At 71.7% G+C, this 49,716-nt stretch carries 50 protein-coding genes; 30 read left to right on the top strand and 20 right to left on the bottom strand.

The window, feature by feature from the left end; genetic code table 11:
- The first annotated feature begins 159 nt into the window (after positions 1–159).
- The 3 genes from FH610_RS40630 to FH610_RS40620 all read left to right on the top strand — a co-directional run bounded on the left by FH610_RS40630 (position 160) and on the right by FH610_RS40620 (position 5,726).
- Positions 160–702: a GNAT family N-acetyltransferase gene (locus tag FH610_RS40630; protein ID WP_139580569.1), complete on the top strand. Its 543-nt coding sequence runs from the start codon at positions 160–162 to the stop codon at positions 700–702.
- Positions 702–4,325 (top strand): ATP-binding protein, encoded by a 3,624-nt coding sequence (locus FH610_RS40625; protein ID WP_139580568.1) that lies wholly within the window; start codon positions 702–704, stop codon positions 4,323–4,325. Before FH610_RS40630 ends, FH610_RS40625 begins: the two co-directional genes overlap by 1 nt.
- 120 nt (positions 4,326–4,445) lie before the next feature.
- Complete coding sequence (locus tag FH610_RS40620) at positions 4,446–5,726, top strand: cation diffusion facilitator family transporter (protein WP_139580567.1); 1,281 nt, start codon at positions 4,446–4,448, stop codon at positions 5,724–5,726.
- Here the strand turns inward: FH610_RS40620 and FH610_RS40615 are convergent.
- Positions 5,671–6,510, bottom strand: a complete 840-nt coding sequence (locus FH610_RS40615; RefSeq protein WP_205826404.1) for an SCO6745 family protein — start codon at positions 6,508–6,510, stop codon at positions 5,671–5,673. The genes FH610_RS40620 and FH610_RS40615 overlap by 56 nt on opposite strands.
- A gap of 61 nt (positions 6,511–6,571) precedes the next feature.
- Positions 6,572–7,342: a sporulation protein gene (locus FH610_RS40610; protein WP_240809489.1), complete on the bottom strand. Its 771-nt coding sequence runs from the start codon at positions 7,340–7,342 to the stop codon at positions 6,572–6,574.
- 133 nt (positions 7,343–7,475) lie between these two features.
- Here FH610_RS40610 and FH610_RS40605 point away from each other — a divergent pair, with 133 nt between their 5' ends.
- The 10 genes from FH610_RS40605 to FH610_RS40560 all read left to right on the top strand — a co-directional run bounded on the left by FH610_RS40605 (position 7,476) and on the right by FH610_RS40560 (position 17,231).
- Positions 7,476–7,799, top strand: coding sequence for a YciI family protein (locus tag FH610_RS40605; RefSeq protein WP_139580565.1), 324 nt, complete (start codon positions 7,476–7,478; stop codon positions 7,797–7,799).
- Complete coding sequence (locus FH610_RS40600; RefSeq protein WP_139580564.1) at positions 7,796–9,031, top strand: RNA polymerase sigma factor; 1,236 nt, start codon at positions 7,796–7,798, stop codon at positions 9,029–9,031. The genes FH610_RS40605 and FH610_RS40600 overlap by 4 nt, the downstream gene beginning before the upstream one ends.
- 139 nt (positions 9,032–9,170) lie before the next feature.
- Positions 9,171–9,794 carry a maleylpyruvate isomerase family mycothiol-dependent enzyme gene (locus FH610_RS40595; RefSeq protein ID WP_139580563.1) on the top strand — a complete coding sequence of 208 codons (624 nt, stop codon included), beginning with the start codon at positions 9,171–9,173 and terminating at the stop codon, positions 9,792–9,794.
- A 156-nt stretch (positions 9,795–9,950) separates the two neighbouring features.
- Complete coding sequence (locus FH610_RS40590) at positions 9,951–11,249, top strand: endo-1,4-beta-xylanase (RefSeq protein ID WP_139580562.1); 1,299 nt, start codon at positions 9,951–9,953, stop codon at positions 11,247–11,249.
- 143 nt (positions 11,250–11,392) lie between these two features.
- A complete protein-coding gene (locus tag FH610_RS40585) occupies positions 11,393–11,791 on the top strand; it encodes a YciI family protein (protein WP_139580561.1) in 399 nt (132 codons plus the stop codon).
- On the top strand, positions 11,788–13,056 hold the full coding sequence (locus FH610_RS40580; RefSeq protein WP_139580560.1) for an RNA polymerase sigma factor: 1,269 nt from the start codon (positions 11,788–11,790) through the stop codon (positions 13,054–13,056). The genes FH610_RS40585 and FH610_RS40580 overlap by 4 nt, the downstream gene beginning before the upstream one ends.
- Before the next feature lie 88 nt (positions 13,057–13,144).
- A complete protein-coding gene (locus FH610_RS40575; RefSeq protein ID WP_139580559.1) occupies positions 13,145–13,780 on the top strand; it encodes a LysE family translocator in 636 nt (211 codons plus the stop codon).
- A 108-nt stretch (positions 13,781–13,888) separates the two neighbouring features.
- Entirely contained in the window at positions 13,889–14,566 is a 678-nt protein-coding gene (locus tag FH610_RS40570) for a TetR/AcrR family transcriptional regulator (protein WP_139580558.1), read from the top strand.
- Positions 14,563–15,627 carry an ABC transporter ATP-binding protein gene (locus tag FH610_RS40565; protein WP_139580557.1) on the top strand — a complete coding sequence of 355 codons (1,065 nt, stop codon included), beginning with the start codon at positions 14,563–14,565 and terminating at the stop codon, positions 15,625–15,627. Before FH610_RS40570 ends, FH610_RS40565 begins: the two co-directional genes overlap by 4 nt.
- A complete protein-coding gene (locus tag FH610_RS40560) occupies positions 15,624–17,231 on the top strand; it encodes an ABC transporter permease (RefSeq protein WP_139580556.1) in 1,608 nt (535 codons plus the stop codon). The genes FH610_RS40565 and FH610_RS40560 overlap by 4 nt, the downstream gene beginning before the upstream one ends.
- A gap of 30 nt (positions 17,232–17,261) precedes the next feature.
- Here FH610_RS40560 and FH610_RS40555 read toward each other — a convergent pair whose 3' ends face one another.
- The gene (locus tag FH610_RS40555; RefSeq protein WP_139580555.1) at positions 17,262–17,720 is read right to left on the bottom strand and encodes a MarR family winged helix-turn-helix transcriptional regulator; all 459 of its coding nucleotides are present in this window, start codon (positions 17,718–17,720) and stop codon (positions 17,262–17,264) included.
- Between the two features lie 79 nt (positions 17,721–17,799).
- Here FH610_RS40555 and FH610_RS40550 point away from each other — a divergent pair, with 79 nt between their 5' ends.
- The 4 genes from FH610_RS40550 to FH610_RS40535 all read left to right on the top strand — a co-directional run bounded on the left by FH610_RS40550 (position 17,800) and on the right by FH610_RS40535 (position 21,703).
- Positions 17,800–18,618 carry an alpha/beta fold hydrolase gene (locus tag FH610_RS40550; protein ID WP_139580554.1) on the top strand — a complete coding sequence of 273 codons (819 nt, stop codon included), beginning with the start codon at positions 17,800–17,802 and terminating at the stop codon, positions 18,616–18,618.
- 149 nt (positions 18,619–18,767) lie between these two features.
- Positions 18,768–19,472 carry a hypothetical protein gene (locus tag FH610_RS40545; RefSeq protein WP_139580553.1) on the top strand — a complete coding sequence of 235 codons (705 nt, stop codon included), beginning with the start codon at positions 18,768–18,770 and terminating at the stop codon, positions 19,470–19,472.
- Between the two features lie 193 nt (positions 19,473–19,665).
- Positions 19,666–20,703: an NAD-dependent epimerase/dehydratase family protein gene (locus tag FH610_RS40540; RefSeq protein ID WP_139580552.1), complete on the top strand. Its 1,038-nt coding sequence runs from the start codon at positions 19,666–19,668 to the stop codon at positions 20,701–20,703.
- A gap of 13 nt (positions 20,704–20,716) precedes the next feature.
- Positions 20,717–21,703, top strand: a complete 987-nt coding sequence (locus FH610_RS40535; protein ID WP_205826402.1) for an aldo/keto reductase — start codon at positions 20,717–20,719, stop codon at positions 21,701–21,703.
- A gap of 125 nt (positions 21,704–21,828) precedes the next feature.
- Here the strand turns inward: FH610_RS40535 and FH610_RS40530 are convergent, their stop codons facing one another.
- Together FH610_RS40530 and FH610_RS45790 are read right to left on the bottom strand one after the other, a co-directional pair.
- Positions 21,829–22,476, bottom strand: coding sequence for a response regulator (locus FH610_RS40530; RefSeq protein WP_240809488.1), 648 nt, complete (start codon positions 22,474–22,476; stop codon positions 21,829–21,831).
- Positions 22,451–23,155, bottom strand: a complete 705-nt coding sequence (locus tag FH610_RS45790) for a sensor histidine kinase (RefSeq protein WP_420813789.1) — start codon at positions 23,153–23,155, stop codon at positions 22,451–22,453. Before FH610_RS45790 ends, FH610_RS40530 begins: the two co-directional genes overlap by 26 nt.
- A 636-nt stretch (positions 23,156–23,791) precedes the next feature.
- On the opposite strand from FH610_RS45790, the gene FH610_RS40520 reads away from it, so the two are divergent.
- Both FH610_RS40520 and FH610_RS40515 read left to right on the top strand, forming a co-directional pair.
- Positions 23,792–24,547 carry an ABC transporter ATP-binding protein gene (locus FH610_RS40520; protein WP_139580549.1) on the top strand — a complete coding sequence of 252 codons (756 nt, stop codon included), beginning with the start codon at positions 23,792–23,794 and terminating at the stop codon, positions 24,545–24,547.
- A 68-nt stretch (positions 24,548–24,615) separates the two neighbouring features.
- Entirely contained in the window at positions 24,616–25,356 is a 741-nt protein-coding gene (locus tag FH610_RS40515) for an ABC transporter permease (protein ID WP_139580548.1), read from the top strand.
- A gap of 17 nt (positions 25,357–25,373) precedes the next feature.
- Here FH610_RS40515 and FH610_RS40510 read toward each other — a convergent pair whose 3' ends face one another.
- The gene (locus FH610_RS40510) at positions 25,374–26,468 is read right to left on the bottom strand and encodes a winged helix DNA-binding domain-containing protein (RefSeq protein WP_139580547.1); all 1,095 of its coding nucleotides are present in this window, start codon (positions 26,466–26,468) and stop codon (positions 25,374–25,376) included.
- A 101-nt stretch (positions 26,469–26,569) separates the two neighbouring features.
- Here FH610_RS40510 and FH610_RS40505 point away from each other — a divergent pair, with 101 nt between their 5' ends.
- Entirely contained in the window at positions 26,570–26,764 is a 195-nt protein-coding gene (locus FH610_RS40505; RefSeq protein ID WP_139580546.1) for a hypothetical protein, read from the top strand.
- Here FH610_RS40505 and FH610_RS40500 read toward each other — a convergent pair.
- From FH610_RS40500 to FH610_RS40480, 6 genes are all read right to left on the bottom strand, one after another.
- Positions 26,754–26,924: a hypothetical protein gene (locus FH610_RS40500; RefSeq protein ID WP_139580545.1), complete on the bottom strand. Its 171-nt coding sequence runs from the start codon at positions 26,922–26,924 to the stop codon at positions 26,754–26,756. The two genes, FH610_RS40505 and FH610_RS40500, sit on opposite strands and share 11 nt — an antisense overlap.
- A 10-nt stretch (positions 26,925–26,934) precedes the next feature.
- The gene (locus FH610_RS45415) at positions 26,935–27,066 is read right to left on the bottom strand and encodes a hypothetical protein (RefSeq protein WP_276607740.1); all 132 of its coding nucleotides are present in this window, start codon (positions 27,064–27,066) and stop codon (positions 26,935–26,937) included.
- Positions 27,063–27,584, bottom strand: a complete 522-nt coding sequence (locus tag FH610_RS40495) for a S1 RNA-binding domain-containing protein (RefSeq protein ID WP_205826401.1) — start codon at positions 27,582–27,584, stop codon at positions 27,063–27,065. Before FH610_RS40495 ends, FH610_RS45415 begins: the two co-directional genes overlap by 4 nt.
- A 287-nt stretch (positions 27,585–27,871) precedes the next feature.
- On the bottom strand, positions 27,872–28,483 hold the full coding sequence (locus tag FH610_RS40490; protein WP_139580543.1) for an FMN-binding negative transcriptional regulator: 612 nt from the start codon (positions 28,481–28,483) through the stop codon (positions 27,872–27,874).
- Positions 28,484–28,613: 130 nt separating this feature from the next.
- Positions 28,614–29,252: a response regulator gene (locus FH610_RS40485; protein WP_139580542.1), complete on the bottom strand. Its 639-nt coding sequence runs from the start codon at positions 29,250–29,252 to the stop codon at positions 28,614–28,616.
- Positions 29,249–31,225: a GAF domain-containing sensor histidine kinase gene (locus FH610_RS40480; protein WP_139580541.1), complete on the bottom strand. Its 1,977-nt coding sequence runs from the start codon at positions 31,223–31,225 to the stop codon at positions 29,249–29,251. The genes FH610_RS40485 and FH610_RS40480 overlap by 4 nt, the downstream gene beginning before the upstream one ends.
- A 144-nt stretch (positions 31,226–31,369) precedes the next feature.
- On the opposite strand from FH610_RS40480, the gene FH610_RS40475 reads away from it, so the two are divergent.
- Positions 31,370–31,801 (top strand): hypothetical protein, encoded by a 432-nt coding sequence (locus FH610_RS40475; RefSeq protein ID WP_139580540.1) that lies wholly within the window; start codon positions 31,370–31,372, stop codon positions 31,799–31,801.
- Between the two features lie 10 nt (positions 31,802–31,811).
- On the opposite strand, the gene FH610_RS40470 is transcribed toward FH610_RS40475, so the two are convergent.
- Entirely contained in the window at positions 31,812–32,540 is a 729-nt protein-coding gene (locus FH610_RS40470) for an SAM-dependent methyltransferase (protein WP_139580539.1), read from the bottom strand.
- Positions 32,541–32,705: 165 nt separating this feature from the next.
- Here FH610_RS40470 and FH610_RS40460 point away from each other — a divergent pair, with 165 nt between their 5' ends.
- Positions 32,706–33,269 carry a hypothetical protein gene (locus FH610_RS40460; RefSeq protein ID WP_167538833.1) on the top strand — a complete coding sequence of 188 codons (564 nt, stop codon included), beginning with the start codon at positions 32,706–32,708 and terminating at the stop codon, positions 33,267–33,269.
- 41 nt (positions 33,270–33,310) lie between these two features.
- Here the strand turns inward: FH610_RS40460 and FH610_RS40455 are convergent, their stop codons facing one another.
- On the bottom strand, positions 33,311–34,534 hold the full coding sequence (locus FH610_RS40455; RefSeq protein ID WP_240809487.1) for a hypothetical protein: 1,224 nt from the start codon (positions 34,532–34,534) through the stop codon (positions 33,311–33,313).
- 553 nt (positions 34,535–35,087) lie between these two features.
- Here FH610_RS40455 and FH610_RS40450 point away from each other — a divergent pair.
- Positions 35,088–36,653, top strand: a complete 1,566-nt coding sequence (locus tag FH610_RS40450) for a Re/Si-specific NAD(P)(+) transhydrogenase subunit alpha (RefSeq protein WP_139580537.1) — start codon at positions 35,088–35,090, stop codon at positions 36,651–36,653.
- A gap of 2 nt (positions 36,654–36,655) precedes the next feature.
- Positions 36,656–38,062, top strand: a complete 1,407-nt coding sequence (pntB, locus tag FH610_RS40445; protein ID WP_139580536.1) for a Re/Si-specific NAD(P)(+) transhydrogenase subunit beta — start codon at positions 36,656–36,658, stop codon at positions 38,060–38,062.
- Positions 38,063–38,126: 64 nt separating this feature from the next.
- Here pntB and FH610_RS40440 read toward each other — a convergent pair whose 3' ends face one another.
- Positions 38,127–38,564, bottom strand: coding sequence for an ester cyclase (locus FH610_RS40440; protein ID WP_139580535.1), 438 nt, complete (start codon positions 38,562–38,564; stop codon positions 38,127–38,129).
- 279 nt (positions 38,565–38,843) lie between these two features.
- Between FH610_RS40440 and FH610_RS40435 the strand changes: the two genes are divergently transcribed.
- Entirely contained in the window at positions 38,844–39,407 is a 564-nt protein-coding gene (locus FH610_RS40435; RefSeq protein WP_205826400.1) for a winged helix-turn-helix domain-containing protein, read from the top strand.
- The gene (locus FH610_RS40430; RefSeq protein ID WP_139580534.1) at positions 39,404–40,711 is read left to right on the top strand and encodes an MFS transporter; all 1,308 of its coding nucleotides are present in this window, start codon (positions 39,404–39,406) and stop codon (positions 40,709–40,711) included. Before FH610_RS40435 ends, FH610_RS40430 begins: the two co-directional genes overlap by 4 nt.
- A 79-nt stretch (positions 40,712–40,790) precedes the next feature.
- Here the strand turns inward: FH610_RS40430 and FH610_RS40425 are convergent, their stop codons facing one another.
- From FH610_RS40425 to FH610_RS40415, 3 genes are all read right to left on the bottom strand, one after another.
- Positions 40,791–41,795 carry a MerR family transcriptional regulator gene (locus FH610_RS40425; RefSeq protein WP_139580533.1) on the bottom strand — a complete coding sequence of 335 codons (1,005 nt, stop codon included), beginning with the start codon at positions 41,793–41,795 and terminating at the stop codon, positions 40,791–40,793.
- Between the two features lie 6 nt (positions 41,796–41,801).
- Positions 41,802–42,494 (bottom strand): HEAT repeat domain-containing protein, encoded by a 693-nt coding sequence (locus FH610_RS40420; protein WP_240809486.1) that lies wholly within the window; start codon positions 42,492–42,494, stop codon positions 41,802–41,804.
- Between the two features lie 167 nt (positions 42,495–42,661).
- The gene (locus tag FH610_RS40415) at positions 42,662–44,479 is read right to left on the bottom strand and encodes a glycosyltransferase family 39 protein (RefSeq protein ID WP_139580532.1); all 1,818 of its coding nucleotides are present in this window, start codon (positions 44,477–44,479) and stop codon (positions 42,662–42,664) included.
- Between the two features lie 296 nt (positions 44,480–44,775).
- Here FH610_RS40415 and FH610_RS40405 point away from each other — a divergent pair, with 296 nt between their 5' ends.
- Both FH610_RS40405 and FH610_RS40400 read left to right on the top strand, forming a co-directional pair.
- Positions 44,776–45,678 carry a VOC family protein gene (locus FH610_RS40405; protein WP_139580531.1) on the top strand — a complete coding sequence of 301 codons (903 nt, stop codon included), beginning with the start codon at positions 44,776–44,778 and terminating at the stop codon, positions 45,676–45,678.
- 75 nt (positions 45,679–45,753) lie between these two features.
- Positions 45,754–46,071: a hypothetical protein gene (locus tag FH610_RS40400; protein WP_139580530.1), complete on the top strand. Its 318-nt coding sequence runs from the start codon at positions 45,754–45,756 to the stop codon at positions 46,069–46,071.
- A gap of 3 nt (positions 46,072–46,074) precedes the next feature.
- On the opposite strand, the gene FH610_RS40395 is transcribed toward FH610_RS40400, so the two are convergent.
- A complete protein-coding gene (locus FH610_RS40395; RefSeq protein ID WP_139580529.1) occupies positions 46,075–46,707 on the bottom strand; it encodes a hypothetical protein in 633 nt (210 codons plus the stop codon).
- 240 nt (positions 46,708–46,947) lie between these two features.
- Between FH610_RS40395 and FH610_RS40390 the strand changes: the two genes are divergently transcribed.
- Positions 46,948–48,171, top strand: coding sequence for a sensor histidine kinase (locus FH610_RS40390; RefSeq protein ID WP_240809490.1), 1,224 nt, complete (start codon positions 46,948–46,950; stop codon positions 48,169–48,171).
- Complete coding sequence (locus FH610_RS40385) at positions 48,168–48,827, top strand: response regulator (protein WP_139580527.1); 660 nt, start codon at positions 48,168–48,170, stop codon at positions 48,825–48,827. The genes FH610_RS40390 and FH610_RS40385 overlap by 4 nt, the downstream gene beginning before the upstream one ends.
- 40 nt (positions 48,828–48,867) lie before the next feature.
- On the opposite strand, the gene FH610_RS40380 is transcribed toward FH610_RS40385, so the two are convergent.
- Complete coding sequence (locus tag FH610_RS40380) at positions 48,868–49,182, bottom strand: PIN domain-containing protein (RefSeq protein ID WP_139580526.1); 315 nt, start codon at positions 49,180–49,182, stop codon at positions 48,868–48,870.
- Positions 49,183–49,716 lie beyond the last annotated feature (534 nt).

Genomic DNA, 49,716 nt, shown 5'->3' with positions numbered 1-49,716 from the left:
ACGGCTTGATGAACTCCCACTCTTCGTCCGTCAACTGGGCCCGCGTCACACACGAGGACCTACCGGATCAGACCCGGCCACAACGGCAAATCCCAAGGATTGATCACAACCCGATACGCGCCCTAGGAGTGTCCAAGACAGCCCGCGCACGCTGGGGCGATGTCGTCGCCGTCGAAGAAGCGCCGGCCGCGGTACGCCGCGTCGCCGGGAACGTCACCGGGAACACTGCTGCTGCGCGAGGTGCCGGCGCACGCGGGCGCGCCGGGAGCCCGGATCATCGGACCGGCGCTGGAACACGTCCTGCGCGAGGCGCCGGCCGCCCGGTGCCGGCTCTACGTGCTGACCGACCTCGGCCGGCCGGCCGGCGCCGCCCCGCTCGCCGCCGCGCTGCTGGAGACCGGGGCGCCCCGGCACGTCCCGGAGTGGGCCCTGCTGCACGCGCTCACCGTGGCCGTGCCGCACCGCGGCCGGGGGTTGGGCCGCCGTCTGCTCGACGACCTGCTGATGGAGTTGCGCGCGGACGGCGTACGGGCCGTGTGGTTCCTCCCCGGGGCGGGGGACGACGACCTGCGCGCTCTGCTGGAGAGCGCCGGCTTCAGGGACGACACGGACCGCGGTCTCTCCCGCGAGAACGAGCGGACATATGGGTATGATGAGCCAGAAATCCGGCCCTGGGCCGCCTGGCTCTCTCGGGAGTTGTGATGCGCACAAGCATCGACGGCGCGCGGCTACCGGCGCCGCGCCCGGGCCTGGACGGCCGCCAGGGCCCCGCTCTGGACTTCCGCCTCCTCGGCACGCTGGAGGTCGCCGACGGCACGGGGACGCTCCTCGACCTGGGGCCTCGCAAGCAGCGGGCCGTGCTGGCGCTGCTGTTGCTGAACGCGCCCCATGTCGTGCCGCTCGACCAGCTCATCGACCGGCTGTGGCGGGACGAGCCGCCCTCCAGCGCCACGGGAACGCTCCAGGCGTACATCTCCCATCTGCGCAGGACGCTCGAACCCCGGCGCAGCCCGCGCTCCCCGGCCCGGGTCCTGCGTACGCGGGAGCCCGGCTACCTGCTGGACATCGAGCCGGACCAGGTCGACGCCGAGCGGTTCGGCCGGGCGGCCGAGGCCGCGCACGCCGCGTTGGCCGCGGGCCGTCCTGAGGAGGCCGAGCGGCTCCTGGTCCCGGCGCTGGCGCTGTGGCGGGGCGAGCCGCTGGCCGACCTGGCCGACGAGCCGTTCGCCCGGTCGACCGTCGCCCGCCTGAGCGAGACCCGCCTGCACGCGCTGACCGTACGCGCCGAGGCGTTGCTCGCGCTCGGACGGGCGGCCGAGGTGACGGTCGAGGTCGAGCGCCTGCTCGAACAGGACCCCTACCGCGAGGGCCTGTGGGCGCTGCTCATGCGGGCCCTCTACCGGGAGCGCAGGCAGGCCGAGGCGCTGTCCGCCTATCAGCGTTGCCGCACGCTGCTCGGCGACGAACTGGGCCTCGACCCGAGTCCCGAACTGCGGCGGCTGGAGCAGGCCATCCTCGTCCAGGACGAGTCCCTGGCGGGCATGTGGGCCCCCGTGGCCGCCGTGCCGCCGGAGCCGGCCCCAGGCGAGCGGGAAGGCACGGGCGCGGGCGTGCGTGGCGGCGCAGCGGAGGAGAACGCCGGGGACGAGAACGCCGGTGACGCGGCCGTGCCGGGACTGGTGGGGCGGGAGCCGCACCTGCGCCGGATCGCCGGGCGGCTCGACGACCTGCGCCGGGGCGTGGGCGGGGTGTTCCTGGTGAGCGGGGAGTCCGGCGTCGGCAAGACCCGCCTGGCGGAGGCCGCCGCGAGCATGGCGGCCGAGCGCGGGGCGGCGGTCGCCTGGAGCAGGTGCGTCGAGGGCAGCGGCGCCCCCGCGTTCTGGCCCTGGATCCAGGCGCTCAACGCCCTGGGTGCGGCCCCTGCTCCGGGAACACAGGCTTCGGGAACACAGGCTTTGGGAACGGCCCAGGCTCTCGCTGTGGACAGGGCTCCGGGAACCGGCGAGGCCGGGGAGGCGGGCGGCGACCTCGCCAGGCTCGCCCACCGCCTCTCGGACGGCGACCGTACGGACACGGCCGACCCCGACACCGCCCGGTTCCTGCTGCACGACAGCGTGGCGCGGGCGCTCGCGCGGCGGGCCTCCGCCGCCCCGGTGCTGGTCGTGGTGGAGGACCTGCACTGGGCCGACGCGGCCTCGCTGAAGCTGCTCACCTTCCTCGGCGCCGACCTGCACCGCGTCCCGCTCCTGGTCCTGGCCACCGTACGGCCCGAGCCGGCGGTGGACAGGCAGGCGCTGACCGAGGCGCTCGGCGAGCTGACCCGCCAGCGCGGCACCGAACGGATGACCGTCGCTCCGCTCACCCCCGAGCAGATCGCCGACTACCTGCGCGAGGCGGGATGGGCCGGCCCCGGGCCGGTGCTCGCCTCCGCGCTGCACGACAGGACCGGCGGCAACCCGTTCTTCCTGGGCGAACTGCTGCGCCTGCTGACCAGCACCCATCCCGACGGCCGGGTGGGTGTGGCGGACGTGCTCGCCCTGGCGGTGCCCGACGGCGTGCGCGACGTGATCAACCAGCGGGTGTCGCGGCTGCCGGAGGACTCCCAGACCCTGCTGCGGGCGGCCGCCGTGATCGGCAGGGACGTGGACGCCGACGTGCTGGAGACCGCGACCGGGGCCGGCGGCGCCCGGGTGATGATGCTGCTCGAACCGGCCGTCGCGACCGGGCTGCTGGTCGAGGTGGACGGCGGCTGGGACTACCGCTTCTCCCACGCACTGGTGCAGGAGGCGCTGTACTCCGGGCTTAGCCGCAGGCAGCGAGCCCAGCTCCACGGCCGGGTGGGCGAGGCCATCGAGACCCTGCGGTGGGGTGAGGCCGCGTCGCGGCTGCCCGCGCTGGCCCACCACTTCGGGCTGGCCGCCCGGGTCGGCTACGCGGACAAGGCCGTCTCGTACGCCATGGAGGCGGCGGGGCAGGCGACGGCCCGGCTCGCCTACGACGAGGCCGTCCTCTATTGGGAGCAGGCCCTCGACGCCTGCGCCGCCGGGCCCGCGGCCACCCGCTGCGCCCTGCTGATCGGCCTCGGCAAGGCCCGGCGGGTGACCGGCGATGTGGAGGGGGCGCGCGGGGCGCTGGACGAGGCCGTGACGCTCGCGACCGGCATCGGCGACGACGCCGCCGTCATCGAGGCGGCCACCGTCTTCGGCGGAGTCACTCTGTGGAACTGGCGCTCGTACGGCGTGGTGGACCAGCGCATGGTGACCGTGCTGGAGGACCAGCTCTCCCGGCTCGGCCCGGACGCCGTGCGCACCCGCGCGGAGCTGCTCGGCACGCTCGGCGTCGAGCTGTACTACGGCGACCGGCGCGAGGAGGGCCGCCGCCACGCTCTGGAGGCCGTGGAACTGGCCCGGCGCACCGGCGACCCCCTGCTGCTGGCCCGCACGCTGAACAACTTCGTCATCGCGGCCTGGACGCCCGAGCACGAGGAGGAGCGTTACCGGGCGGCCGAGGAGATGCTGGCACTCCCCGGCCTGCCCAGGGCCACCGAGATCGTCGCCCGCCTGCACCGCATGCCCAAGTTCCTGAAGGCGGGCATGCTCGCCGACTACGACGCCGAGCTGGCCCGCTGCCTGCGGCTCACCGCCGAAGTGCGGATGCCGGAGATCGAGACGCAGGTCGCGTACGCCGCGGCCGGGCGGGCGATGCTGGCGGGCGACTGGGCGGAGATGGACCGGCAGTCGGTCATCGGCACCGGCAGCTTCCGCCGCACGAGTCTGTGGGGGCCGGACGTCCTCAAGCTGATCTACGCCTTCTACGCCGACTGGTGCCAGGGACGGCCCAGCCCACTGCTGACGGACCTGGTCGAGGCCGCGGCCGACGATTCCAATATGATCGCGCGGCCCACGGCCGTCCTCGCCGCGCTGAAGGCGGGCGACCACGAGCTGGCCCATCGACTGATCGACCGCTGGGGCGCCGTGCGGCCACGCGACTGGACGTGGCAGTTCGTCGCCTGGCAGTGGGCCCTGGTCGCCGCCGAACTCGGCCGGCCCGACCCGCACGAGCTGCTCGGCGAGCTGCGGCCGATCGCCGGCGAGCTCATAACCATGGGCACGGGCTGCCTGTCGTGGGGAACGCTTCACGACGTGGTCGCCCGGCTCCTGCACCGGGCCGGCGATGTTCCGGCCGCCCTGGCGCACGCGGAGGCCGGGCGGGACGCCCACCGGCGGCTCGGCCTGCTCCATCTCATGAGCGGCAGCGAGGCGCTCCTGCGCGAGATCCGTGCGGTCGCGGGGGACGCCGGCCGCACCTGCGACGCGCCGGCCTGACGCCGGAGCGCCCGCAGGCGGGTCACCGGCGAACGGGGACAGGTGCGGGGCGTTCGCAACTGCGCCGTGGCTGCTCTTGTCGAGATGCTGCGGCGGATTTTCCACGGCATCGTGGGTGCCATGAGGCAGCGACAGACCGCCCCCGGCCACGGGCACGGGCACGGGCACGGGCACGGGCACGGGCACGGGCACGGGCACGGGCACGGGCACGGGCATGAACACGGTGTGACGACGCTCCGCGCACGGGTGGCGCACCTGCTGCGCCCGCACTCGCACGAGCCCGCCGACAAGGTCGACCCGGCGATGGAGTCGTCCGCGCGGGGGATGCGCGCGCTGTGGGTGTCGCTCGCCGGTCTCGGCGCGACCACGCTGGTCCAGGCGGCGGTGGTGGCCCTGTCGGGGTCGGTGGCGCTGCTGGGCGACACCCTGCACAACGCGGCCGACGCCCTGACCGCCGTGCCGCTCGGGATCGCCTTCCTGCTCGGCCGCCGTCCGCCCAACCGCCGCTACACCTACGGCTACGGACGGGCCGAGGACCTGGCCGGCGTGGTCATCGTCGTGACGATCGCCGCATCCTCGATCGCCGCGGCGTACGCCGCGATCGGGCGGCTCCTGGAGCCCCGAGAGGTCTCCCACCTGTGGGCCGTCGCGGCGGCGGCGCTGGCGGGCTTCGCCGGGAACGAGCTGGTCGCCCGCCATCGCATCCGCGTCGGGCGTGAGATCGGCTCGGCGGCCCTCGTCGCCGACGGGCTGCACGCCCGCGCCGACGGTTTCACCTCACTGGCCGTGCTGGCCGGAGCCGGAGGGGCGGCCCTGGGCTGGACCTGGGCCGACCCCGCCGTCGGCCTGCTCATCACGGTCGCGATCCTGATGGTGCTGCGGCAGGCGGCGCGGGAGGTGTACCGGCGGCTGATGGACGCCGTCGACCCCGCTCTCGTGGACCGTGCCGAGGCGACCCTGCGGGGCACCCCCGGCGTGCTCGGCCTGGGCCAGGTGCGGCTGCGCTGGATCGGCCACCGGCTCAGGGCCGAGTGCGAGGTCGTCGTCGACCCGGCGGCCACGGTCGTCGAGGCCCATCGGGTCGCGGCCGAGGCCGAGCACAACCTGATCCACGCCATCCCCCGGCTGACGGCCGCCATCGTGCACGCCGACCCGCTGCCCCACGACGGTGTGGACCACCACGCCGTCCTCCACGGCCACCGGCACGACCATCCTCCGGCCGGCCGTTCTTCGACCGGCCCTTCTCCGGCCGGCCTCGTCCGGCACCCCCCGGCTGACCCCGCGCGAGACACGCCGCGCCGCGGACCGAATGCGTTCAGGGCCGGGGCGTTCAGGGCCAGGGCGTTCAGAGGCGGGGCATGGCCATCGCGTTGGGGAAGGGCACCCCTCCCCCGTCGATGATCCGGGTGGCGAGCGGGCGCAGGAGGTGCGCGAGCCGGGCCGCCCCCGCCTCGCCCAGGGCGTCCATCGGCGCCCGGGCGAGACGCTCGGTGGCGGCCTCGACGGCGTCGCGCTCGCGCCGGCCCTTCTCGGTCACGGCTCCCTCGCGGTCGAGGACGCCGCGCTCGCGCAGCCGGTCGGCCGCGGCCCGCCACTCCTCCTCGGTCCACCCCCGGTAGGCCCGCTGCTCGGGCGGCACGAGCCCGAGCGCCGACGCGACGACGTTGGCCTCGCAGCCGTCCACCCCCGCGGTGACCAGGGCGGCCACGTGCCCGTCGCCGCGGAACTCGCGCAACGCGGTGAGCGCGTGCCACAGCGCCGCGAGCGGCTCGCCGGGCGGCGGCAGGGCGGCGTGCGCCGCGAACAGCACCCGCCCGGCGGCGGGGCAGGCCTCCACCGCGGTCCCGGCCAGGCCCGCGGCCTCCCGCACGTCCGGGTGATCGGCGAGGTCGCCGAGCAGACGGCGCAGGCACCGGCCGGCCACCTCCAGGCGCGCCGCCAGCACCTCCTCCGGTGGGCAGAACCGCCAGGCGTCGGGGATCGCCCGGGCGACCATCGAGGGGGCGAAGTTGTAGAACGCGGCGGTCACGACCTGCGGGGAGACCGGGCCGAGCGCGGCGGACCTGGAGGCGAAATACCCCATCCAGAAGCCCCTGAGGCCCGCGGCGGCGTAGACCTCCTTCGCCTCGGGCGCGAAGTAGACCGGTGCGTGGCAGCACTCGGCCAGCCGCCAGATCTCGTCCATGCCCGCCAGGCTAGATCACCCCGTACGGCTCCCGCCGGGTGGGCGGGAGCCGCACGGGACATCAGAACCAGCCGCGGCGCCGGGCCATCGCGGCGAGGCCGTCGCGCAGCGCCTGCTCCACCCTGCCGGGGTGGTCGCCGTACCCGACGCGGAAGCGGTTGTAGACGTCGTGGCTGGAGGTGAGGAAGCCGCCCCGCTTGTCGGCCTCCAGGATCACGTCCATCGAGTGCGGTCCGGCGATGAAGGTCAGCTCCAGCTCGTTGAAGTGGCGCCGCCACTCCGGACCGGCGTGATACTCGATCTCCTGGTAGAACGGCATGGTCGAGCCCCGGAGCGTGCCGCGCTCCAGGTCGGCCCGCTTGAAGTGGAAGCCCATGTGGACGAGCGCCCCCAGCAGGTGGTCCTGCGCGGGCAGCGGGTTGACGTACAGCGAGTCGAGGTCGCCCTTGTCGAGCGCGCCCGCGAGCGCCAGCTCGGTGGCCACGCCGAGCCGCATGCCGGGCAGCGGGCGCCCGCCGACCGCGCTGACCGGCGTCTCCCACGGCACCGGGATCGCGAACGGCAGCGTGCGGGCCTCCCCCGCGCGCAGGTCGAACGGCCCGGACACCGGCGCCCGCAGGAAACTGTAGGTCGCGTGGTGTTCCTGGTCGCCGCGCTCGACCTCCACGACGGCGGTGAAGTCGACGGTGATCCCGTCCACCTTGTGGTCGGACGATCCGCCCCTGAAGCGGACCTCGCCGTACAGGGTCTCCCCCGGGCGCACGTGCGGGTCGCGCAGCACCGTGTCGACCTCGACGCCGGCCCCGATCGCGGCCATCAGCTTGCGGAACACCGATCACTCCCTTGGTCGCGGGTCGTTCACCGCTGCCAACGACCCGTCCCCGCCGCCCGGTTCCCCGTGTGTCCATTCCGGCCGCCCCCGTTCGTCGTACGGACATGATGGGATACCGGCCTGAGGAGGACGCATGAAGTACGTGCTGCTGATCTGCGGCGACGAGTCGGCGGCGGAGCACGCCGACGACGGGTGCGGCGGATGGTCGGAGAAGATGGTGGAGCGCGGCGTGCTCCGGGGAGGCGCCGGGCTGCGCCCGCCGAGCGACGCCACCACGCTGCGGGTGCGCGAGGGCGAGGTGCTGCTGTCGGACGGGCCGTTCGCCGAGACCAAGGAGCAACTCGGCGGATTCTGCCTGATCGAGTGCGCCGACCTCGACGAGGCCATCGAGATCGCCGCCGCCCATCCCGCCGCGGCGTACGGCACGATCGAGATCCGGCCGCTCATAGACCTGTGACGCCGCCGGTCGAGGCCGCCGTCGACCGGGCCTTCCGGGAGGAGTGGGGGCAGGTCGTGGCCACCCTCATCCGCTGGACCGGCGACTGGGACCTGGCCGAGGAGTGCGCGCAGGACGCCTTCGCCCAGGCCCTGCGGACCTGGCGGCGCGACGGCGTGCCGCGCCGGCCCGGGGCGTGGCTGACCACCGCAGCACGCAACCGGGCCGTGGACCTGCTGCGCCGCGAGGCCACCGGCGCCGCCAAGCTACGGGAGGTGGCGGGCGTGCTCAGGATGGATGACGACGACGCCGTCGACGAGCCGGACGTGCCGGACGACCGGTTGCGACTGATCTTCACCTGTTGCCACCCGGCGCTCGCGCTGGAGGCCAGGGTGGCGCTGACCCTGCGCACCCTCGCCGGGCTCGGCACGACCGAGATCGCGCGGGCGTTCCTGGTCGGCGAGCAGGCGATGGCCAAGCGGCTGGCCCGGGCCAAGCAGAAGATCAGGCACGCGGGCATCCCCTACCGGGTGCCGCCCGCGCACCTGCTGCCCGAGCGCCTCCCGGCGGTGCTCGCCGTGCTGTATCTGCTGTTCAACGAGGGCTACTCGGCGACGGCCGGCGCCGACCTCGTACGGCACGACCTCTCGGCCGAGGCGATCCGCCTGGCCCGGGTGCTGGTCCGGCTGATGCCGGACGAGCCCGAGGCGGCGGGCCTGCTCGCGCTGATGCTGCTGCACCACGCGCGCCGCGCCGCCCGCCTCGACGAGGCCGGCGACCTGGTGGTGCTGGAGGACCAGGACCGCGACCGGTGGGACGCCGGCCAGATCGCCGAGGGCGTGGCCCTGCTGGACGGCACGCTGCGGCGGGGGCGGCCCGGCCCCTACCAGGTGCAGGCCGCCATCGCCGCCTGCCACGCCACCGCGGCCCGCCCGGAGGACACGGACTGGGCGCAGATCGCCGTGCTGTACGCGCGGCTCGCGCGGCTGGTCCCCTCGCCCGTCGTGGAGCTGAACCGCGCGGTGGCGGTCGGCATGGCGCACGGCCCGGCCGCGGGCCTGGCGCTGGTCGACGCCCTGCGGGAGACGGGCGCCCTGGCCGGCTACCACCTGCTGCCCGCGGCCCGCGCCGACCTGCTGCGCCGCCTGGGCCGTACGGCCGAGGCCGCCGACGCCTACCGGGAGGCGGCCGGCCTGGCCGCCACCGACGCCGAGCGCCGCTACCTCGCCCGTCGCCTCGCCGCCCTCGGCTGACGCTTCGGCGTCAGGTCCGGTGGCGATCGCCCCGGCTTCCCCTGTGTTCTTCCCTGTAGGCGGGGAGGGTGTCCATCCGGGCCGTGTCCGTTCGTCGGGTGGGCGTACGGACGGACACGACCGGAAGGGCGACGAACGAATGGACACCGATATCCGGCAGCAGATCGCGGCGGAACGCCGCGAACTGGCGGACCTGCTGAGCGAGCTGCCGCCGCACTCGTGGGACGCCCCCTCACTGTGCGCGGGGTGGCGGGTGCGGGAGGTGGTGGCCCACATGACGATGCCCTACCGGCACTCCGGGCTGAGCGTGCTGGCCGGTCTCGTCAGGGCCCGGGGAAACTTCGACCGGCTGGCCGACCGGCTCGCCCGCCGGGACGCGGCGGCGCTCGGCCCGCGAGAGCTGACCGCGTGCCTGCGGGACAACGCCGAGCATCCCTGGCGCCCTCCGGGCGGCGGCTACGCGGGGGCGCTGTCGCACGACGTGATCCACGGCATGGACATCACCGTGGCGCTCGGGATCGACCGGCGGGTTCCCGGCGACCGGCTGCGCGTCCTGCTCGACAACGCGCTGTCCCCACGGAGCCGCAGGTATTTCGGCGTCGACCTGGACGGCGTCGAGCTGCGCGCGGACGACGTCGACTGGTCGCTCGGAACGGGCACCCCGCTGTCCGGCGCCGCGCAGGACCTGGTGCTGGTCCTGTGCGGCCGCCGGCTGCCCGAGGGACGGCTGCGCGGGGAGCCCGCCGCCCGCTTCATCCACTGAACGCGCTACTTCGGCCGTTGATCGCATCGATGGAGAGGTCTGTGTGCTTTCGAGCGTCGAGAGCGTTAACGTGCTCGGGATCACAGACCTCTCCGGCGGGGGCGAGGAGGCTCCCGGAGGGGACTTCTCCGCTTGAGCATCCCTGGAGGCCTCTCGATGTCGTCCCACCCTGCTTCCGGCTCCGGGGCCGTCGACCCCGACCCGCTGATCAGGAAGCACCGCACCGCCGGCGCCACGCTCACCGTGACCGCGAACGGCGCGCCCCTCGCCGATCAGGAGGTGGTCGTCGCGCAGCGCGGGCACAAGTTCCTGTTCGGCTGCATCGGGTTCGATTTCATCCCGCTGGCCAACGGTGAGACCGCGACCGACACCGGCGAGCGGCGGTCGCTCGGCGAGGCTCCTGCGGCCGGGTCCCAGCAGGTCGCCGACCTGTGGTTCGACCTGTTCAACTTCGCCACGCTGCCCTTCTACTGGGGGCAGTTCGAGCCGGTCCGGGGCCGCCCGGACACCGAGCGGCTGCTCACCACGGCGCGGTGGTTCGCCGACCGGGGCGTCCCGGTCAAGGGGCACCCGCTCGCCTGGCACACCGAGACCGCCGACTGGCTGACGGACCTGTCGAACGCCGAGATCGCCAAGGCCCAGGTGGACCGCATCCGGCGCGACATGACCGACTTCGCGGGCCTGATCGACATGTGGGACGTCATCAACGAGGTCGTGATCATGCCGATCTTCGACAAGTACGACAACGGCATCACCCGGATCTGCCGGGAGATGGGCCGGATCCCGATGGTCCGGATGGTCTTCGACGCGGCCCGCGAGGCCAATCCCCACGCCACGCTGCTGCTCAACGACTTCGACATGTCCGCGGCGTACGAGTGCCTGATCGAGGGTGTGCTGGAGGCGGGCATAAAGATCGACGTGCTCGGCCTGCAGAGCCACATGCACCAGGGTTACTGGGGCGAGGAGAAGACGCTCGCCACGATCGACCGCTTCGCGCGGTACGGCCTGCCCATCCACTTCACCGAGACGACGATCGTCTCCGGCCACATCATGCCGGAGGAGATCGTCGACCTGAACGACTACCAGATCCCCGAGTGGCCGACCACGCCCGAGGGCGAGGCTCGCCAGGCCGACGAGGTCGTGCGCCACTACAAGACCCTGCTGTCCCACCCTGCCGTGGAGGCCATGACGTACTGGGGCCTGTCGGACGGCGGCTGGCTCGGCGCGCCGGGCGGCTTCGTCCGTGCCGACGGCACTCCCAAGCCGTCGTACGACGCGCTGCGCTCGCTCGTCAAGGGCGAGTGGTGGCTGCCTCCGACGACGATGGTCACCGACGCGGACGGCCGCGTCCGCTTCGACGGCTTCCTCGGCGAGTACGAGATCACGGCCGGCGGCCGGTCCGTCACGTTCACACTGGACGAGCCCGGAGACGCCGAGGTGGCCGTGTCCCTCTGAGCCGTGTCCCTCTGAGCCGTGTCCCTGCAATCGGCTGGGAGGAATCTCTGAGATTTCTACGGCAGGATGTCGAGAATCGGGGAGCCGGCTTCTACCCAGGGGTGAGCGCGCCCACGAGGGGCGGGCGGCAGGAGGAGCGCGACATGAAGTACATGCTGCTGATGCAGTTCGGCCCGCAGAGCGGCATCTCCTCGGTGGACACCTGGTCGCCGGAGGACATCAAGGCGCACATCGAGTTCATGCACGACGTGAACCGCGGGCTCGTCGAGGCCGGCGAGTTCGTGGACGCCCAGGGGCTGGCGATGCCCGACCAGGCGCGGATCGTGCGAGCCGGCGAGGGCGGAGTCCCCGTCGTCACCGACGGCCCGTTCCCCGAGACGAAGGAGTTCCTGGTCGGTTACTGGATCATCGACTGCGAGGGGGCCGAGCGTGCGTACGAGCTGGCGGGCCGCATCTCGACGGCGCCCGGCCTGAACGGCGAGCCGCTCAACATGCCCATCGAGGTGCGTCAGGTGATGGCGGCTCCGCCTCAGGAACTGTGAACGCCCCGCACCCGCACGTCGACGACCTGCTGCGCCCGCTGGCGCCGCAGGTCGTCGGCGTGCTCACCCGCAGGTTCGGCGACTTCGACGCGGCCGAGGACGCGGTCCAGGAGGCGCTGCTCGACGCCCTCGCCCAGTGGCCCGCCGAGGGCGTGCCGGACAACCCGAAGAGCTGGCTGGTCCAGGTCGCCCACCGGCGGATGATCGAGCAGGTGCGGGGCGAGCAGGCACGCCGCCGCCGCGAGGAACTGGTGGCCGCGCGGGCTCCCGCCGACCATTGGGCCTCCCCGGCAGCCGACCTGGCGCACGAGGCGGACGGGGACGACACGCTCGTCATGCTGTTCCTGAGCTGTCACCCCGCGCTGACGCCGGCGTCCGCCATCGCCCTGACGCTGCGCGCCGTCGGCGGGCTGACCACGGCCGAGATCGGCAGAGCCTTCATGGTGCCCGAGGCGACGATGGCGCAGCGGATCAGCCGGGCGAAGCAGCGCATCAGGGCGTCGGGGGTGCCGTTCCGCATGCCGGAGCCGGAGGAGCGCTCGGCGCGGCTCGCCGCCGTGCTGCACGTGCTCTACCTCATCTTCAACGAGGGGTACGCCGCCAGCGGCGGCCTCGGCCTGCACCGCGTCGAGCTGTCCCGCGAGGCGATCCGGCTGGCCAGGACGCTGCACCGCCTGCTGCGGGGTTTCCCGCACGGTGACTGCGAGGCGGCCGGGCTGCTCGCGCTGATGCTGCTGACCGACGCCCGGCGACCCGCCAGGACCGGTCCGGGCGGCGTCCCCGTCCCGCTGGCGGAGCAGGACCGCGGCCTGTGGGACCGCGAGGCGATCGCCGAGGGCACGGCGCTGCTCACGGCCGCCCTGCACCAGGGTGCCGCCGGGCCCTACCAGATCCAGGCGGCGATCGCCGCGGTGCACGACGAGGCGGCGACCGCCGAGGAGACCGACTGGCCGCAGATCCTCGCGTTGTACGGCCTGCTGGAGCGCATGTCGCCCAACCCGATGGTCTCCCTCAACCGCGCCGTCGCCGCCGCCATGGTGCACGGCCCCGCCGCCGGGCTGGCCCTGCTCGAACCGCTGGCCGGCGGCCCGCTGACGGGGCACCACCGCCTGCACGCGGCGCGCGCGCACCTGCTGGAGATGGCCGGCGACCTCACGGCGGCCGTCGAGGACTACCGCGCGGCGGCGAGCCTCACGGCCAGCCTGCCCGAGCGCGGCTACCTGACCGCCCGCGCCGCCCGTCTCGGCGTCTCTCCGGGCCCGTGACGGGACGTCCGTCTCCACGGACATGACGGCCGTCTCAGCACGTGGACCGCGGCGGCGCACCGGCGCCCGCACCCATGAGGATGGCGTCATGGTCGACCTCTCCCTTTACCTGGCGTTCGTCGTCGCGGCGGCGGCCCTGTGCGTCGCTCCGGGACCCGACATGATGTTCATCGTCGCCATGGGCGGACGCGGCGGCCCGGCCACGGGCGTGCTGGCCGCCGTGGGAGTGGCCTGCGGCGCCCTGGTGCACGCCCTGGCCGCGATGTCCGGACTGTCGGCGCTGTTCGCGCACCTGCCGGTGCTCTACCACGTGCTGCGATGGGCGGGCGCCGCCTACCTCGTGTATCTCGCGGTCAAGGCGTTCCGTGACCACGGCACCGACGGCGCGGGCGAGGTGACCCTGACCGGCCCGGATCCGCGCCGTCTGCGCGCCTTCTGGCACGGCATGGTGACGAACCTGCTCAATCCCAAGGTCATCCTCTTCAACATCGCGTTCCTGCCGCAGTTCGTGAACCCGAGCCTGGGCCATGTCGCCATCCAGTTCCTGATCCTCGGACTGACCCTGGTGCTGCTCGGCCTCGGCGTCGACGCCACGGTGGGCGCCCTCGCGGGACGGCTCGCGGCGCTGCTCCGGCGCAGCCGCCGGTTCGCCCGCGGCCTGAACATCGTCAGCGGCTCCGTCTTCGCCGCCCTGGCCGTCCGGCTGGTGACCGCTCCGGAGTAGAGCACGAGAACGTGCAGGAGTCGCGGGTTCCACGCTGGACGACCGCTATACGCGCGTATAGTTTGCTGTTCGTAGGAACAGTCTTCTGCACGCGTGGAAAGGACGACGGTGGCGACACCTCCCGGACCGGATCCCGAAGACCTCACGGCGCGCGCCCGGATCAGGGACGCCGCGCTGCGGCACTTCGGCGAGGACGGCTTCGAGAAGGCGACGATCCGGGGCATCGCGAGGACCGCGGGCGTGTCCCCTGGGCTGGTCCGCCACCACTTCGGCTCGAAGCAGGCGCTGCGTGAGGCCTGCGACGAGCACCTCATGAAGATGATCCGGCGCCTGAACGACCAGGTCCGGGCCGACACGACGCTCAGCGACGTGAGCTACGTGGGCGCCGCCCGCGCGGCAATGGCGCCCTACCAGCTCTATCTGGCGCGCAGCCTGGCCGACGGATCGGCCGCGTCGATCTTCGACGAGATGACGCGGATCTGCGAGGAGTGGATCGCGGGCGCCGACCCCGGCCGCCCCGATCCCCCGGACGTCCCGGCGAAGATCAGAGCGGCCGTGTTCACGGCCATGGCGCTGGGCGTCCCGGTCCTCGCCCCGCACATCTCCCGCGCCATGGGAGTGGACATGTTCAGCCCCGAGGGGGACCTGCTGCTCTCCCGGGCGCTGGTCGACCTCTACTCGCATCCCCTCATGACTCCGGAGGACGCCGCCCGCGCCCGGGCAGGCCTCGACCGGCTCGCGGGCGCGCGGCCCCCCGGCCGCAGAACCGAGGAGAATTCCCCATGACAGACGCCATCTCCGTGGCCGGGCTGGTCAAGACGTTCGGACCGACCAAGGCCCTCGACGGCCTCGACCTCGTCGTGCGCACCGGCGAGGTCCACGGCTTCCTCGGGCCCAACGGCGCGGGCAAGAGCACCACCATCCGCATCCTGCTCGGCATGATGCGCGCGGACGCCGGCGTCGCCCGCCTGCTCGGCGGCGACCCGTGGGCCGACGCGACCGCACTCCATCGCCGCCTGGCGTACGTGCCCGGGGACGTCGTCCTGTGGCCCGGCCTGACCGGGGGCGAGGTGATCGACCTGCTCGGCAGGATGCGGGGCGGGCTGAACGAGCGGCGCCGCACCGACCTGCTCGAGCGCTTCGACCTCGATCCCCGCAAGAAGGGGCGCGCCTACTCCAAGGGCAACCGGCAGAAGGTGGCGCTGGTCGCGGCCCTCGCCTCCGACGTGGAACTGCTGCTACTCGACGAGCCGACCTCGGGCCTCGACCCACTGATGGAGGAGGCGTTCCGCGAGGCCGTGCGGGAGGAGCAGCGCCGCGGCGACCGGACGGTACTGCTGTCCAGCCACATCCTGTCCGAGGTCGAGGCGCTGTGCGACCGGGTCACGATCACCCGCGACGGCCGCACCGTGGAGACCGGCACGCTCGCCGAGCTGCGCCACCTGACCCGCACCACGATCGAGGCCGAGCTGGCCGGCCCCGCGGACGGGCTGGCCGCACTGCCCGGCGTGCACGACCTGCTCGTGCAGGACGGACGGGTGCGCTTCGACATCGACGCCGCCGCGCTCGACCCGGCGCTGCGCCACCTCACCGCGGCGGGCCTGCGCAGCCTCGTCAGCCGCCCGCCCACGCTCGAGGAGCTGTTCCTGCGGCACTATTCTTCTAGGCCTGCTCCGCACGACTCTTCCACGCCTGCTCCGCACGACTCTTCCACGCCTGCTCCGCACGACTCTTCCACGCCTGCTCCGCACGACTCTTCCACGCCTGCTCCGCACGTCTCTTCCACGCCTGCTGCGCAGGACCCCTCCCGGCCTGCCGCGCAGGACGCACCGGAGGCGACCCGATGACGGCGCTCACCGGAACCTGGGGGCTGGTCCGGCTGATCCTGCGCCGCGACCGTGTCCTGGCCCCGCTGTGGGTGCTGCCCCTCGGCCTCGTCCCGATCTCGTACGTGGCCTCCATCGACGGGTTGTTCCCCAGCGCCGCGGGGCGGCAGGGGTACGCGGACCTGAGCGCGCACAACGCCGGCTTCGTCGCGCTGTACGGCCGCCTGCAGGGCTCCAGCCTCGGCGAGCTGGTCGCCTGGCGGGGCGGCTTCATCCCCGTCGTCGCGGGGCTGTTCTGCATCCTCACCATCATCCGGCACACCAGGGCCGAGGAGGACAGCGGCCGCCGCGAGCTGCTCGGCTCGGCCGTCGTCGGCCGCCACGCGCCCCTGGCGGCGGCGCTGGCGTCGGTCTTCGCCGCCGGCCTGGTCCTCTGCACCGTCCTCGCCCTCGGGATGATCGGGCAGGGCCTCCCGGCCGCCGGTTCCTGGGCCTTCGGCGCCGAGCTCGCCGTCACCGGCTGGGTGTTCGCCGCGGTAGCGGCGGTGGCCGCGCAGCTGACCGCCGGCGCGGGCGGCGCGCGCGGGATCGCGATCGGCGTCCTCGCCGTCGCCTACGTCCTGCGGATCGTGGGCGACGTCGGCGCCCTGGACGACGGCACGCCGTCGTGGGCCGGCCGGCTGTCCCCGCTGGAGTGGGTGACGTGGATCCGCCCGTACGGTGCGGACGCCTGGTGGCCGGTCGCCCTCACCGCCGGGGTGGCCGTCGCGCTGGCCCTGGCGGCCGCCGCGCTCTCGGCGCGCCGCGACCTCGGCGCCGGCCTGCTGCCGCCCCGCCTCGGCCCCCCGGCGGCGGGCCCCGCCCTGCGCTCGCCCCTGGCGCTGGCCTGGCGGCTGCACCGGGGACTGCTGGCCGGCTGGGCCGCCGGGTTCGCCGTACTGGGCGTCGTGCTCGGCTACCTCGCGGCGAGCGTCGCCGACCTCGTGCCGGACGCGCCGCAGATGGCCGAGGTGTTCGCCCGCCTCGGCGGCGCGGCCGGGCTCGTCGACGACTACCTCGCCGCCACCGTGAACCTGTTCGGCCTGATCGCCTCCGCGTACGCCGTGCAGGCAACCCTCAAGGCGCGGGCCGAGGAGACCGGCGGGCGGGCCGAGGCGGTGCTGGGCACCGCGGTCGGGCGGCTGCGCTGGCTGGGCGGCCACCTCGCCTTCTCCCTGCTCGGCCCGGCCGCCATCCTCGCCGCCGCCGGGCTCGCGATGGGGCTGGCCCACGGGCTGAACACCGGTGAGGCCGCCCGGCAGACGTCCCGGCTGCTGGCCGCCGCGATGGTCCAGCTTCCCGCCGTCTGGGTGCTCGCCGGGGTCACGGTCGCGCTGTACGGCCTGCTCCCCCGGCTCACCGCACTCGGCTGGGGCGCCCCGGTATTTTGCCTGCTGATCGGGATGGTCGGGGCCGCGATCGGGCTGGACCAGTGGCTGCTGGACGTCTCCCCGTTCACGCATGTCCCCCGCCTGCCCGCGGACCGCTTCGGCGTCGTGCCGCTGGCGGCGCTGTCGGCGGTCGCCGCGGCGCTGACCGCCGCCGGCCTCGCCGCCTTCCGCCGCCGGGACCTGCCCATCCCCTGACGTCCCGGCTATGGGCCGCTCTCCCCGGCGTCAGGGACGGCGGGGATCCGATCCGGGCGCGAGGCGGCGGGCGAGGAACTCGAGCGCCGCGACGACCTCGGCGACCTGCGCCGGGTCGTCGGTGCCCAGAGCCGCCGCGAGGGGCCCCTCGACACCGGCCGCCCGCACGGCCTCCACGCGCGCGGACTGCCCGGCCTGCCTGATCACGACCCGGCGGCGGTCGGCCGGATCGGGGGCCGTCACGACCGCCCCGGCCTCCTTCAGCCGGGCGACGGCTCCCGACACCGCGCTCTGCGGCAACCCCGTGCGGGCCGCGATCTCCCCGACCGAGGTCTCCGGATGGGTGCGCAGGTCGGCGACTACCACCAGCACGGTCCGGACACTGGCGGCCTGCGTCGTTCTCGACGGGCTGATGTCCCCGACCGGCATGGCCTCTTCGCCGATCTTCATAAGGGTCCTGCCGAGCAGGAAGAGATCTACTCCGTTCACCGCTTCATAATACATCAGGGTTGATGTATCAGATTTGATGGGTTATCGTCCTGATCACCTGATCCGAGAGGACGACCTCATGAACGGCATGCTCCGCACGAACGGCGCCACCATCTACTACGAGGTGCACGGCACCGGGCCCGCGCTCCTCATCTCGCAGAGCGGGGAAGGCGACGCGGACCGCACCACCGACCTGGTCCGTCACCTCGCCGGCGACCACACCGTCATCACCTACGACCGGCGCGGCCTGTCCCGCAGCACCCTTGACGCCTCCGGCGGCGGCGCGACCATGGCCGACCACGTCGACGATGTCCACCGCCTGCTCGCCGCCGTGACCGACCGGCCGGCGCACATGCTCGGATGCAGCTTCGGCGCGGCCATCGGGCTGCACCTGGCCGTCGAACATCCCGAACAGCTCCACACCCTGATCGCGCACGAGCCGGTCACCCCCGGTCTCCTGCCCGCCTCCGAACGCGCCCGTCACGTGCGGGAGCTGGAGGAGCTGCAGCACCTCTACCGTGAGCGCGGCCTCGCCGACGCCTTCGTCAAGATCGCCGAAACGCTCGGCATCGACCCCGTCGCCCAGGACACCGAGCCCGGGCTGACCCCGCACCCGTTGAACGACCGGCGGCGGGCCGGCTTCGACTTCTTCATCCGCAACGACTTCACCGCGATCGCCCGCGACGCGCTGGACGTCGCCGCGCTCATGGACACCCCGGTCCGCGTCGTCCCGGCCGTGGGCCGCACCACGCCCCGGCACGTCTTCGACTACCGGTGCGCACAGGAGCTCGCCGCACTCCTCGGCGTCGAGGCGCGGGAGTTTCCCGGCGGGCACAACGGCAGCACGACCCACCCCCGCGGGTACGCCGCGCGCATCCGCGACCTCGTGGCCGGCTGAACGACGAAACGCGCTCGCGAACCGGTAATTCCCCCGGCATACATATGGCCACTTCCCCGGAGAAGTCGCCCCTTTCTGGATATCCCTTTCTCGGCGGGCCGCCGGAAACATGAGAGGCGACAGCGACCCGAGAGAATCGGAATAGAACAATGGCGAACACCTTCGGCAGAATCCGAGTCGGCGTGTCCGCGCTCGCCCTCGCGGCGGCAGCCGCCATCGCGCCGGCCGCCCCCGCCGCCGCCACCGACCCCGACTTCGAACTCGAGGTCACCTGGCGCTCGTTCTCCTTCATCGAACGCAGCAGCTGCGACCCGACCGGCCCGATTGTCGGCGGTGGCCGTATAGGCCCCCACCCCATGCCCGAGTGCGGGGCCTGGGAACGGATCAACGCGTCCATGAGCGTGGAGGGCGGCGAGGTCGTCGGCCCTTACCGCGTGCGCAACATCGGCACGTGGGACCGGGGTCCGCTCAACTGGAACCGCACCGAGAACTGGTCCAGCACCGACAATCCCGATTTCCCGGTGTTCATCGGAAGTTCGACGAACTTCAACGTGGCCGACCGTCCCATGTGCCAGACCGAAACGTACCGCTGGTGCCGGACGGCTTATTCGAAGAACAACAACACAGTCAAGATCCGCGGGAAATTCGGCGACACCGTCAAGCTGAACATCCACGCCCAGACCACGGACGGCCAGGAAGGCTGTCTGATGCACGACCAGTACACCTGGACCACGGCACGAGTCGATCTCTACAAATCGTGGAACCCACGCGTCGCGATCATGGGGGTCCGGTACGAGGGCCACCCCACCGATCTCTGCACGGCCGGTTTCCAGATGGTGGCGAGACGACTCTAGGCGGCACCACCGGCAGGTGGGCCGGCGCCTGAGGTGTCCAGCGGCGGGCGCTCTTGACGTGAAACGACGCCACGCCCTAGGTTGCTGCCGAAACCGACAATTTTCACAAACCTCCCGAAAATTTCGGGTCGGCCGATACCCGCCGGACCGGGTGCGGCACGGCCCGTCGCCGCCCCATGATTCGGAGTCCCGCGTGAAGGTCCTCTACATCGGCGGCACCGGAACGATCAGCTCGGCCTGCGTGGCCGAGTCGGTGCGCCGGGGCCTTGACGTCCACGTGCTCAACCGGGGCCACACCGCCCGGCGCCGTCCCCTGCCCGAGGGGGTCACGACGCTCACCGCCGACGTGCGGGACCGCGACGCGCTGCGCCGGGCCCTGGCCGGGAGTGCCTACGACTGCGTCGTCGACTTCCTCGGCTACACGGCCGAGGACGCCGCTGCGGCGGTGGACCTGCTGGACGGCCACACCGCCCAGTACGTCTACATCAGCAGCGCCTCCGTCTACCACAAGCCGGTGCGCCGGGCGCCGTTCACCGAGTCGACCGCCCGGCGCAACCCCTACCTCGCCTACGCACGAGACAAGATCGCGGCCGAGGACGTCCTGCGCCGCGCCTACGAGGAGCGCGACTTCCCCGTCACGATCGTGCGCCCCTCGCACACCTACGACGACGCGCACCCACCGCTGCCCGGCGACTGGACGGCGTGGGACCGGGTCGCACGCGGCGACGAGATCGTGGTGCCCGGCGACGGCACCAGCCTGTGGACCCTGACGCACGCGGACGACTTCGCCGTCGGCCTCGTCGGCCTGATCGGCACCTGGCAGGCGCTCGGCGAGGACTTCCACATCACCTCCGACGAGGCGCTGACCTGGAACGAGATCTACGAGGTCGTCGGGCGGGCGGCCGCGACGCCGGCCCGGCTCCTCCACCTGCCCGCGGAGTTCCTGCCGCTCGTCGCGCCGGACTGGTTCTGGTCCGACCTGATCGTCGGCGACCTCCAGCACACCGCCGTGTTCGACACCACGAAGATCAGGCGGTTCGTCCCGTCGTTCCGGCCGGTCGTCACCTGGCCGGAAGGGGCCAGACGCCTGCACGCCTGGCGGTCCGCCCATCCGGAGGAGACCCGGCCCGACGCCGCGACCGACGCGGTGCTGGCCCGGCTGGCCGAAGGACACCGGCTCGCCTCGGCGGCCGTGGCCCGGCTGGCACCCGGTGAGGGCGACGGCCGGTGACGGAAGGACTCCCATGATGCCCCTCGATACCCCCGACGACCTGCCGGTCCCGGACCCGGCGCTGCGCCGGCCGTTCGGGCGCACAGGACTGACGGTGACGCCGGTCTGCGTCGGCACCAGTCCCCTGGCGAGCATGCCGGGCCTGTACGGGTACGAGGTCGGCGAGCAGCGCGCGCGGGCCACGGTGGAAGCCGTGTTCGACGGGCCGTTCAACTTCCTCGACACCTCGAACAACTACGGCGGCGGCAGCGCAGAACGGCGCATCGGCGCCGTGGTCCGCCACCGCGGCGGCGTCCCCGCCGGGTTCGTCCTGGCCACCAAGGTCGACGCGGACCCGCACACCGGTGAGTTCTCCGGCGAGCGCGTGCGCCGTTCGGCCGAGGAGAGCCTGGAGCGGCTCGGCGTCGGCCACGTGCCGCTGCTGTACCTGCACGACCCCGAATTCCACATCACGTTCGAGGAGGCCATCGGCCCGGGCGGGGCGGTGGAGGCGCTGGTGGCGCTCCGCGACGCCGGCGTCGCCGGCCATATCGGCATCGCGGGTGGCCCGGTCGGCCTGTTGCGCAGGTATGTCGCCACCGGCGTGTTCGACGCCGTGATCAGCCACAACCGCTGGACGCTGGTCAACCGCGAGGCCGGCCCGCTGCTCGACGAGGCCCGCGATCGCGGCGTCGCCTTCGTCAACGGCGCGCCGTACGGTGGCGGGATGCTGGTCAAGGGACCCGACGCCCAGCCCCGCTACGCCTACCGGGACACCGGCGAGTCCGTCCGCGACGCGGTCCGCGCCATGCGACGGGTCTGCGACGCGCACGGCGTGCCGCTCGCCGCCGCCGCGCTGCAGTTCTCGCTGCGCGACCCCAGGGTGGCGTCCACCATTGTCGGTGTCTCGGAACCCGAGCGGATCGAGGAGACGCTGCGCCTCGCCACCATCCCGATCCCGCCGGGTCTGTGGGACGAACTCGACCGGCACCTGCCCTCCCCCGCCGTCTCGCTGGACTGATCGCCTGCCCGGCTTCCCGGTTGTCGTCCCCGTGACGGCCGCACACTCGGCCGCCACCCGACACCGGTGCCGTCGCGGGCCATCGCAGCCGAACCGGCGGGCGCGGACGCGGTCAAGGAGTGCGCTCACAGGAGACCGGCGTCGCGCACCTTCATCGCCACCTGGACGCGGTTGTCGGTGCCGAGCTTGGCGAAGATCCTGGTGATGTTCGCCTTCACGGTGGCGACGCTCATGTAGAGACGTTCGGCGATCTCGGCGTTCGACCTGCCGTGCGCCACCTCGACCGCGACCTCGAGTTCACGCTCGGTGAGCCTGCTCAGCTCCTCCCGCGCCCGTGGGAGGGCCGGTCCGGACCCGCCGGTCGCCGCGGCGATCACCTGCCGGGCGACGCTCGGCGACAGCACGGGCTCGCCCTTCGCCACGGCACGGACCGCCTCGATCATCCGAGGCGGCGGGGTGTCCTTCAGCAGGAAGCCGTCGGCGCCGAGCCGGAGGGCCCGCAGCACCATGTCGTCGGCGTCGAACGTGGTGAGCACGAGGATCCGCGGCGGGCCGGGCCGCGCCCGCAGCAGTTCGGTGGTGGTCAGCCCGTCCTGGTGGGGCATCCGGATGTCCAGCAGCACCACGTCGGGGCGCAGGTCGCGGATCACGTCCATGGCGCGCAGCCCGTCTTCGGCCTCGCCGACGATGTCGAAGTCGGGTTCGCCGCCGAGGATGAGCCGCAGCCCGGTCCGCACCATCGCGTCGTCATCCACTATCACCAGCCGGGTCACGATCCGCAGCCTCCCATGGCAATCGGACATCGAGGATGAATCGCCCGCCCTGGATCGTATGGCTCAGGGTGCCGCCGGCCATCCTCGTCCGCTCCGCCAGGCCCACCAGGCCCAGCCTGCCGCCCGGGCCGGAGGCCGAGCCGGAGCGCGTGGGATTCGTCACCCGGATGCGCAGGCCCTCCCCCGGCCGTCCGCCGAGTTCGGCGGTGACCCTGGCGCCCGGCGCGTGCTTGCGCGCGTTGGTCAGCGCCTCCTGCACGATCCGGTAGGCGTGCCGGCCCGTCTGCGCGGGCAGCGACTCCCGGCCGTCGATGCTGTCGTCCACCTCGACCTGCTGGCCGGCGGCGCGGACCTCGCCGAACAACGCGTCCAGATGGGTCAGGTTGGGCTGCGGCGCCTCCACGGCGCCGTCGTCGCGGAGCGTGCGCAGCACCGCGCGCAACTCGTTGAGCGACTGATGTGCGTTCTCCTGGATGGCGAGCGCGGCCTCGCGCGTCTGCTCCGGGCCGAGGTCGGTCCGGTAGGCCAGGCCGCCGGCCAGCATCGCCAGCAGGGAGATCCGGTGCGCGAGCACGTCGTGCATCTCCTGGGCGATCTTGACCCGTTCCGCCAGCCGCGCCTGGTCGATGCGCTGCCGCTGCTCCCGCTCGGCGGCCCGCGCCCGCTCGCGCAGGGACATCTCCAGGTCGCGGCGTCCGCGCAGGTAGAGGCCGAAGACGGTCAGCCCGCCGAGAATCGTCAGCCCCGACGCCGAGGAGACGACCGTGGCCTGGTCTATGCCGCCCAGAGCCCCGCTGACCAGCAGGCACGCCACGGACACGACCGCGACCGGGACCGTCCGGCTCCATCGGCGATGGGTCACCAGGGACACGTACGCGACCTGCGCGGGACCGGTCGCCGTGGCCGAGAACGTGGTCAGCAGGGCGGTCGCCAGGGCGATCTGCCACGGCCGGCGGCGCCGCCAGCGCATCAGGACCAGCCCGATCAGGCCGAGCGTCGTGTCGATCAGCGCCTGCGGGAGACGGCCGCCGTCGTGCAGGACGAGCCAGGCCAGCACCGTGCCGTGGAAGAGCATCGGCGCCACTGCGCACAGGTAACGCAGCGCGACACCCTGCCTGTCCAGGGGTGGCTGGTAGTCCGGTCGGCCGCGCACAGCCCCACAGCTTAGGGACCACACCGAACAGGTTTTAGCGACCTGGGTCGACCTGTGGACAACCGTGGGTATCGCCTGCGGCCGCACGACTGGGCCCCGTGTCGAGACGTGGCGGACTCCGGTCCGATGCGGCGGCGTCCGCCCTCGCGGTGGACTGGCAGCGTGATCGAGTTCAGACACGTCAGCAAGATCTATGGGAAGGTGAAGGCGCTCGACGACGTGACCTTCACCGTCGGGGCCGGGAGCGTCACCGGCTTCCTCGGGCCCAACGGCGCCGGGAAGTCGACGGCCCTGCGCATCCTGGTGGGGCTCGCCCGCCCCTCCTCCGGTTCGGCGACCGTGCTCGGCCTGCCGTACGCCGAGACGGCCTGCCCGGGTCTGCGGGTCGGCACCCTGCTCGACGCCGGGGCCCAGCATCCCGGCCGCACCGGCAGGGAGGTCCTGACCCTCGGCGCGATGACGCTCGGACTGCCGCGCACCCGGGTCGGCGAGGTGCTCGACCTGGTGGGGCTGACCGAGCGGGAGAGCCGGCGGACGTTCGGCGGCTACTCACTCGGAATGCGCCAGCGGCTCGGCATCGCGCACGCCCTGCTCGGCGCTCCCGAGGTGCTCGTCCTGGACGAGCCCGCCAACGGCCTGGATCCCCAGGGCATCCGCTGGATGCGCCGCCTGCTGCGCGACCTCGCCGAGGCCGGGTGCGCCGTGCTGCTCAGTTCGCACCTGCTGCACGAGGTGGAACAGGTGGCGGACCACATCGTGATGATCGGCCGGGGCCGTGTGCTCGCCCAGGGCACGGCCGACGAACTCAGCCGGGGCCGTGGCCTCGAAGAGACCTTCCTCGAGCTGACCGCGCACACGGACCGGAGCCCGGGCGCCACCGCGTCCCCGGGAGCCGGCGCCGGCCGGGGCAGCGCATGACCCGCGCCGGCCACCACCTGAACGACATCGCGGGGGCCGCGCCGAGTCCCATCACGAAGGACGAAAAGATGAACGCCGACACGCCGATCCCGTTCCGCAGGCTGCTCGCGGTCGAAGCCCGCAAGCTCGTCGACACCCGAAGCGGCAAGATCATCGCTGTGGTCATGGTCGCGCTGGTGGTCGCGTCCGTCGTCGCGCGCGGCGCCGTCGTCGGGCCGAAGCTGCAGACCCTCGTGGGCACGGCGGGGATCGCCCTCGGCACCCTGCTCCCGGTGCTCGGCATCCTCACGGTGACCGGCGAGTGGGCGCATCGCACGGCGCTGACCACCTTCGTGCTCGAACCGCGCCGCCATCGCGTCCTCGCCGCCAAATGCCTGCCGCCCCTGCTCGCGGCGGTGGCGCTCTCGCTGTTCGCCATAGTGGTCGCGGTGCCGGCCACGGCCGTCGTGTCCGAGGTCCGGAACATGGCCGCCAACTGGGAGGTCCAGCCTCTCGGGCTGCTCGGCTGGACCGGAGGGAACGTCCTCGTGGCCGCGGCGGGCCTCGCCCTCGGCGCGCTGCTTCTCAACGCGCCCGCCGCGATCGTGATCAACTTCTCGACTCCGGTCCTGTGGGCCGTCGTCGGCAGGCTCGGCTCTGCCGGCGCGGCCCTCGCCGAGTGGCTCGACCTCAACACCACCGCCACTCCGCTGATGAGGGGCGACATGACCTGGAGCGAGGGAGCCCGCCTCGCGGCATCGGTCGTCTTCTGGATCGTCATCCCCATGGCCGCCGGCCTCGTCCGCGTGCTCCGCGAGGAGGTGACCTGACCGGCCCGCCCGGTGAGTTACAACCGGTCGAGGAGCATGGCGATTCGGTCGGTCTCCTCGGCCAGGAGGTGCTCCGGCACCGGTTCGAAGAGCTCCACAACCGGACGCCCCTCCTTGGCCTCCCACACACCCGCCACCCGGCCCCGATGGATCACCACGGGCGAGATCCACCCCGCCGCCCGGCTCACCTTGGGCCGTACGGCCTTCGGCAGGAGCGGTTCCAGGTCACGCGGCGCGCCCAGGATGAACTGGTCGAAGCCGGGCAGCAGATGCACGTCCTCCGACGGCGGGCAGGCCAGCAGGTCGTCGAGAAGCTCCGCCGGCAGGACGGCGGGCATGCCCTCCACCTCGACCTGCGCGAGTTCACCCTCCAGCTCCCCGAACCAGCCGCGCAGGACGGCCTTCGGCGTGACACCGCGGAACAGCCAGGCGTCGAACATCCGGGGGGTGGCCGGGCCGTGGGCGCCGAGGAACGCCCGGAGCACGCGCACTCCCCCTTCCTTCGGGGAGAGCGCCTCCCCCCGGCCGCCCGGAAGCCAGTCGGCCGGCGTGGTGAAGGTGACCCTGCGGTCACGCGGCGGGCCGTAGCACAGCTCGCCCAGGAAGCTGAGCGGCTTGAGCAGCGCGCCCCACCCGGACGTGAGGGCCTCCCTCAGGTGGGCGTCCCCGGTCACCTCGATGACCGCCTCGACCAGCTCCTCGCGGGTCAGCACCCGGCCGGACAACGCACGCGGAACGGCGTCCACGACGGCCTCGATCTCCCGGGCGGACACCCCGTGACCGCGCTGCCAGGAGGCTCTCTCCCAGAATCGCAGCGCCCCGAGGGCGGCCCGGTAGGCGGGCAGCTCGTCGGCAGGGAGGAGATGGAGCGTGCTGCGCATCGCCCAGGTCTTGACCAGCGTGCGGTCACGCCACAGGGCGTCCTCGATCTCTCCTGGGCGCGGGCTCGCATGCCGTACGGCCACGGCCAGCGCCGCCGACGAGGCGACCTGCGCCTGCACCCCGCACAGCCGCCGGGCGATCGCCACCGCGTCGCCGCCGCCCGCGGGCTCGACGAACTGCCGTCTCAGCCTCCAGGCGAGCACCTGCGCCCAGGTCGTCTCAGCAACCACGCCCCACTTCTACACCTCGGGTACGACAAGTCGCGCATCCCCGGTGCGCGGTCGTGCGAGTTCTTCGCCGGTGCGGACCCGAGGCTGGAGTTGAGGCAGTCGTGGCGCTCCGCAGGACCGCCGGGAAGGCCGACGAGCCGCCGGTGGAACCCGTCGCCTGGACGGATGCCTGGGAGTTCGTCGTCAGCAGGGTGGAGCGCCCGGAGACGCCCAAGCGCAATACGGTGAGCCATGGGGCTCGGCACAGCCAGATCGGCGTGACGCCTGCCCCACGCAGGCGGCTGATCAGCGCTTGAGGGCTCGGTGCCGTTTGAGCAGAGCGGTGATCTTCTCGTGGTTCGCGCCGCCGTTCAGTTCGTCCAGCAGATCGTCGGGGCACAGCTCGTAGAGATCTCCCCACCATCGGCGGGCTTTGTTGTCCCAGATCCGGTAGCCGCCCGGCACCCCTCTTGCCACATACCGCCTCCTACTCACTGCGCAACTCCGAGCTGTTGGAGTCCGGCGTGTAGCCCCAGCTCTCCGGGCTGCATTCGGTCTTGTGGTCCCGCTCCCGGGCGTCGACCTCGGCGGCGTCCCGGCTCCCGCGGCGGCGTCTCATGCTCGCCCCGCCCGCAGGGCGAGTTCGATCCGACGCCGACTGAGATCGACTCGAACGATCTCCACCGTCAGGATGTCACCGGGCTTCACGTCCCTGTCGGCCAGTTCGGAGCTGGGCACGAGGCCCTCGAACCCGTTCGTCGCGTCTTCGATGCGGACGAATGCGCCGATGGGAGCGACCTTGGTGACCGAACCGGTGACCGCGCGGCCGATCTGCTGCCGAAGGTCGAGCAGCGGGTCTTTCTGGAGCGCCTTGAGAGACAGCGGCACGCGCCCGCGCTCGACATCGACGTCGAGAACCTCGGCCGTGACCTCTTGGCCGACGGTGACCACATCCGCAGGGTGATCTACGCGCCGCCACGACAGCTCAGGGATATTGATCATTGCGGTGAAGCCGCCGATGTCCACGAAGGTCACACCGAAGTCGGCGATCTCGATGACTCTTCCCGTTATGACTTGACCTCGGCGAAGTGTTCGCAGAAAGGCCAGTTCTCGCTCGTTGAGGGCTGGGTTCGGCATGTAATCGTTCCTCGGCCGGCAAGGGGGACGCGGTAGTACATCCGATCTGCCTGACCGGGTCTCGCCGACCATGGCCACGTCGTGGTGCTGCTCCGCCCAGTCGGCGGCAGTCGCGCTTCTGAGTCCACACAGGCGTCGATCGGGAGGAACGGTGCGGACCCGAGCACGACAGGAAGTCATCAGGTATCGGCTCAGCAAAGGCCATGGGGAATGCCGGTCTTGGCGGAAGGGGATACGCCGATCCGCACCGCCCTGTGACGGGACCTCGCAAGCGGTTCCTCCGGGTGTCAGGCGAGCCGGCGCAAAAGGTGCTCGCGGGCCGCACGGTCGCCGGGGCCGCCGCGCTCCGCGAGGCGTTCCGCGACGTACCGGCGGTGGGCCTCGTCCACGTTCCCGCCGTACTTGAACTTGCCGTTGACCTTCTGCACGGCCAGCCGGAGGCCGCGGATACCCGGCAGGCGCCGGTGATGCTCGGCGGGGTCGGCGAGGCCGTGGTCCAGGCGGGCGAGCTGGGCACGCAGGATGCCGAGCTTCCCGTCCGGGTCGTCGACGACCTCCGCGTGACAGACCAGCTGGACGGCCGCGTAGTACGTCGTGGGGACGCCGAGCCGGGGATCCTCGTCGGCGCCGGGCAGCGCCTTCCACGCCCCCTCGACGTACGCCCAGTCGCCGGCCACGGCCATGACCACGGCGGGGTTCTCCTCGATCGCCGACCAGACGGGGTTCGGCCGGGCGAGGTGCAGCAGAATCGTGGACGCGTCGGCGAGGAGGAACTGTGTCGGCACGACCACCGGCACGTCGCGGTCGCGCCCGGACGCGATGAGGTGACCGAACTCGTTCGCGCGGACGAAGGCCAGCGCCTCCTCGTCGGTGGCGGAGTCCCAGGGATGGATCAGCACCTCCTCACTGTACGCACTCGCCGCGGTGGCATACCGCGGCGGTTCCCGGCGCTCTTCACCGCTGGACGTCCATGACACTTCGCAGCCGCTCCGGCTGAAGCACCGGTATGGCCTGGTGTTCGCCGGATCCCTACCGCCCGCCGAGGCCGGCGTCCCTGGCGCGCGCCACCGCCGCGGCACGATCGGAGACGCCGAGCTTGGCGAAGATGTTCGACACGTGGTTGCGTATGGTCTTCTCGCTCAGATACAGGCGCCGCGCGATGGCGTGGTTGGTGAGACCGGAGGCGACGAGGTCCAGCACCTCCAGTTCGCGTTCCGTCAGCTCGGGCACCGGCCGGGGCCGTACGGCCGACGCGGTGAGAGCGGCCAGCACCCGGCTTCCGGTCGCCGCGCCGAACACGACCTGTCCCGAGGCCACCGCCTCCAGCGAGCGCACGATGTCGGCGGGCGTCGCCTCTTTGAGCAGGTAGCCGCGGGCGCCGGCCCGTACGGCGGCGAGGATCGACGCGTCGTCGGACAACATGGTCAGGGCCAGCACGGCCACGCCGGGATGCCGGGCCGTGATGCGGGACGTCGCTTCGATCCCGCTCATGCCCGGCAGGTGCAGATCCATCAGGATGACGTCGGGGGCGACCTGGTCCACCAGCTCGACGGCCGCCTCGCCGGTGCTCGCCACCCCCGCGACCTCCACCTCGGGCAGATCGCGGAAGAGCGCGACCAGCCCTTCGGCGAACACCGGGTGGTCCTCCACCACCATGACGCGGATCATCGGACCGCCAGCGGGAGCCGTACGACCAGGTGCGTGCCCGCCCCGGCCTGGTCGAGCAGTTCGAAGGTGCCGTCGAGCTCCTCGGACCGGCGCCGCATGGAGGCGAGGCCGAACCCGTGGCGGGCGGGAGCCCCCACCCCGACGCCGTCGTCGTCGACCCGCAGCTCCAGAACGCCCGGCGCGTCGCACGCCCGCAGGCTGACCGTGCATCGGGACGCCATGGCGTGCCGTACGGCGTTCGTCATGGCCTCGGCCGCGATCCGGTAGGCGGCCAGCTCGACCGGCGGCGGAAGGGCGGGCAGGTCGGGCGGGGCCTCCACCTCGACCGCGAGGTCGCCCGCGAAGCCCCTGCCGAGCTCGGCCAGCGCGCCCGTGAGCCCCAGCGTGTCCAGGGGCGGCGGGCGCAGGTCGTTGACGATCGCACGGACGTTCTCGACCGTGCCGCGGATGCGGCCCGACAGCTCGTCCATCACTCGTTTGGCGCCTTCCGGGTCGGTGTCGACCAGGCGCCTGCCGCGGTCCACCTGCAGCGCGAGGGCCGCCAGCGTGGGGCCGAGCCCGTCGTGGAGTTCGTAGAGTAGCCGGTCACGCTCCTCCTGCCGGGCCGCCAGCAGCCGCCCGTGCGAACGCTCGAGATCGGCCCCGAGGCGGTGCGCCCGCACGGCCACCGCGACGTGCGGCGCGAGCTGCGCCAGCAGGGCACGGTCCTTGGGGCGCAGCCGCTCCCCCAGCAGCAGCGTGCCGACCCGCTCGCCCTGGTAGAGGAGCGGAACGCTCTCACTTGTGTCGGCGCCGCTCGGTCGTCCCCAGGAGGCCACGACCGCACCCGGCTCCTCGACGGCCACGTAGTGGATGCGCAGGACCCGCCCGACCTCCGCGGCCATCCGCTCCAGGAGGTCACCGGGCGCACCCGCGTCCGAGAGCCGCACACCGAGGCGACGCAGCGCACGCGCCGGGTCGTCGCGATCGCCGTACACGAGGCGGTTCGCTGCGGCGGACACCCGCAGATAGAGAGGGTGCACCGCGAGCGCCACGATCAGTGCGGACGCGCCGGAGCCGATCGCGTTCCCGAGCGTGGCCGCGACCAGGGCGTACGTGGCCAGCAGGGCGACGCTGACGGCTCCGAACGCGAGCGCGCGCGACAGCAGGAGATCGAGGTCCCAGAGGCGGTGCGCGACGACGGCCACGGACACCGCCACCGGCAGCGGGACGGCGGCGAGCGCCACGATGACCGGCCCCCACGGCACGAACAGGGCGACGCCGAGCAGGCCCACCGTCAGCAGCGCGGCGGCCAGCACCCATTGGAGCCGCCGTCGCACCTCATCGTCCGCCGACCGATAACGGCCGACGAGCGAGCCGACCGCGGCGAGCACCGCGCCGACCGTGCACACCGTGCCCGCGGTCCTGAGGACGTCCGGGACCCCGGTGAGTCCGGCCAGCACGCCGGCGTACCCCTTGGGGAAGAGCCCGGGGACCTGCTCGTAGGTCACCGGGCGGAGCATCCAGTCGAGCGTGTTCACCCCGATGCCGGCGTACGCCGCGGCCGACGCGGGCCACCAGCGACGCGAAGGGAGGCGGCCGTCCGGGAAGATCAGCAGGAAGATCGTCGGGACCAGGAGATAGGCGGGGATCCACACCCAGTTGGACACCCACATCGCCCACTCGTCCCCCGGCAGGCCGGTGCCGTCGTTGATGCCGAGCAGGCCGTACGCGCCGAGGGCGAGCCCAAGCCCCTGGGCCGTCCCTACCACCACCATCACCCAGCCGACCCGGCTCCGCGGCCGCTGCGCCACCACGAAGAGGCCGGGCACGCCGAACGACAGCGCCGCGACCGCGCGGAAGGCGTCGAACCGTTCGACGATCCCCGTCACGCCCAGCTGCCGCAGCCTGGGCTCGACGACCAGCGTCCCGAGGACCAGGACGAGCAGTGCGCCCGCCGCCACGGCGGCGCGCCGGGCCGATCTGTCCGTCATGAGGGGGATGTTGCCATCTGCGTGTCCCGTCGTCACGGGACGAGATGTCCCGTCCCGCGCAGGACCGGCGGCTCATGCCGGCCGGACGTCCCCCGCAGGACCCTCGAATCCGCAACCATTCACCGCGTTCTTCGAGGAGAGGACATGTCCGCACCCACCGCCACACCCACCACCGTTCCCGCCGCCCGCCCGCTCTCGTCCGCGCTCGTCGCCGGCGTGGGCCTGCTGCTCGCCATGGACGTCGCCGGCGCGATCATCTCCCTGTCCGCGGGCCTCAGCCCGACCCTGCTCGACGCCCTCGGACCGCAGGCGCGGCTGTCGGCGCCGATTCCGATGATGATCGCTCAGGTCCTGCTGGTCGTCGGCGCGACCCGGCGTCGTCGCGGCGTCGCCGTTCCCGCCTCGGCCCTCCTGGTCGTCGCCGGAGTGCTCGCCTTCATGTCCGGCTTCTACGACGGCGGCTACGCCGCCGATCTCACGGCGGGCCAGCGGGTCTTCCAGATCGCCCTCGTCACGGCCCACCTCGGAGTCGGCGTCCTCGCGGGGTTCCGCCTGGTAGGGCTGCTGCGCCGCTGACCGCCGGGGGTCACATGCGGCGGAGGAGCAGGGTCACGAAACCGAGTGCACCCCGGTAGCCGTCGAGCCACATGTCTCGATGCTCCCTCATCACGGCGAGGGCCTGCTCACCGTCGGGGCCGGGGTTGTCCGCGGCCCAGCGCGCCAGCGTGCCGGTCCACGACCACTCGTACTCGTCCCATTCCGCCGGATCGCTCACGTGGGCGTAGACGGTCAGCCAGCCCTTGGACTCGGCGGCCTCCACCGTGCCCGCGAGATCCGGATATTCGCCGATCGCTTCTGCGACCTCGGGAGCGGGAGGGCGTTCCCAGTACCCCTCCCCCACGAGTGCGAGGCCGCCGGGCCGTACGAACCGGGCGAGAGCCTCCATCGTCTCCGTCAGCCCGCCGAAGGCGTGTGTCGAGCCCACGCACAACCCCAGGTCGTACGGCTGGGCGGCGGTGAAGGCGTCGGCCGGCGACGTGTGCAGCGTCAGCCGGTCGGCCAGCCCTCGCCTGACGGCCGCCGCGTTCGCGGCCGCCACGGCGTGCGGGGAGATGTCCACGCCGTCCGCGCGGGCGGACGGGACGAGTTCGAGCGCCCGGAGCGACCATTCGCCCTCGCCGCATCCCAGGTCGAGGATGCGTGATCCCTCCGGCAGCGCGGCGCGGCGCAGCAGCCGATCGAGGTTGGCGGCCGAGACGGGCGCGGCGATGGGGTGATCACGATGGGCGATGGCGCTGAGCAGTTGTCGATCCACCTCGCCATCCTGCCGAGCTGGATCAGGCGCCCGCATCTGCATTTAGCGGGCGACGAGGATCTTGCTAACGATCTGATCTCTCCCTCCAGCGAGGGGTAACCCGACCGGAGACGCCGTCCGTCCCAACTCCGTCAAGGTTTCGAACACCCCCCGGAGTTCCCGACGATGGCGTACCAGCAAGGTCCTCCCGGTCAGCCCCCGTACGGCCCGCCCCCTGGGTACGGCTACCCGCATCAGCCGGGCTACCCGCCGCAGCCGCCCCCGAAGAAGTCCAACGTGGGTCTGATCCTGGCCGTCATCGGCGTGCTTCTCCTGCTGCTCCTCGGCGGGTGCTTCGCGGTGGTGGTGGTCGCGGCGAACAAGGGGGCGGAGGAGGTCAACAAGGCCATCTCCCAGCTCACCCCGTTCCCCAGCTTCCCGGTGGACGCGGACGGGCCCAAGCACGAGGTCGTGTTCGAGGCCGAGGGGGACGGCGGGGCCGATTCGGCGAGCAACATCACCTACACCTCGGGCTTCGACCTGAAGCAGGAGGCCGGCGTTTCCCTGCCCTTCACCAAGTCCCGGCAATTGGCGGAAGGCACTCCGACAGTCAGCCTGTGGGTGCAGAACGCCGCCGACCAGGGCACGGTGACGTGCCGGATAAAGGTGGACGGGAAGACCGTACGGCAGGCGAAATCCACCGGCCCTTACGGAGTGTGCCGCGTCCAGGTGGACTCCCTGGGCGAGTGAGTCGGCCGGCCCCAGGCGGGCGGGGCATCGCGGGCGGCGGTTCAGCCGGTCCAGGAGCTGTTGAGGAAGGACATCATCATCGGCACCATGAGCGGCCCGATCACCGCGGCATAGAGGATGATCACCGATCGGTGGCGGGCGCCCGCCCGGCCGATGAGCACCCACAGCGGCCACCACAACAGCGCCGACCGGGGGATCGACATGTAGAACGTGGAGGTGACCAGCGCGCCCACCTGCAGCCCGACGTAGACGAACTCCGCCCAGCGGCGGGTGACGAGCAGCCAGACGAGCAGCAGCACCCCCACGATCGCCGCCGCGATCTCGAGACGGAACATCGGCGCGAACCCGCCGTCCCCGCCGGTCGAGTCCCACGTCGTGCGGAACGCCTCCCAGGGCCAGACCGGTTTCCGCCCCCATCCGGTCTGCTGCGCGTTGTTCCAGGCCAGCCAGTCACCCGTACGGGAGTACTGGTAGGCGGCGTACGCGAGGATCGGCGCGAACGGCAGCGCCAGCCAGGCCCCCCGCCACCAGCCCGCCCAGCCGTCCCTCCGGATGCGGCTCACGACGAACTCGACGATCAGCGCGACGGCGAGGAACAGGCCGGTGATCCGTACGCAGGACGCCCCGGCGGCCAGGGCGCAGGCCAGCGGCCAGGTGCGGCGGCGGGCCGCCAGCCAGGCGGGCAGCGCGAAGGCGAGGAAGAGCGCCTCGGTGTAGCCGGCGAACAGGAAGACGGCGGGGGGACACAGCAGCAGTGCCAGGACGGCCCAGCGCCCCGCCCCGGCGGGCCCCTCGAAGTCGGCGAGCCGGGCCAGCGCCACCACGGCCACCGCGCCGGCCACGAACGAGATGATCAGCCCGGCCAGCGTCCAGTCGTCCACCACCAGGTGGACCAGCCGCAGCGCCAGCGGCAGGCCGGGGAAGAACGCCGGCAGTCCCGGATCGGGCTCCAGTTTGGGGTCGCCGTCGTAGCCGAACTCCGCGATCTTCCGGAACAGGTCGACGTCCCAGAACTTCCACCGCTCCAGCAGCGGGGCGTGGTTCTGGCCCGAGACGATCAGGATTCCGTAGACCGCCACGAGGAGCATGCCCGCCCTGGTGCCCACCCACAGCAGCAGGGCGTCCCGGACGGTGGCGCTGCGCCGCAGCGGTTCCGCGGCGGCCCGGCCGGCGGGAAGGCCCGAGTGCCCGGCGGCCTCCGTGTCCGGCCCGGTTCGCTCCCCGCGCTCGGGGTCGTGCTCAGCTTCCTGGACGAAAGCCGTCACGTGCCGTCTCCTCTCGCACCTGCCGGTCCTCGCCGCGCGGTGTCCTACCGCTTCAAAGCACGAAAGTCCTTCCGTCTCGAAGCGGGGTCCATCCCCCGGACCACTGCTGCTCCCCTGGGCCGTACGCGGCGAGCGGCGGCCGCGCCCATGATCGGCAATGATGTCAACCGCCCGAGGTCCCGCGCCAGGGGGACTCCGGCGCCGCCTGCGGGAGCCGCCGATGACCTCGGGTTTCCGCCGAGACGAGCCGGGCCGGCCCGCGCCTCGGATGAAAGTTGCAGCGCCCGGGGAACTGAGCGCCCGGTGAGCTGGGAGATCCGAGGACTCATGCCGTGTGGACAACCACCGGCAGGTACACCTTGATCCGCACGCAGGGAAGTCGGGACAATCTCCCCGATATTCACATCAAATCGCATCCATCCCTTTCACCGCCGCCCGTACGGCGACGCGTGGCATGCCGCCGTTCCAACCACCGCGACCCACGAGTGAGCGGAGGACGGCGGCGACCGCAGGGTCGGCCAACCCGACGACCCGCCCGACAGAAAGGATCGTGATGAGTCACTCAGCGCAACGCCTGGGCGTGGTCGCCGAATCGGCGCCGGGCGAGACACGCGTGGCGGCCACCCCGGCCACCGTCGCGCAGTTGGTCTCGCTCGGCTACGAGGTGATCGTCGAAAAGGGCGCCGGCGGACGGTCGGGCTTCACGGACGACGCGTACGCCAGGACCGGGGCGCGGATCGCCGGCCGCGAGGAGACGTGGGACGCCGACGTCGTGCTGAAGGTGAACGCGCCGTCGGCGGACGAGACCGCGGCGTTGCGCGAGGGAGCCACGCTCGTCTCCCTGATCGGCCCGGCGGCGAACGCCGATCTGGTGGACGCGCTCGCGCGACGGCCGATCACCGTGCTCGCGATGGACGCCGTGCCGCGCGTCTCCCGTGCGCAGTCGCTCGACGTGCTGAGCTCGATGGCGAACATCGCCGGTTACCGCGCCGTCATCGAGGCGGCGCACGCGTTCGGGCGGCTCTTCACCGGCCAGGTGACCGCGGCGGGGAAGGTCCCCCCGGCCAAGGTCCTGGTGGCGGGCGCGGGCGTGGCGGGGCTGGCGGCCATCGCCACGGCGACCAGCCTGGGCGCGATCGTACGCGCGACCGACCCCCGTCCCGAGGTCGCCGAGCAGGTGCGCTCGCTGGGCGCGGAGTTCCTCGACGTCGGGGTCGCCCAGGAGACGAGCACGGACGGGTACGCCCGGGAGACCTCGCGGGACTACGACCGCCGCGCCGCCGAGATGTACGCCGAGCAGGCCGCCGACGTGGACATCGTCATCACCACCGCCCTGATCCCCGGACGTCCCGCCCCCCGGCTGCTCACGGCCGAGCACGTGGCGCGCATTCGCCCGGGCAGCGTCGTCGTCGACATGGCCGCCGCGCAGGGCGGGAACGTCGAGGGCACCCGCCCCGGGGAGGCGGTCGTGACCGAGAACGGCGTGACCATCATCGGCTACACCGACCTCGCGGGGCGGCTGCCGGCGCAGGCCTCGCAGCTCTACGGCACCAACGTCGTCAACCTGATGAAGCTGCTCACCCCGGGCATGGACGGCCGGCTCGTGCTGGACTTCGACGACGTCGTGCAGCGCGCGATGACCGTCGTCCGCGACGGCGAGAAGACCTGGCCGCCGCCGCCCGTGCCGGTGAGCGCGGCCCCCGCCGCCCCCGCCACCCCGGCCGCCCCGGTGCGGGGAACGGCGGCGGCTCCCTCCGGGCGACCGCCGTCGCCGCCCGGACGGCGACGCCATCTGGTCACCGCCGCCGTCGCCGCCGCGCTGTTCCTCCTGACCGCCTTCTCGCCGAACACGCTGATCGAGCACGTCACCGTCTTCGTCCTGTCGATCGTGATCGGCTACTACGTCATCGGCAACGTCCACCACGCGCTGCACACGCCGCTGATGTCGATCACCAACGCCATCTCCGGGATCATCGTGGTCGGCGCGCTGCTCCAGATCGGGCAGGGCGACACGGTCGTCGCCGTCCTGTCGTTCATCGCCATCCTGCTGGCGAGCATCAACATCGTCGGCGGCTTCGCCGTGACCCGGCGCATGCTCGGCATGTTCACGAGGAGCTGACCGTGACCCTCGCCACGGCCGCACAGGCCGCCTACATCGTCGCCGCCCTTCTGTTCATCCTCAGCCTCGCCGGCCTGTCCAAGCACGAGACCGCACGCTCCGGCGTCGTGCTGGGCATCTCCGGCATGGTCATCGCGCTCGCCGCGACGGTCGTCCTCGCCGCGGACGGCGGCGAGACCCTCGCGGTGGTCCTGCTCCTGGCCGCGATGGTGATCGGCGCCGCCGTCGGGCTCTGGCGGGCCCGGATCGTCGAGATGACCGCCATGCCGGAACTCATCGCCATCCTGCACAGCTTCGTCGGCCTCGCCGCCGTCATGGTCGGCTGGAACGGCTTCCTGGAGGTCGAGAACGGGGGCGGGGCGCGGGCGGAGGTCCCCGGCTCGCTGCTGGGCGTCCACCACGCCGAGGTGTCCATCGGCGTGTTCATCGGGGCGCTCACGTTCACCGGGTCGGTCGTCGCGTTCCTCAAGCTGTCGGCCCGGATCGACTCCCGCCCGATGATGCTGCCGGGCAAGAACCACCTGAACCTGGGCGCGCTCGCGGCGTTCGCGGTCCTGACCGTGCTCTTCGTGATCTCCCCGAACCTCGGGCTGCTCGTCGCGCTGACCGCCGTGGCGCTGCTGCTCGGCTGGCACCTGGTCGCCTCCATCGGCGGCGGGGACATGCCCGTCGTCGTCTCGATGCTGAACAGCTACTCGGGGTGGGCGGCCGCGGCGTCCGGGTTCCTGCTCGACAACAACCTGCTGATCGTCACCGGCGCCCTCGTGGGCTCGTCCGGCGCCTACCTGTCGTACGTGATGTGCCAGGCGATGAACCGGTCGTTCATCTCCGTGATCGCCGGGGGTTTCGGCATCGAGGCGGGCCCCGCCGGCGACCGCGACTACGGCGAGCACAAGGAGATCACCGCCGCCGAGACCGCCGACCTGCTCAAGGAGGCCAAGTCCGTCGTCATCACCCCCGGGTACGGCATGGCGGTCGCGCAGGCGCAGTATCCGGTCGCCGACCTCACCCGCAAGCTGCGGGAACGCGGCGTCGAGGTGCGCTTCGGCATCCACCCGGTCGCCGGCCGCCTGCCCGGTCACATGAACGTCCTGCTCGCCGAGGCCAAGGTGCCGTACGACATCGTGCTCGAAATGGACGAGATCAACGACGATTTCGCCACCACGTCGGTCGTCCTCGTCATCGGCGCCAACGACACCGTGAATCCGGGGGCCGTCGAGGACCCGGACAGCCCCATCGCCGGGATGCCCGTCCTGCGCGTGTGGGAGGCCGAGAACGTGGTCGTCTTCAAACGGTCGATGGCCACGGGCTACGCCGGGGTGCAGAACCCCCTGTTCTTCCGGCACAACAGCAGGATGCTCTTCGGCGACGCCAGGCAACGCGTCGAGGAGATCGTCTCCGCGCTCTGACGATGTGACCAGCCTGCCGACGAGCGCCGATCCGGGCCGGGAGGACGACGCCTCCCGGCCGCGGTCACCCGTGCTCGATCTTCGTCAGCCCGAAGCCGAGCTGGCTGTAGAGCTCCAGCTGGTCGAAGTATTCGCGGTGCGTGACGATCCTGCTGTCCCTGACGAAGGTCGAGCAGGTGGCGCGGAGAGTGATGTGACGGTCCGTTCCCTCTATCTCGCGCCCGTCCGGCAGCAGGAAAGGCCCCTTATGGGTGCCGGTATAGGTCCATTCCGTGACGGCGGGGTTGTCACAGTCGCCGAGCTCGAACCAGGCCGTCGCGTGGAAGTCCGGAAAGGCCCTGAAGAACTGCTCGTACATCCAGGCGATCTGGTCGTGGCCTTCCGCCACGCCTGACGGCGTGACATACACGGCGCCGGGGCTGTAGCAGCAGAGGATCCCCGGTATGTCGTGATTGTTGATCGCGTCGGCCAACCAGTGCTTGAGGTCCCAGAAAGTAGCCATAGGGCGCCCTTGATGCGTCGAATATCGGCTTCTCAATTTACGCAAAGCACGGTTTTCCCATGGTTCCCGAAGGGCCTCACCTTGGCAAAAGACGGCTCGCGGTCGTCCCCGTCGGCTACGCGGCTCCAGCTCCGTCTGGGCGTCAAGCGGCCACCGTCAGCTGCACCGTGGTCCTGGCCATCCGGGGGATGACGGGACGCCCAGTGGTGACTGTGCAGCGATCCACGCGGACGCACAAGAGTTGTTGCACAACACCTCTTGTGCTTCTAGGGTGGGCGGGTGAGTGATCGCCCAACGCGTGAAGTACGCGACTCGAAGGTGCTCGCCGCGATGTCACACCCGCTGCGCCGGCGGCTGCTCGACATCCTGCGGGTGGACGGGCCCTCGACGGCGTCGGTGCTCGCCGACAGGACCGGGCAGGCCGTCGGCAACATCAGCCATCATCTGAAGGTCCTCGCCGCGAGCGAACTCGTCGAGGAGGTGCCGGAGCTCGCGCGTGACCGCCGGGAGCGCTGGTGGCGCAGGTCGCCGGACGTCCTCAGCTGGTCGGCGTCGGACTTCCCCGACGATCCCGTGGCCGCGGCGGCGGAATCGCTCGTCCTCGACCGGCAGACCGCGCTCGTACGGCAGTGGTTCGCCGAGCGCGACGGCTACCCGGAGCCGTGGCGGCGAGCGGCGTTCACCACCGACCACTGGGCGAGGCTGTCGGTCGCCGAGCTCGCCGAGTTGGAAGAGCAGATCTTCGCCCTGTTCGCCTCGCTGGCCGACCGGGAGGTTCCCGACGACGGGGAAGAACGCACGCTTGTCTTCCTCACCGTCCGCGCCGTGCCGGGCCGGCCGTGACCACGACGCCGGTCGTACGCGGCGGACTGCTGGGGACTCGCGACTTCCGGTTGTTGTGGATCGGCGAGACGACGAGCACGCTCGGCAGCTCCGTCGGCGGTGTGGCGCTTCCACTGGCCGCCGTGATGACACTGCACGCGAGCCCGCTGACCGTCGGGCTGCTGACCGCGGCCGCCTGGCTGCCGTGGCTGCTGGTCGGACTGCCCGCAGGCGCATGGGTGGACCGGATGCCGAAACGGCCGGTGATGCTGGCGTGCAACAGCGTGTCCATGGCGGTGTTCGCGAGCGTGCCGATCGTGGCATGGCTCGGCGCGCTGACGACGGCGCACCTGCTCGTGGCGGCCACGACGGGCGGTGCGGCGAGGGTGTTCTTCACCCTCGCCTACCGGGCCTACCTGCCCGTGTTGGTCGAGAGCGAGCGGCTGCTGGAAGCCAACGCCAAGCTCCAGGGCAGCGAATCGGCCGCGCAGATCGCCGGTCCGGGGCTGGCAGGGCTGCTCGCGCAATGGTTCGGCGCGGTCAGCGGCGTACTGGCCGACGCGGTCAGCTTCGCGATCGCCGTGCTGTGCCTGCGTTCCGTGGGCACGCGCGAGACCCGCCGGGAGGGTGCCGCGAAACGGCGGCTGCGCGCAGAGATCCGCGACGGGCTGCGGTTCGTCGTCCGCGACCCCTATCTGCGCACGCTCACCGCCTTCGGCGCGATGTCCAACATCGCCTTGATGGGTTACTCGTCGATCCAGGTCGTGTTCCTCACCCGGGACCTCGGCGCCGGGGCAGGACAGGTGGGTGTCGTGCTGGCGGTGGCAAGCTCGGGCGGCCTGTTCGGCGCCGCGCTGTCCGGCCGGACGGCCACGCGATTCGGAACGGCACGGGGATTCCTGCTGTGCGAGGCGCTCGCCGCACCGATGGCTGTGCTCGGGCCGATCGGCAGCGGCGGCACGGGGCTGGTTCTCTTCACCGCCGCCGGCTTCGGCACCGGCCTGGGCATCGTCGCCTCGAACATCCTGACGAGCACCTTCCGCCAGCACTACTGCCCGGCCGAACTGTTCGGACGGATCACCGCGAGCGCCTCGGCCCTGAACTACGGCGCGATCCCCCTCGGCGGGCTGCTCGGCGGCGTGCTGGGCGAGGCGGTCGGCGTACGCGAGACCCTGATGCTGATGGCCGTCATCCAGCTCCTCTCACTCGCCGTCCTGCTGCTCAGCCCGTTCCGCCCCCTGCGCGACTTCCCCACCCCTCCGCTTGTCGACCACGCTGCACCGGTCCTTCATCCGGTACGACCGCGTGGTGCAGACCGATCGTGATATCTCGCTGAGATGATCAGAAGTGGGACGGCGCTGGGCGCCCTGGGCTCGTTGCAGCACAGCAGCCAGACAAGATCCGTTATTGCGCGCTGCGCAGCTTGAGAAGGTATGTCGCGGTAAGCGCAACGGCACGGTCTCCGTCGTCCGACAGATCTGCGAGGGCACGCGACGTCGTGATCCCCGGGATGTCCGCGAGCGCCTGTGTCAGCCGTCGACGTGCAGACGACTCGATGCCGCTCTGGGCGAGACAGCCGACGAGCCTGGCAGCGATCTGATCCGTCAACGCGGGGTCACTCGCCAGCACGCTCAGCGCATCGGCCGCATCGACGTCGTTCGTCCCCTCGACGATCATGTCGATGAGCGTCGGGACCGCGTCGGCTGCTCCACGTGCCCCGAGTGCCAGAGCCGCACACCCGCGAACCACGACATCGGAGTTCGTGAGGGCGTGCTGCAGCAGTGCGGTGGCCGCACCGCTCGGAATCTCGGCGATGGACTGGACGGCACGTTTCCGCACCTCGGCCACTGGCGAGTCGAGGCCCTCCGCCAGCAGCGGCACTCCGCTGTCGCCCGATCGCGCCAGAGCCCATCGAAGGGCTCCGGCGACGTTCGGGTCCGTCTCGCTCAGCGCTGCCTCGACCAGAGCTTCCACCGGCACCGAAACCTCTTCGACCGACGACAGGGCCGCACGCTGGCGCTTGCCTGCGCTCTCCGACCCCAAGGCCTGGAGGAGTGCCACGATCCGGAGGACGTCCTCCCAGCCGGCGGGTTCCGCGGCACCGATCCGACGCAGTCGCGTGAGCAGTTCCGTCTCGGCCGCGATGCGTTCTCTCGTCTGGCGGATGAGGTCGTCGACGAGTTCCGAGGGCGTGAAGCCGGGATCATCCAGCGCACGCCCGACTTCACGCAGCGACAGCCCCAATGACCGCAGGCTCTCGATATGGAAGATCCGCCGGATGTCCTCGCTGGAGTACTCCCGATAGCCCGCCTCGGTACGACCCGTTGGCCGCACCAGGCCGAGCGATTCGTAATGCCTGAGCATGCGGGCGCTGACCCCGGACCGTCGTGCCACATCACCGATCAACATCGCCTGTCACCCCTCCTGGCCGGCCGTGCCGAGGACTGCGACGCGCTTCGCCTCCTCGATCGCGAACTCGAATCCGGCATCCGGGTTGCGCAACAGCCGTTCCGTGGCGATCGCGTGCTGACGCACACGAGGGTCGCGATTCGTCATCGCGGCGTCCAGGGGCGGCGTGATCACCTTACCGAGCGCGATCAGCGCCCGGCTGAGGCTCAATTGTGTCTCACGCTCACCGCGTCCCAGCTGTGTCGCCAACACCCCGGCCAGCTCGGATTCTTCACCTTCGGGCACGAGTACGACCGCTGCTCGCCAGGCGCTCCGCGCCACCTCGTCGTCGGCGTCGGTCAGCAGCGCCCGTGTGATCGCCGGCCACGCCTGCCGATCCCCGATCTTGGACAGCGTGTGCAACGCCTGGCTTCGCGCCTGCGCACGCTCCGAGCGAAGTTCGTCGATGAGCTTCGGCACCGTCATCGATGACGAGTGGCGGGTGAGCGCCCACGTGAGCATGTCGCGCACGTAGAAATCGGGCTCGATCGCGCATCGTTCGACGAGCTTGTCGACGAACCGCGGGTCCGGGGTCGTGCCGACCGCCAGCACTGCCTGTAGCCGCACCGACGAGCTGCTGCTCTCCAGCGCTTGAAGAGCTCGCAACGTGTTCGTGTCGTCTTCCGGCGTGGTCATCGGAACCACCACCTCCTCGGCCACAGTCAAGACCTTGTCACTGTGTCAAGGTCAAGCGGAGCCGCGCGCGAGATGGCCGACCACGTTGAAGGTTCCGGGCCGGATATCGCAAGGCGTCCTCGGGGAGGGCCGCGATCTGTTCGATGCCGGGTCCGGGTGAGGTCTCGAGGAGACGCGCCGAGACCATTCGGTCAACCGGCGCAATGGTTGTCGGCTAGGGATTTGTTCGCATCGGGGTTGCCGAGGGACACCGCCGCGTTCCAGTCGGCGCAGGCGGCGCCGGTGTCGCCCAGCCGGGATTCGGCCACTCCACGCTGGTAATAGGCGTCGGCGTATTGGGGGATCAGTCCGATCGCCGCGTTCAGATCGGATATCGCCCCGCGTGGGTTACCCAGCCCGATCCCGGCCGCTCCCCGGGAGTAGTAGGCCTCTGCCAGCTGCGGGTCATAGGCGATGGCCGTGGAAAGGTCCGCGTACGCGCCCGAGTAATCACGCAGAGCGATTTTGACCTTACCGCGCTCGCTGTAGGCGGCTGCGAAGGTCGGAAGCCGCGACACCTCGTAGTCGAGCTCGCGGAGTGCCCCGGTGTAGTCGCGGTCGTGGTATTTGATCAGGCCGAGGTAGTGGTGCGCCAGGACGAAGTCCGGGTCGAGTTCGACGGTGCGCTCGAAATCCGATGTGGCGTCGGTGTAGTTTCCGTCGCGGAATCTGGCGATGCCCCGGCTGTTGTACGTCAACGCGACGCCGGGCTCTTTGGCGATGGCGTCGCTCATGATGGTTTCCGTGTTCCGCCAGGCCGTGTTCCGGATGATGGTCAGCGTGGCGAAGAGGATCAGGACCACCGCCGTCGCCCCGATCGCGCCGACACGCAGCCTGCGATCACGGTGCCGGAGCGCTGTGTCCGTGAGATATCCGGCGATGAGGAAGAGGCCGAGATACGGCAGGTACGCATATCTGTTCGCGTGGTAGCCGTCGATGAGAAGCACGGCCAGGGTCGGCGCGATGGTGACCGCGAAGAATCCGAGCCCGAAGACGACGATTCTGCGAGCCGGCCTCACCAGCCACAAAGCGGCGGCCCCGGCCGCGAGCACCAACGGGAAAAGGTAGAGATACCAGGGGAAGGGCTTGTGGGGGTACTCGTAAACGAGGGACAGATGGAACGGGTAGACCGACTGCACCAGATGGTTCACCAACGCCGAGCAGGCCAGGAGGATCCGGTCGACAACGGTGTACCCGTGCTGCGGGACCACGTCCTGCCGTACGTTCAGCGCGACGAGAACCGTGATCGCGGCGATGACGAGAAATGGAATCTTCTCCAGGAACAGACGCCGGCTCGGCCTGCGGCCCTGCAAGTGGTCCACGAGGAACAACACCAGGGGAAGCGCGACGGCGGTCGACTTGGAGAGCGCGGCCAGCCCGAACAGGACCACGGACCAGGCCAACGGCTGCCAGCGCTGTGACCTGCTGTAACGCAGGTAGACCAGGAGCGCGGCCAGTGAGAAGAGCGTGGCCAGCAGGTTGCTTCGGGCGGAGATCCAGGCGACCGTGTCGGCGTTCACGGGATGGATCGCGAACGCCACCGCGACGAAGCAGGCCAGGAAAGCGCGCTCGGTGAGCCGGCGGAACAACAGGAACACCAACACCACATTGGCCAGGTGCAGTATCAGATTCGTGAAGTGGTACATGCCGATCGCGCCGTGGCCGAACAGATAGTCGATCGCGTACGACACGTACACCAGCGGCGTATACATGAACTGCAGCGGCGTGGTGAACCAGTGGCCGATGTTGGTCCCGCTGAACTCCCGGATGGAGACGTTGTCCACCACGCCCTCGGGATCGTCGAAATAGATGAAGCCGTTGCCGAGGCCGTTGGCGTGCACGGCGAAGGCTCCCGCGACGATCAGTAACAGAATCTGCCATTGCAGGGAGGGGTCCTGCGCTCTGGTCGTGCTTTTGCGCGCGGCGGCATAACGGGCACCGCGGCGAACGGCCGGGCGAGCGGGCGTCATCACACGCCTCCAGTGAGCGTCGTCGCTGTCGGGGCGTCCCAGTCCCGCCGGCGCTCTGTCGCCGGCTTGGACCGTCTCGGACTGTACGCCGCACTGATCGAAGCCGGTACCGGCTGCGGCCCGCTTCGTCCGGCGGAGGGGCCTGATCAGGCGAGCGTGTCCAAGGCGGCGAGGTCGTCGTCTGAAACGATCAGATCGGCGGCCGCCGTGTTCTCCTCCAGGTGGGCCCGTGAGGCTGGGCCCGCATCGGGCCCCTGTCCGCGCCGATCTCACCCGCCGGTGTATACAAGGCGAACATGACAGCGGATACCTTTACGGATTCGACAGCATTCCTCGCCTCCAAGGGCGCCGCCCAGATCCCTCACCCCGGCGGCACGCTCCTGGAGCACCTGCACCGCGTCGCTGCCCAGCTCAAGGACTGGGACGCGCCTGAAGAGGTGCAGCTCGCCGGTCTGTGTCACGCGACCTACGGCACAGACGGCTTCGACCACCCGCTCCTCGACCTCGCCGATCGCGCCGCGCTGGCCGAGGTGATCGGGGCCCCGGCCGAGGCGCTGGTGTATCTCTACGCCTCCTGCGACCGCGCAGCCACCTATCCCGCCCTGCGCTTCGTAGACCGCTTCACAGGCCGGCCGGTTGACCCCTCCGTCGCCGAACTCCGAGCGTTCATCCTGATCACGGCCGCGAACGAGATCGACGTCGCCCGGCACAACGCGGACATCCGTGCGAAACACAGGGCCGCGCTTCACGCGTTCTTCGCCCGTAACCGGGTTCTCCTGCCACCGGTCGCCTGGGAGGCCGTCAAGGAGACCTTCGCCGTCCGCATCGCGAGCCTCGATCACCTGGTCCTGACCGTGGCCGACATCTCGCGGACGATCGATTTCTACCGGGACGCCCTCGGAATGGAGCCGGTGACCTTCAGCGGTGGCCGCCACGCGCTCGCCTTCGGTTCCAGCAAGATCAACCTGCACCAGGCCGGGCACGAGATCCGGCCACACGCCCTCCGCCCCGTGCCGGGCAGCGCCGACCTCTGCCTGATCACCCGCTCGCCCCTGGATCAGGTGGCCGCTCATCTGACCGCCGCGGGCGTACCCATCGAAGAGGGTCCGGTTCCCAGGACCGGCGCGCTCGGCCCGATCACCAGCCTGTACATCCGTGACCCTGACCACAACCTCATCGAGATCTCCACCTACGACTGATGAAGTAGCCCTGGTTCAAGCCCGGACCCGCGAAGCGCCGGCTCAGGTGGCGAGAGTCCACGGCATCAGGACCTCATGCCGCACGTACCGGTTCTTCGCGGTGCCGGCGAGGAGAAGCCGGTAGAGCGGCCGGTCCTCACCGTGGCCCAGGTGTTCGAGCGGGCCGGCCTGGTGGCGGTACGGCTGCGCGCGTCGATCCTGCTCGCTGCCTTCGCGAGCCTGCGCTGGGGCGAGGTCGCGGCGCTGTGGCGGATGGACCTATACCTGAACGCCGGAACGGTCAGCGTTCGGCAACTGATATGGGCGAAGCGGTCGTCGGGCCGCACGGGGCTTGTTCAGGAGGGCGAGTCCTCGGTGTTCGGTAGGAACAGGCGCCGCCCCGCGGCGGGCTAAAGATCAACCCCGGGTGCCGGCAGCCGCCTGCCCGACCGTCGCGGGGGTATGATCCGGCCTCCCCCGCACGGCGAAGACGCCGATGGCGAACAGCGCCGCGAAGAAGACGCCGTCGGGCACCAGGAACCAGGCCCCGGGCAGCCCGAGGGCGCCGAGGATGCACGAGACGATCAACGCGATCCCGATCCACCACGGCAGCATCCGGCCCCTCAGCACAGCGATGCCGAGGCAGATCGAGCCGACGACCAGCGCCAGGAGCGCGACACCCTCGAAGACCGCGAAACCCGGCGGTTCCTGTGCGGGGATGCCGCCGTGGCCGACCAGATACGGCTTGACGAACGCCTCAGTGGTGCCCTCGCCGACATTGAGCATCACCAGCGCGGCGAATATGCCGGCGTAGCCGACGATGTGCAGCTTCTGCGCACGCCCGGCGAAGGTCAGGATCACCGGCAGCCCCAGCGCGATGATGACGTCCCCGACCAGCGCGACACCCTCGAACAGCGGCCAGTTCTGGTAGCGGAACACCTCGTCGCCGCTGCCCGGCGCGAGCAGGTTGGCGGCGAGGTAGCCCGCCCCCGCGACGATCGTGCCGACGATGAGCGCCCACCCGGCGAGGCGTCTCACGTTCACGGTCATGGTCTCCTCCATGGTTCGCAGCGCCAGGCGCTGTGTGCGATGCCGTCCGTCGGCGGCGCGTCCTCAGCGTCGGCCCTGCGCACCCGCGGCGTCGTCGTACCGGGGTCGGCACCGGTTGATACCCCGGTCGCGAACCACGCTGCCGGAAATGCGACCTGCGAATGACGCCACGCGAGCTGCCGGAAATGCGACCTGCGAATGACGCCACGCGAGCGCGCCCGTAGGTACCTTGCGGGGGTGATGGACGTGACAAACCCGGCCCGGGCCCGGGTGGAGTCGCCGGCGCGTGCGTGGCTGCGGCACAGGCCGGCCGGGATGCTCCCCGACGCGCTGCTCGCCCTTGCGATCACCGCCTTCGCCCAGGCCGACCTTGCGTTCCATCTCGACAACTCGACGCCGTACGGCCCGATGCCGGCCGTGGTCGCCTCCACGCTGGTGGCGACCTCGATCCTGGCGTTGCGCCGGGTGACGCCGCTCGCCACTGCCGTGATCCTCGCGGTCGCGATCGCCGGGCCGATGCTGGTGACGCCGCTGACGGTCACGCTGTGGGGCGATCTCCTGCCCATCCTGGTCGCCACCTACTCGGTGGCCCGGCACAGCGTGTCGGCGCGGGCCTTCATCGGCGTGGCGGCCGTCGGCGCCGGCTTGGTCGTAGTGTTCCTCCGCAACCCGGAGTCCGGCACCGTCGGCAACATCCCGTTCGTCGCGGTGCCGCTGGCGGTGTGCTTCGTCGCCGGCCGGGTGCTGCGTGCCCGTGCCCGCAGCCACTCCGACGACCGCGCCCGGGCCCGGCAGCTGGAGGCCGAGCGCGAGGAAGCGATCCGAGTCGCGCTTGCCAACGAGCGCGCCCGCATCGCGCGTGAGTTGCACGACATCGTGGCCCACTGCGTCAGCGTCATGGTGGTCCAAGCGGGCGCCGCCGAGGACCTGCTCGACCGCGACCCGCAGAAGGCGCGAGCACCGCTGCGCTCGGTGCAGGAAACAGGGCGGCAGGCCGTAGGCGAACTCGGGCGCATGCTCGGCCTGTTGCGCGGGGAACGGGCCCAGCTCGCGCTCAAGCCGCAGCCGGGCACGGCCGACCTGGCCGAACTGGTCGACCACATGGCCGCGATCGGCCTGCCGGTCGAGCTCACCGTGGAGGGTTCGAGCCGCCCGCTCTCACCCGGCGTAGACCTGACCGTCTACCGGATCGTGCAGGAGGCGCTCACCAACGTGCTGAAACACGCCGCGCCGACCACCGCGTACGTCAGCTTGCACTACGACGATCAGTCCGTACGGGTAAGCATCCGCGACACCGGGCGAACAGGCGGGCCGGGCGGAGCCGACACCAACCGCGTCGGGCACGGGCTGATCGGGATGCGCGAACGGGTCGGGCTCTACGGTGGCTCGCTTGAGACAGCGGGCACGCCCGGCGGTGGCTTTACCGTTACGGCGCAGTTGCCGCTGGAGGCGGGTCAGCGATGATCAGGGTCCTGCTCGTCGACGACCAAGCCCTCGTACGCGGCGGTTTCCGCTCGATTCTGGAGGGTCAGGACGATATCGAGGTGGTTGGCGAGGCGGTCGACGGCATTGAGGCCGTTGACCGAGGCTCCGTGCTGCAGCCCGACGTCATCCTCATGGACATCCGCATGCCGCGCCTGGACGGCATCGAGGCGACGCGCCACCTGCTGAACGGCGGTACCTGCCGGGCGCGCATCCTCATACTCACGACATTCGATGAGGATGAATACGTTTACCAGGCGCTGCGGGCCGGGGCGAGCGGCTTCCTGCTCAAGAGCGCACCGCCGCGCGAGCTGGCCGGGGCCGTCCGTACGGTCGCTGCGGGCGAGGCACTACTGGCACCAGAGATCACCCGGCGAATGATCGAGGATTACGTCCGCCGCCCACGGCCGGGCTCTGATCGCCCAGCCGGGCTCGAGACGCTGACCCCGCGCGAACTCGAGGTACTGAGGCTCATCGCTCGAGGCCGCTCCAACGCAGAGATCGCCGCGGAACTTTACCTCAGCGGGCCGACGGTCAAAACCCATGTCACCCGCATCCTCGCCAAGCTGGGTCTCCGCGACCGAGTCCAGGCTGTGGTCTTCGCCTACGAATGCGGCCTCGTCCACCCCGGCCACTGACCACGGCCGTGCACCAGCCCCGCCGCTGCGCCGAAGAGGATCAACCCGCGAGGTATCCGCGAACATCCAGCCGATCCTGTCCGCGTCGACCGGCGACGTCCGCTGCGGCGGCCGAGTGGTGGCGGCGTAGCCGGTCGGCACCCGAAAGCGGCGCGATGACGGCGGCGTCCACCAGCCCGAGAGGAAGATCGACGTACCTCTCGACGGGTTCCGCCATCCGAGGAAGATCCCCGTCCTCCAACTCGGCTACGTGGAAGCCGCTGCCGCCGAACGACTTCAGGAACGTGACTTCGGCTTGTGGGCCGACACGCGACTCCAGGAGACAGCCGGCCTCTCCCATGACCGGCGACGGCACGAGCAGCGGTCCCTCCGCCCGGCGGAGCAGCTCGAGACATGCCTCGTGGTGCGTGTCCTTGGCATTGCCGACAGCGAGAACGACCCCGGTATCACCAGGAGCACGCAGCGGCCCATCTCAGAGCGCAGAATCTCCTCATGACGTTCGGCGAGGTCCGGCTCGGCCTCAAACGACGCGAAGAACGGAAGGTCACGCTCCGCCGGGGCAGGCTCGTCCAGACGGCCGCTTGCACAACAGTATCGATGTGGCCGCATCATCCAGGCGATGACTGTGTAAGCCAGTAGGCGGTTCGGAAGATACGGGAGGCAACGATGGAGACGGAAGACTTGGCGCGTTTCGACGAGCTCGTTCGGACCGTGAGGGAAGGCCGCGAACTGAACCCCTCCGAACTGCGTGAAGCGGGAAGGCTCCTAGGGCGCGTATCGGGTTGTGATCAAGGGGTGGTCCGGGTGAGGTCTTTGATCCAGATCATCGCAGCGCGGAGGTGGAGGCCGGCGAGGTAGCTCGCAGGAGTCTTGTCGTAGCGGGTGGCGA

The sequence above is a fragment of the Microbispora catharanthi genome (assembly GCF_006334915.2).
GTDB lineage: Bacteria > Actinomycetota > Actinomycetes > Streptosporangiales > Streptosporangiaceae > Microbispora > Microbispora catharanthi.
The sequence above is the reverse complement of the archived record's forward strand: the minus strand, read 5'-3'. Positions and strand labels throughout refer to the sequence as shown.

Excerpts from the sequence above, each read along its gene's own strand:
- FH610_RS40630 (WP_139580569.1), top strand. The coding sequence starts at position 160 with ATGTCGTCGCCGTCGAAGAAGCGCCGGCCGCGGTACGCCGCGTCGCCG.
- FH610_RS40625 (WP_139580568.1), top strand. The coding sequence starts at position 702 with ATGCGCACAAGCATCGACGGCGCGCGGCTACCGGCGCCGCGCCCGGGC.
- FH610_RS40620 (WP_139580567.1), top strand. The coding sequence starts at position 4,446 with ATGAGGCAGCGACAGACCGCCCCCGGCCACGGGCACGGGCACGGGCAC.
- FH610_RS40615 (WP_205826404.1), bottom strand. The coding sequence starts at position 6,510 with ATGGACGAGATCTGGCGGCTGGCCGAGTGCTGCCACGCACCGGTCTAC.
- FH610_RS40605 (WP_139580565.1), top strand. The coding sequence starts at position 7,476 with ATGAAGTACGTGCTGCTGATCTGCGGCGACGAGTCGGCGGCGGAGCAC.
- FH610_RS40595 (WP_139580563.1), top strand. The coding sequence starts at position 9,171 with ATGGACACCGATATCCGGCAGCAGATCGCGGCGGAACGCCGCGAACTG.
- FH610_RS40590 (WP_139580562.1), top strand. The coding sequence starts at position 9,951 with ATGTCGTCCCACCCTGCTTCCGGCTCCGGGGCCGTCGACCCCGACCCG.
- FH610_RS40585 (WP_139580561.1), top strand. The coding sequence starts at position 11,393 with ATGAAGTACATGCTGCTGATGCAGTTCGGCCCGCAGAGCGGCATCTCC.
- FH610_RS40575 (WP_139580559.1), top strand. The coding sequence starts at position 13,145 with ATGGTCGACCTCTCCCTTTACCTGGCGTTCGTCGTCGCGGCGGCGGCC.
- FH610_RS40565 (WP_139580557.1), top strand. The coding sequence starts at position 14,563 with ATGACAGACGCCATCTCCGTGGCCGGGCTGGTCAAGACGTTCGGACCG.
- FH610_RS40560 (WP_139580556.1), top strand. The coding sequence starts at position 15,624 with ATGACGGCGCTCACCGGAACCTGGGGGCTGGTCCGGCTGATCCTGCGC.
- FH610_RS40550 (WP_139580554.1), top strand. The coding sequence starts at position 17,800 with ATGAACGGCATGCTCCGCACGAACGGCGCCACCATCTACTACGAGGTG.
- FH610_RS40545 (WP_139580553.1), top strand. The coding sequence starts at position 18,768 with ATGGCGAACACCTTCGGCAGAATCCGAGTCGGCGTGTCCGCGCTCGCC.
- FH610_RS40535 (WP_205826402.1), top strand. The coding sequence starts at position 20,717 with ATGATGCCCCTCGATACCCCCGACGACCTGCCGGTCCCGGACCCGGCG.
- FH610_RS45790 (WP_420813789.1), bottom strand. The coding sequence starts at position 23,155 with ATGTCCCTGCGCGAGCGGGCGCGGGCCGCCGAGCGGGAGCAGCGGCAG.
- FH610_RS40515 (WP_139580548.1), top strand. The coding sequence starts at position 24,616 with ATGAACGCCGACACGCCGATCCCGTTCCGCAGGCTGCTCGCGGTCGAA.
- FH610_RS45415 (WP_276607740.1), bottom strand. The coding sequence starts at position 27,066 with ATGAGACGCCGCCGCGGGAGCCGGGACGCCGCCGAGGTCGACGCCCGG.
- FH610_RS40495 (WP_205826401.1), bottom strand. The coding sequence starts at position 27,584 with ATGCCGAACCCAGCCCTCAACGAGCGAGAACTGGCCTTTCTGCGAACA.
- FH610_RS40485 (WP_139580542.1), bottom strand. The coding sequence starts at position 29,252 with ATGATCCGCGTCATGGTGGTGGAGGACCACCCGGTGTTCGCCGAAGGG.
- FH610_RS40480 (WP_139580541.1), bottom strand. The coding sequence starts at position 31,225 with ATGACGGACAGATCGGCCCGGCGCGCCGCCGTGGCGGCGGGCGCACTG.
- FH610_RS40475 (WP_139580540.1), top strand. The coding sequence starts at position 31,370 with ATGTCCGCACCCACCGCCACACCCACCACCGTTCCCGCCGCCCGCCCG.
- FH610_RS40460 (WP_167538833.1), top strand. The coding sequence starts at position 32,706 with ATGGCGTACCAGCAAGGTCCTCCCGGTCAGCCCCCGTACGGCCCGCCC.
- FH610_RS40450 (WP_139580537.1), top strand. The coding sequence starts at position 35,088 with ATGAGTCACTCAGCGCAACGCCTGGGCGTGGTCGCCGAATCGGCGCCG.
- FH610_RS40440 (WP_139580535.1), bottom strand. The coding sequence starts at position 38,564 with ATGGCTACTTTCTGGGACCTCAAGCACTGGTTGGCCGACGCGATCAAC.
- FH610_RS40425 (WP_139580533.1), bottom strand. The coding sequence starts at position 41,795 with ATGTTGATCGGTGATGTGGCACGACGGTCCGGGGTCAGCGCCCGCATG.
- FH610_RS40415 (WP_139580532.1), bottom strand. The coding sequence starts at position 44,479 with ATGACGCCCGCTCGCCCGGCCGTTCGCCGCGGTGCCCGTTATGCCGCC.
- FH610_RS40405 (WP_139580531.1), top strand. The coding sequence starts at position 44,776 with ATGACAGCGGATACCTTTACGGATTCGACAGCATTCCTCGCCTCCAAG.
- FH610_RS40400 (WP_139580530.1), top strand. The coding sequence starts at position 45,754 with ATGCCGCACGTACCGGTTCTTCGCGGTGCCGGCGAGGAGAAGCCGGTA.
- FH610_RS40395 (WP_139580529.1), bottom strand. The coding sequence starts at position 46,707 with ATGACCGTGAACGTGAGACGCCTCGCCGGGTGGGCGCTCATCGTCGGC.
- FH610_RS40390 (WP_240809490.1), top strand. The coding sequence starts at position 46,948 with ATGGACGTGACAAACCCGGCCCGGGCCCGGGTGGAGTCGCCGGCGCGT.
- FH610_RS40385 (WP_139580527.1), top strand. The coding sequence starts at position 48,168 with ATGATCAGGGTCCTGCTCGTCGACGACCAAGCCCTCGTACGCGGCGGT.